At 37.1% G+C, this 56,094-nt stretch carries 48 protein-coding genes, 1 tRNA gene, 1 pseudogene and 3 riboswitches (1 of these 53 cut by a window edge); of the genes and pseudogenes, 23 read left to right on the top strand and 27 right to left on the bottom strand.

The window, feature by feature from the left end:
• Positions 1–35: 35 nt before the first annotated feature.
• Both argS and B3P17_RS00460 read right to left on the bottom strand, forming a co-directional pair.
• On the bottom strand, positions 36–1,829 hold the full coding sequence (argS, locus tag B3P17_RS00465) for an arginine--tRNA ligase (RefSeq protein ID WP_252637876.1): 1,794 nt from the start codon (positions 1,827–1,829) through the stop codon (positions 36–38).
• 126 nt (positions 1,830–1,955) lie between these two features.
• Positions 1,956–2,222, bottom strand: coding sequence for an HU family DNA-binding protein (locus B3P17_RS00460; protein ID WP_006841918.1), 267 nt, complete (start codon positions 2,220–2,222; stop codon positions 1,956–1,958).
• Positions 2,223–2,475: 253 nt separating this feature from the next.
• Here B3P17_RS00460 and B3P17_RS00455 point away from each other — a divergent pair, with 253 nt between their 5' ends.
• The 3 genes from B3P17_RS00455 to B3P17_RS00445 are packed head-to-tail and all read left to right on the top strand — an operon-like array spanning position 2,476 to position 5,156.
• A complete protein-coding gene (locus B3P17_RS00455) occupies positions 2,476–3,159 on the top strand; it encodes a rhomboid family intramembrane serine protease (protein WP_291102505.1) in 684 nt (227 codons plus the stop codon).
• On the top strand, positions 3,134–4,018 hold the full coding sequence (locus B3P17_RS00450; protein WP_252637877.1) for a rhomboid family intramembrane serine protease: 885 nt from the start codon (positions 3,134–3,136) through the stop codon (positions 4,016–4,018). The genes B3P17_RS00455 and B3P17_RS00450 overlap by 26 nt, the downstream gene beginning before the upstream one ends.
• Positions 4,002–5,156, top strand: coding sequence for an endonuclease/exonuclease/phosphatase family protein (locus B3P17_RS00445; protein WP_252637878.1), 1,155 nt, complete (start codon positions 4,002–4,004; stop codon positions 5,154–5,156). Before B3P17_RS00450 ends, B3P17_RS00445 begins: the two co-directional genes overlap by 17 nt.
• Before the next feature lie 84 nt (positions 5,157–5,240).
• On the opposite strand, the gene B3P17_RS00440 is transcribed toward B3P17_RS00445, so the two are convergent.
• The 16 genes from B3P17_RS00440 to lysS form a co-directional block, all read right to left on the bottom strand.
• Positions 5,241–6,056 (bottom strand): DUF3108 domain-containing protein, encoded by an 816-nt coding sequence (locus B3P17_RS00440; RefSeq protein ID WP_006841914.1) that lies wholly within the window; start codon positions 6,054–6,056, stop codon positions 5,241–5,243.
• Positions 6,057–6,088: 32 nt separating this feature from the next.
• Positions 6,089–8,155 carry an Ig-like domain-containing domain gene (locus B3P17_RS00435; RefSeq protein ID WP_252637879.1) on the bottom strand — a complete coding sequence of 689 codons (2,067 nt, stop codon included), beginning with the start codon at positions 8,153–8,155 and terminating at the stop codon, positions 6,089–6,091.
• Positions 8,156–8,236: 81 nt separating this feature from the next.
• Complete coding sequence (locus tag B3P17_RS00430; RefSeq protein ID WP_252637880.1) at positions 8,237–8,872, bottom strand: WbqC family protein; 636 nt, start codon at positions 8,870–8,872, stop codon at positions 8,237–8,239.
• Between the two features lie 7 nt (positions 8,873–8,879).
• Positions 8,880–9,869 (bottom strand): signal peptidase I, encoded by a 990-nt coding sequence (lepB, locus tag B3P17_RS00425; protein ID WP_252637881.1) that lies wholly within the window; start codon positions 9,867–9,869, stop codon positions 8,880–8,882.
• A 24-nt stretch (positions 9,870–9,893) separates the two neighbouring features.
• On the bottom strand, positions 9,894–11,375 hold the full coding sequence (gene lepB / locus B3P17_RS00420) for a signal peptidase I (protein WP_252637882.1): 1,482 nt from the start codon (positions 11,373–11,375) through the stop codon (positions 9,894–9,896).
• An 8-nt stretch (positions 11,376–11,383) separates the two neighbouring features.
• Positions 11,384–12,100 (bottom strand): 4-hydroxy-tetrahydrodipicolinate reductase, encoded by a 717-nt coding sequence (gene dapB, locus B3P17_RS00415; protein WP_252637883.1) that lies wholly within the window; start codon positions 12,098–12,100, stop codon positions 11,384–11,386.
• A 482-nt stretch (positions 12,101–12,582) separates the two neighbouring features.
• A complete protein-coding gene (locus B3P17_RS00410) occupies positions 12,583–13,878 on the bottom strand; it encodes an inositol-3-phosphate synthase (protein WP_006841908.1) in 1,296 nt (431 codons plus the stop codon).
• A 240-nt stretch (positions 13,879–14,118) separates the two neighbouring features.
• Positions 14,119–14,844, bottom strand: coding sequence for an HAD family hydrolase (locus B3P17_RS00405; protein WP_252637884.1), 726 nt, complete (start codon positions 14,842–14,844; stop codon positions 14,119–14,121).
• Positions 14,845–14,857: 13 nt separating this feature from the next.
• A complete protein-coding gene (locus B3P17_RS00400; protein WP_252637885.1) occupies positions 14,858–15,775 on the bottom strand; it encodes a CDP-alcohol phosphatidyltransferase family protein in 918 nt (305 codons plus the stop codon).
• A 66-nt stretch (positions 15,776–15,841) separates the two neighbouring features.
• Positions 15,842–16,711 carry a hypothetical protein gene (locus B3P17_RS00395; protein ID WP_252637886.1) on the bottom strand — a complete coding sequence of 290 codons (870 nt, stop codon included), beginning with the start codon at positions 16,709–16,711 and terminating at the stop codon, positions 15,842–15,844.
• Positions 16,712–16,741: 30 nt separating this feature from the next.
• Entirely contained in the window at positions 16,742–17,437 is a 696-nt protein-coding gene (locus B3P17_RS00390; protein WP_252637887.1) for a sugar phosphate nucleotidyltransferase, read from the bottom strand.
• Positions 17,438–17,473: 36 nt separating this feature from the next.
• Positions 17,474–18,559 carry a 4-hydroxythreonine-4-phosphate dehydrogenase PdxA gene (gene pdxA, locus B3P17_RS00385; protein ID WP_252637888.1) on the bottom strand — a complete coding sequence of 362 codons (1,086 nt, stop codon included), beginning with the start codon at positions 18,557–18,559 and terminating at the stop codon, positions 17,474–17,476.
• 75 nt (positions 18,560–18,634) lie between these two features.
• Entirely contained in the window at positions 18,635–19,687 is a 1,053-nt protein-coding gene (gene rlmN, locus B3P17_RS00380) for a 23S rRNA (adenine(2503)-C(2))-methyltransferase RlmN (protein WP_291102487.1), read from the bottom strand.
• Between the two features lie 69 nt (positions 19,688–19,756).
• Complete coding sequence (locus B3P17_RS00375) at positions 19,757–21,103, bottom strand: glucose-6-phosphate isomerase (RefSeq protein WP_291102484.1); 1,347 nt, start codon at positions 21,101–21,103, stop codon at positions 19,757–19,759.
• Between the two features lie 9 nt (positions 21,104–21,112).
• Positions 21,113–22,111 carry an NAD(P)H-dependent glycerol-3-phosphate dehydrogenase gene (locus tag B3P17_RS00370; protein WP_252637891.1) on the bottom strand — a complete coding sequence of 333 codons (999 nt, stop codon included), beginning with the start codon at positions 22,109–22,111 and terminating at the stop codon, positions 21,113–21,115.
• 30 nt (positions 22,112–22,141) lie between these two features.
• Positions 22,142–23,869: a lysine--tRNA ligase gene (gene lysS, locus B3P17_RS00365; RefSeq protein WP_252637892.1), complete on the bottom strand. Its 1,728-nt coding sequence runs from the start codon at positions 23,867–23,869 to the stop codon at positions 22,142–22,144.
• Positions 23,870–24,107: 238 nt separating this feature from the next.
• Between lysS and B3P17_RS00360 the strand changes: the two genes are divergently transcribed.
• From B3P17_RS00360 to B3P17_RS00350, 3 genes are all read left to right on the top strand, one after another.
• On the top strand, positions 24,108–24,881 hold the full coding sequence (locus B3P17_RS00360) for a DUF2334 domain-containing protein (RefSeq protein WP_252637893.1): 774 nt from the start codon (positions 24,108–24,110) through the stop codon (positions 24,879–24,881).
• Between the two features lie 346 nt (positions 24,882–25,227).
• Positions 25,228–26,415, top strand: a complete 1,188-nt coding sequence (locus B3P17_RS00355) for an MATE family efflux transporter (protein WP_291102480.1) — start codon at positions 25,228–25,230, stop codon at positions 26,413–26,415.
• A gap of 1 nt (position 26,416) precedes the next feature.
• Positions 26,417–27,847, top strand: a complete 1,431-nt coding sequence (locus tag B3P17_RS00350; protein WP_252637895.1) for a TldD/PmbA family protein — start codon at positions 26,417–26,419, stop codon at positions 27,845–27,847.
• 86 nt (positions 27,848–27,933) lie between these two features.
• On the opposite strand, the pseudogene B3P17_RS15835 reads toward B3P17_RS00350, so the two are convergent.
• From B3P17_RS15835 to B3P17_RS00335, 3 genes and pseudogenes are all read right to left on the bottom strand, one after another.
• Positions 27,934–29,672: pseudogene (locus B3P17_RS15835) on the bottom strand (phosphoenolpyruvate carboxykinase).
• Between the two features lie 30 nt (positions 29,673–29,702).
• Positions 29,703–30,209 carry a threonine/serine exporter family protein gene (locus B3P17_RS00340; RefSeq protein WP_006841894.1) on the bottom strand — a complete coding sequence of 169 codons (507 nt, stop codon included), beginning with the start codon at positions 30,207–30,209 and terminating at the stop codon, positions 29,703–29,705.
• 2 nt (positions 30,210–30,211) lie between these two features.
• Positions 30,212–31,060, bottom strand: coding sequence for a threonine/serine ThrE exporter family protein (locus B3P17_RS00335; protein WP_252637896.1), 849 nt, complete (start codon positions 31,058–31,060; stop codon positions 30,212–30,214).
• A gap of 150 nt (positions 31,061–31,210) precedes the next feature.
• Positions 31,211–31,394: riboswitch (cobalamin riboswitch) on the bottom strand.
• Between the two features lie 166 nt (positions 31,395–31,560).
• Positions 31,561–31,763, top strand: a riboswitch (cobalamin riboswitch).
• Positions 31,764–31,938: 175 nt separating this feature from the next.
• Here B3P17_RS00335 and pflB point away from each other — a divergent pair.
• From pflB to B3P17_RS00310, 5 genes are all read left to right on the top strand, one after another.
• The gene (pflB, locus tag B3P17_RS00330) at positions 31,939–34,170 is read left to right on the top strand and encodes a formate C-acetyltransferase (RefSeq protein ID WP_252637897.1); all 2,232 of its coding nucleotides are present in this window, start codon (positions 31,939–31,941) and stop codon (positions 34,168–34,170) included.
• 84 nt (positions 34,171–34,254) lie between these two features.
• Complete coding sequence (gene pflA, locus B3P17_RS00325) at positions 34,255–34,974, top strand: pyruvate formate-lyase-activating protein (protein ID WP_252637898.1); 720 nt, start codon at positions 34,255–34,257, stop codon at positions 34,972–34,974.
• Between the two features lie 210 nt (positions 34,975–35,184).
• Positions 35,185–35,374, top strand: a riboswitch (cobalamin riboswitch).
• A 117-nt stretch (positions 35,375–35,491) separates the two neighbouring features.
• A complete protein-coding gene (locus tag B3P17_RS00320) occupies positions 35,492–37,699 on the top strand; it encodes an anaerobic ribonucleoside triphosphate reductase (protein WP_252637899.1) in 2,208 nt (735 codons plus the stop codon).
• Complete coding sequence (gene nrdG / locus B3P17_RS00315; protein ID WP_252637900.1) at positions 37,692–38,225, top strand: anaerobic ribonucleoside-triphosphate reductase activating protein; 534 nt, start codon at positions 37,692–37,694, stop codon at positions 38,223–38,225. The genes B3P17_RS00320 and nrdG overlap by 8 nt, the downstream gene beginning before the upstream one ends.
• Positions 38,226–38,273: 48 nt before the next feature.
• On the top strand, positions 38,274–38,726 hold the full coding sequence (locus B3P17_RS00310) for a GNAT family N-acetyltransferase (RefSeq protein ID WP_252637901.1): 453 nt from the start codon (positions 38,274–38,276) through the stop codon (positions 38,724–38,726).
• A gap of 75 nt (positions 38,727–38,801) precedes the next feature.
• On the opposite strand, the gene B3P17_RS00305 is transcribed toward B3P17_RS00310, so the two are convergent.
• Positions 38,802–39,038: a hypothetical protein gene (locus B3P17_RS00305; protein WP_252637902.1), complete on the bottom strand. Its 237-nt coding sequence runs from the start codon at positions 39,036–39,038 to the stop codon at positions 38,802–38,804.
• A gap of 245 nt (positions 39,039–39,283) precedes the next feature.
• On the opposite strand from B3P17_RS00305, the gene B3P17_RS00300 reads away from it, so the two are divergent.
• The 8 genes from B3P17_RS00300 to B3P17_RS00265 all read left to right on the top strand — a co-directional run bounded on the left by B3P17_RS00300 (position 39,284) and on the right by B3P17_RS00265 (position 46,527).
• Positions 39,284–39,691: a helix-turn-helix domain-containing protein gene (locus B3P17_RS00300; RefSeq protein WP_252637903.1), complete on the top strand. Its 408-nt coding sequence runs from the start codon at positions 39,284–39,286 to the stop codon at positions 39,689–39,691.
• A gap of 159 nt (positions 39,692–39,850) precedes the next feature.
• Entirely contained in the window at positions 39,851–40,663 is an 813-nt protein-coding gene (locus B3P17_RS00295; RefSeq protein ID WP_252637904.1) for an AbiH family protein, read from the top strand.
• 285 nt (positions 40,664–40,948) lie between these two features.
• Positions 40,949–42,190, top strand: a complete 1,242-nt coding sequence (locus B3P17_RS00290; RefSeq protein ID WP_291102460.1) for a tyrosine-type recombinase/integrase — start codon at positions 40,949–40,951, stop codon at positions 42,188–42,190.
• 1,093 nt (positions 42,191–43,283) lie between these two features.
• Entirely contained in the window at positions 43,284–43,535 is a 252-nt protein-coding gene (locus tag B3P17_RS00285; RefSeq protein ID WP_291102457.1) for a helix-turn-helix domain-containing protein, read from the top strand.
• Positions 43,522–43,821 carry a hypothetical protein gene (locus tag B3P17_RS00280; protein WP_291102454.1) on the top strand — a complete coding sequence of 100 codons (300 nt, stop codon included), beginning with the start codon at positions 43,522–43,524 and terminating at the stop codon, positions 43,819–43,821. Before B3P17_RS00285 ends, B3P17_RS00280 begins: the two co-directional genes overlap by 14 nt.
• A gap of 8 nt (positions 43,822–43,829) precedes the next feature.
• Positions 43,830–45,239 carry a hypothetical protein gene (locus B3P17_RS00275; RefSeq protein WP_291102451.1) on the top strand — a complete coding sequence of 470 codons (1,410 nt, stop codon included), beginning with the start codon at positions 43,830–43,832 and terminating at the stop codon, positions 45,237–45,239.
• Complete coding sequence (locus tag B3P17_RS00270) at positions 45,223–45,837, top strand: antA/AntB antirepressor family protein (protein ID WP_291102448.1); 615 nt, start codon at positions 45,223–45,225, stop codon at positions 45,835–45,837. The genes B3P17_RS00275 and B3P17_RS00270 overlap by 17 nt, the downstream gene beginning before the upstream one ends.
• Positions 45,838–45,870: 33 nt before the next feature.
• Entirely contained in the window at positions 45,871–46,527 is a 657-nt protein-coding gene (locus tag B3P17_RS00265; RefSeq protein ID WP_291102445.1) for a Fic family protein, read from the top strand.
• A gap of 698 nt (positions 46,528–47,225) precedes the next feature.
• Here the strand turns inward: B3P17_RS00265 and B3P17_RS00260 are convergent.
• Both B3P17_RS00260 and B3P17_RS00255 read right to left on the bottom strand, forming a co-directional pair.
• Positions 47,226–47,516 (bottom strand): helix-turn-helix domain-containing protein, encoded by a 291-nt coding sequence (locus tag B3P17_RS00260; protein ID WP_291102443.1) that lies wholly within the window; start codon positions 47,514–47,516, stop codon positions 47,226–47,228.
• A 90-nt stretch (positions 47,517–47,606) separates the two neighbouring features.
• On the bottom strand, positions 47,607–47,849 hold the full coding sequence (locus tag B3P17_RS00255; RefSeq protein WP_291102440.1) for a helix-turn-helix domain-containing protein: 243 nt from the start codon (positions 47,847–47,849) through the stop codon (positions 47,607–47,609).
• Between the two features lie 166 nt (positions 47,850–48,015).
• Between B3P17_RS00255 and B3P17_RS00250 the strand changes: the two genes are divergently transcribed.
• Positions 48,016–48,327: a hypothetical protein gene (locus B3P17_RS00250; protein ID WP_291102437.1), complete on the top strand. Its 312-nt coding sequence runs from the start codon at positions 48,016–48,018 to the stop codon at positions 48,325–48,327.
• A 385-nt stretch (positions 48,328–48,712) separates the two neighbouring features.
• Here the strand turns inward: B3P17_RS00250 and B3P17_RS00245 are convergent.
• Positions 48,713–48,796: transfer RNA gene (locus tag B3P17_RS00245), tRNA-Leu, on the bottom strand.
• Between the two features lie 162 nt (positions 48,797–48,958).
• Here B3P17_RS00245 and B3P17_RS00240 point away from each other — a divergent pair.
• Both B3P17_RS00240 and ahcY read left to right on the top strand, forming a co-directional pair.
• Positions 48,959–50,041, top strand: a complete 1,083-nt coding sequence (locus B3P17_RS00240; RefSeq protein ID WP_291102434.1) for a mannose-1-phosphate guanylyltransferase — start codon at positions 48,959–48,961, stop codon at positions 50,039–50,041.
• A gap of 15 nt (positions 50,042–50,056) precedes the next feature.
• The gene (gene ahcY, locus B3P17_RS00235; protein ID WP_252637906.1) at positions 50,057–51,475 is read left to right on the top strand and encodes an adenosylhomocysteinase; all 1,419 of its coding nucleotides are present in this window, start codon (positions 50,057–50,059) and stop codon (positions 51,473–51,475) included.
• Between the two features lie 294 nt (positions 51,476–51,769).
• Here ahcY and B3P17_RS00230 read toward each other — a convergent pair whose 3' ends face one another.
• Together B3P17_RS00230 and B3P17_RS00225 are read right to left on the bottom strand one after the other, a co-directional pair.
• On the bottom strand, positions 51,770–52,474 hold the full coding sequence (locus B3P17_RS00230; RefSeq protein ID WP_252637907.1) for a tetratricopeptide repeat protein: 705 nt from the start codon (positions 52,472–52,474) through the stop codon (positions 51,770–51,772).
• Positions 52,475–52,579: 105 nt separating this feature from the next.
• Positions 52,580–53,857 carry a M64 family metallopeptidase gene (locus tag B3P17_RS00225; protein WP_252637908.1) on the bottom strand — a complete coding sequence of 426 codons (1,278 nt, stop codon included), beginning with the start codon at positions 53,855–53,857 and terminating at the stop codon, positions 52,580–52,582.
• 194 nt (positions 53,858–54,051) lie between these two features.
• Between B3P17_RS00225 and B3P17_RS00220 the strand changes: the two genes are divergently transcribed.
• Positions 54,052–56,094 carry the 5' portion of a putative LPS assembly protein LptD gene (locus tag B3P17_RS00220; RefSeq protein ID WP_291102428.1) on the top strand. The gene runs 768 nt beyond the window's last position, so the window shows 2,043 of its 2,811 coding nt (coding positions 1–2,043); it begins with the start codon at positions 54,052–54,054; its stop codon lies beyond the right edge, outside the window.

Here is a 56,094-nt window from a genome sequence, read left to right as displayed (position 1 = left end):
AACCTCTTTTTAGTTTTGTTTTTATCTTGTCAGCTTTACATTCTGTCGGGAACTTCAATACCTAAGAGAGACATTCCACTTTTCACTACACGCCCTACGTTATCGGAAAGTATCAGCCTGAAATTCTTCAAATCTGTATTTTCTTCTTTTAGGATAGTATAGTCGTGGTAAAACTGATTGTATTCTTTTACCAAATCATATATATAATTTGCGATCAGAGCCGGATTATATTCATCTCCCGCCTGTTTTACAATTGATGCGTATTCGGCAACTTGTTGCACAAGACCTTCTTCTTTTACACTTAGCGAGATATCAGCAGAGAGTGTTGTCGGAATAGAGATTCCTTGTTCTGCAGCCTTACGCAGTATCGATTGTATACGTGCATGTGTATATTGAATAAACGGACCTGTATTACCATTAAAATCAATCGATTCCTTTGGATTGAAAGTCATATTCTTTTTAGGGTCTACTTTCAAGATAAAGTATTTCAGAGCACCCATACCCACCATACGGGCAATGTTATTAGCCTCTTCTTCACTTACCCCATCAAGCTTACCAAGCTCTTGCGATGTTTCTTTTGCTGTTGCAATCATTTCATCAACCAGATCGTCGGCATCTACAACAGTACCTTCACGCGATTTCATTTTGCCCTCGGGCAATTCCACCATTCCATAAGAGAAATGCACAAGGCCTTTTCCAAACTCAAAGCCTAATTTATCTAAAAGGATAGACAGTACCTGGAAGTGATAATTTTGCTCATTACCTACAACATATACCATTGTATTGATCGGAAAATCATCGAAGCGCAACTTAGCCGTACCTATATCCTGTGTCATATACACAGAAGTACCATCGCTACGGAGCAGCAACTTGTGATCTAATCCATCTGCGGTAAGATCTGCCCATACAGACCCATCCTCTTTCTTATAAAAGATATCCTTTTGCAAACCTTCAAGTACGGTTTCCTTACCGTCTAGATAAGTTTGAGATTCGTAGTATATCTTATCAAAGTCTACGCCCAGACGCTTATATGTTTCGTCAAATCCGGCATAAACCCAACTATTCATATTTTCCCACAACGAAACTACTTCAAGGTCTCCGGCCTCCCAAAGACGAAGCATATTGCGAGCCTCGGCCATCAATGTAGACTGAGCCTCGGCCTCTTCTTTAGACAGACCTTTAGATTGTAATTCTGCAAGTTCTGCTTTGTAATGTTTATCGAACATTACATAGTAATCACCAACGAGGTGATCGCCTTTCTTGCCACTAGATTCAGGAGTTTCTCCATTTCCCCATTTCTGCCAAGCGAGCATCGATTTACAGATATGGATTCCCCGATCATTTACTATATTTGTTTTTACAACTCTGTTTCCATTTGCTTTTAACACTTCGGACAGAGCAAACCCCAACAGGTTGTTTCGTATATGTCCCAGATGTAGAGGTTTGTTTGTATTTGGAGATGAATACTCTACCATTACCAGAGGAGAATTATCATCAGCCTTTGTTATGCCATAATTTTCTACGGTATGAACTTCATTTAACACATCAATCCAGCAAGTAGTAGCAATGGTAAGATTAAGAAATCCTTTGATCACATTAAAGCTACTTACCTCCGATGTATTCGCTTTAAGCCACTCTCCTATCTCCTGTGCTGTTTGCTCAGGTCCTTTCTTCGACATTTTCAGAAAAGGAAATACAACTAAAGTATAGTGACCTTCAAACTCTTTCTTTGTTTTTTGTAAAGAAAGCTGCCCTGCTGTCACCACTTGTCCATAGAGCGAATCTATAGCACTAATTATTACCTCCTGTAATCTTATCTCTAGCTTCATATATGATTTTGAAAATTACTTATTCAGGTTGCAAAGCTAAGAAAAAAGTACCCTATAAGGTAGTTTTAGGGCATAAAAAAAAGTAGGAAAGATTATTCCCTACTTCTTTTTTCTTTTTTTAATCAATTATAGTGCAGCTAAATCAGCACCAGCTTTAAACTTAACAGTTTTCTTAGCTGGAATATTGATAACAGCTTTAGTTCTAGGGTTAATTCCTTTTCTTGCTGCTTTTTGAGTTACAGAGAATGTACCGAAACCAACTAGGGCTACTTTGCCATCTTTTTTCACTTCTTCTGTTACTGATTCAATAAAGGCTTCAAGAGCTTTTTTAGAATCAACTTTGCTCAATCCTGATTTTTCAGCAATTGCATTGATAAGTTCTGTCTTGTTCATAATAATTGAATGTAAATGATTTAATTAAACATTATATAACCGAATTGTTTTTTGAATACATTTCTAGTTCTGGCACTCAAATATAAGTGTTTTATTTAATAATCATAAAAAAAAATAGGAAAAACTCATTAGAATTCAGAAAATATCTAAACGTAAAGTGATTTTCCTCAAGAAAAACAAAAAATATCTGTAATTTTGGGCTTTTGAAACGAAAAAACAAGATATCAAGATGAATCAAAATAGCTCGGGATTCATGAGTTCGATTCCGGTAGTTACCCGAAACCTTCTCATCATTAATATACTAGTATGGCTAGCTCAGTTTTTATTAGGTAGGGTTATAGAAATAGATAAATACCTGGCGCTACACTTTTTTGAGTCAGATCTTTTTATGCCTCATCAAATAATCACTTACATGTCNNCCGCCCATTTATTTTTTAATATGTTTGCTGTTTATATGTTCGGTAGAACACTTGAAATGGTATGGGGGCCGAAGAGATTCCTTGTATACTATTTATTAACTGGAATAGGAGCAGCAGTAGCACAAGAGTTAGTATATGCAATAGAATACAGAGAAATTGTATTTAACTCAGCAATAATAAATGTAAATATAGGAGAACAAATAATTAACAAACAAGATTTCTACAACATACTGCCCCCAACATTAGGAGCTTCCGGTGCAGTATTCGGAATATTGGTTGCTTTTGGTATGTTATTCCCTAATGTTGAGCTAATGATGCTTTTCTTCCCTGTACCGATAAAAGCAAAATGGTTTGTTATAGGATACGGAGTAATTGAGCTCTTTTTAGGAATTGCAAATAGTGCAGGAGATAATGTCGCACACTTTGCGCATTTAGGGGGATTGATCACCGGATTTTTCATAATACTTTACTGGCGTAAGAAAGGAAAAGCAAATGGGCACAATTTTAGAGAATATTAAATATCGGTTTAAGCAGAAAGATATACTCATACAGCTTATAATCATTAATATCGCTGTATTCTTGATTCTTTCTGTTATCGGTATTATAGGTAAGTTATTTAAGATCGAAACATTTAACTTAATACCTTACATTGCGGTAACATCAGACCTCTCTCTACTGATAAAACGTCCGTGGACATTATTGACCTATATGATTGTCCATCTCGACTTCTTCCATATACTGTTCAATATGCTTATGCTCTTCTGGTTTGGGCAGATATTCCTGAGTTATTTCAATCCTAAAAATCTGGGAAGCCTGTATTTGCTGGGAGGTTTGGCAGGTGCTATATTGTATATCATATCATTCAACACGATACCATATTATTTGGAAATGAATCATCCCCCAATGATAGGAGCATCGGCTTCAGTCATGGCTATTATCTTTGCTTCTGCCTTCTACAGGCCTAATGCCGAAGTAAGCCTTTTCATGGTGTTCCGTGTAAAGATTATCTATATCGCACTTTTCCTTTTCGTTATTGATTTTATATCGCTAGACAGCAATACAAATCCCGGAGGACATATCGCTCATATAGGAGGAGCCCTGATGGGTTATCTATTTGCTAAACAATACCTGAAAGGGAAAGACATAACCCGATGGATAAACAAAATAATCGACTCTGTTGCTAACCTAACCAAACCAAGCTATAAAAAGAAGATGAAGGTTAAATACAAAAGACCTGAAACCGACCAGCAATATAATCAACGTCGCCATAAAGAAACAGAGGAGATAGATCGTATTCTGGACAAAATAAAAGCTTCGGGTTATAGCAGCCTTAGCTCAGACGAAAAAAAACAGCTATTTGATGCGAGTAAAAAATAAATTATCCAAGATTAGAGTTGGTCGATTTATCAAATATACTGTATTCGCTACCAACCTAATCGCTATTATCATACTCATCTTGTCAACTCTTGCATGGTATGTAGTTCCATCTCGAGTTACATTTATCGCTTATCTGGGGCTCGGCTTTCCTATTATCCTATTTATAAACATCCTGTATCTGATACTTTGGGTTATTACCTTCCGATGGAAATATGCACTGGTTCAACTGATTGCAATATGTGCATTCTGGCAACCTATATTAACATGCTATCCAATTCACTTTAAAACAAAAGAAAAAGATATCCCTCAGAAGCATATAAAAGTACTCACATACAATGTGCGTGCTTTCAATTGGTCGAAAGGTGAAGCTGCAAGAAACAATCCTATATTGGAATACTTGGTCAACTGCAATGCAGACATAATTTGTTTGCAGGAATTTGCTGTATCACCCGCCAACGGCAAGAACAAGAAGAGTATAATATCGGAGGCGGAAATAAAACAAAAGTTGAAAGATTATCCTTATAGCAGAATCATAAAGCTGGGATCATCGCGAGGAAACCTTATATATGGATTAGCCTGTTTTTCTAAATTCCCGATAGAGAAGGCTGAGCGTCTCCCGTTAGAAAGTTCATACAATGGATCTGCTATGTATGAATTAAAGATCAATAAGAGAAAGGTAACACTTGTAAATAATCATTTGGAGTCGAACCGAATAACATCTGAAGACAAGAAACTATACAAAGAATTCTTCAAAACGAGAGATAGAGAGATGATCGGAGAGGTAGCTATGAATGTACAAACCCGGTTAGGTGCAGCTTATAAGATAAGAGAAGCACAAGCTAAAATAATACGCTCGATCATAGACAAACAGGAAACAGATGCTACTATTGTATGCGGAGATTTTAACGACTCACCTATCTCTTACGCTTATTATACAATCAAAGGAGATAACCTTGTAGACTCTTATGCGAACACTGGTTTTGGACAAGGCATCACCTATCATGAAAACAAATTCTGGTTCCGAATAGATTTCATCATGCACTCTATGGCTTTTCAGTCATACAACTGTACGGTTGACAAAATTAAATATTCCGATCATTATCCGGTTTGGACTTATCTAGCATTTAAAGAGCAATAATCATCTTATTCTATTGCAAAACAGAGCATAAAAAAAGGTTGATCCGTAAGAACCAACCCCTTGTATTTTATAGAAATCATATATCTATCTTACTGTCGATACCGGATGTTTATTTCCCTTATAACTCTTTAGAATTGCTCTTGTAGAACCGATATTCAGCTTCGAGTCAAGGCGTACAGGCATGCGGTTATTATCATTTGTAATATATACCTTCATGGCTTCTTTTTTATCGCTGAAGGCATCATCCATGATACTCAATACAAGTTTTATGCAGCTGTATTTATTTTTATCATTGGCTTCAACGGTTTCTATACCATCGTATTCTATAATCATATTTACTTTTTTCTTTCCCGAGATAAAGTCTGTTTTTGTTGTTTGTCCTTTTCTCATCGAAGAAAAATCTAAAGTTCGAGCATAAAAAACCACACTCATCATATCATATATACACGAAGAAGATGTCAAGGTCTCATCAAAACGGAAAGATCCATTTTTGTGGCGCTTTGCTCTTATAATAACATTGTTTCCGGTATACGTATAGCGCACCTCTTCTTTTGTATAGTCCTTTCCCTCAAATGCATCCTTGATATATGCCAACGGCACAAGGTCTTTGGTTGTATAGCACGACAAAGTATCGTTTAACGCAAATACTTTACGGACAGTTCCCGTAGACTGAGCCATCAATGTCATTTTGTAAGCGTCAGTGCCATTATACTTTTCCGAAATGGTTTTCAGCGAGGAAGTACCGGCTTTTGTATAAATGATTCCGTATTTGAAATAAAGATCATAAGACAAATCCTCTCCTGCCTGAAAAAATGTATTATTTAATTTACATTGAGCATTTGCATTCAAGCCGAATAAAGCTGAAAGCATAATTATGATTCCTGTAATTTTTTTCACCATAACTTTTATTTTATAGTTTGCCAAGTTTTTAATTAAAAGCTATTCGTATTGTTGTAGCTATTATTAGAACTATTTCTATTCCTACCTGTCGTATTCCCCTGCTGGGTAGTAGTATTATTTTGGTTTCTAGTCCGTTGATTTTTAGCGTCTTTTTCCTCTAGTTTTTTCTTTCGCGCTTCTTTATCCTCGGGTTTCTGTTTCGTTATATCCAACGGTTTCTGACTATCCATGCTATTCGGATTAATCCTCCAAGCGGGGTTATTCTCTTCAATCTCAAAGTTAGCCTTTACTTCGATTGCTTTGCCCAGATAGTAAACCAGTTCGGGTTGAAGTTTCATATCATAATCTCCCGTATCCCAAACTCCATTATTATTCCTATCGAGGACAATACGAGCATAATATGTTCCGGGATCAACGTCTTTAAAAACCGCAACATTATCTATGACTCTGGATTTACGAATTGGTTTATCCGACTTATCTAAAATTTCCATAAAAGAAGGAATACTATCTACGCCTTCCACCCATATAGCCAATTGTCCGTACTGATCTTCATTCTTCACTTTAAAGTTCTGTTCCAGCTTATTATTCCATAATCCGTAGATACTATAAATTGAAGCCGAATCTATCCTCATCTGATATTCTGAGCCATACGTCCATCGATTTTTGATAGAATATTTTCGTGGATTCACAGAATCTACAACAAGTTGAACAGGAATGTCGCTATATATACTATCTTTCTTCTGGCGAAGTACGATTTTACTTATCAGAGAATCTGTCGTAATAGGCTCATTAAATTCTAACTGAATATTTTTATAGGTATCCCACGAAGAATTCAAATTATTATTAATCGTTAAGAAGGTAATTGGGAGCTCTTCTCCCTCTTTAAGCTTTTTCTTCTCTTTCTCCTTTTCTTTTTCTTCTTTATCTTTATCTTTCTTTCGAGTACGGTCTATAAACTTCAATGTATCCGTTGTTGGGATTAACTGGTTTAAAGAGTCTGTCTTCATATAAGATACACGCAGCATAAGAGTATCATGAGCCATCAGAGCTTTATCTTTCATCCAATAGATCAGGGTATCATTCTTTGGTGTTTTTTCTAATATAGCCCAATTCTCTTTGTTAAAATTGAGAGGCTCTACTTCCGGCATTGTTGTTGGTGCACCAAAGAACAGCGAAAGCTGATTTGGTGTACGCTCATGTTTTTGCAGATATTGTCGTTGAAAACCCGATTTAAAAGATCTCAAAACGATATTATCGGGTAAGAAGCGTGTATATTCTACTGTTTTAATCGTATCAATCTCTTTCTTGGGTGTTTGTTTTTGATTCTTTGCAGTTTCAGCTTCATGATCGTGATCATGATCATGCTCTATAAATATGGTATCAGTCCTTAGAGCCCTTTCTGATGTAGGTTCGATTATAGTTTCCATAAAAGCTATCGCCTCAGCAGGATTATCATACATATAATCTCTGTTGGCATCAGCCAAAGCGTATATCTTATATTTCCCCGGTGCTACACCCTTAATAGAAAATACCCCGGCACTATTGGTACGCCCGATACGATCAAATTTCAGTTTGGTAAAAGCAGAATCTTCCAGATTGGCATGCAATCCGACAAAAATTCCTTTCACCGGCTCAAGGTTATCTGCGGTTATCACCTTACCGGAAATAGCCAAAGAGTCAACAACATCTCCTGTAGAAAAGGAATATGAAAAATTTTCTAAAGGATTCTCCTCATTATTATCTACAATGGCATCCGTAAAATCTACTGTGTAAGTAGTATTCGGCATAAGAGTATCTCGCAATTCTACTGTTACCCGCCTGTTTACGGAGTGTATAATTGGAAAAGCTTTTTGCGGAGGGGTGATAATCACATTCTCCGAAGGATTCTTTATTGTTACATTCTCATCAAAATCTATCGTTATTTTTCCTTTCGCCACACGAGTTGCATTAAAACCCGGCGAACTACGTACCACCTTCGGAGGGTCGAGATCAACCGGTCCTCCTGTTGGCGTAGCCATATTTGCACAGGCTACAGCGATCAAAATAGTGACTACTAAAACAAGTGATAATGAGATATATTTCTTTATGGACTGTACCATGTTTTATTTAATTTAACGCAAAAATACGATGTTTTATAGATAAATAGGTAAATAGGGTTATAAAATACTTTAACAGAACGCTTATCTGTGGAAAGAGTTGTTTAAAATCAATTGACTTTCATTTCCCATATTAAAAAGCAAATCCACAATACTCATATTTTCCACAAACCCTAGTTTTTGTTCAAAAACCTGATAATAAGGAATTGACACAAAGGAAGGATCTAGCGACAAATCTTTCTTCGGGTGAATCACATCCCGCATATCGAGCTCATGATCTTCAAATGCCGTCTTATATTCGGATGTGTATTCTATCACAGGCAATTCCATATTGAGCAAACCCAGAATAAGAATTCGCAGTTCTTCATTAAAATCGAATAAAAAAGAATATTTCTTATGATAAAACGGATGAAAATCATCCTGATAGTATTCAAAAAAAGGAGTTGAGTTGTAAGCCGAAACAATCGCATTCCAATGCATATGCTGCCAATTGCCATGATCAGCAATACGAATATCCTTCGTCAATATTTTTTCGGAAGATGAATGAACGACAGGGATAGATAAAGGAATAGGTTCATTAGCCGAAACAATCATACTGCGATTGCGATACGACTGTTTTGTGTAATTCTCATTCTGCTCAATAAATATATGGTCTCCCTGCACAAATTTTGCATAATACTGAATAGGTGCCAAATAGGCCGATGAAAGATATATATTCATTACAGAATCAATTTACAGAAGTAAAACAACGTTCTTTTCTTATGTTTCCATCATGAGAGCTATACCAGATAAAACGAACTTTGCCTATTATATTCTTAAAAGGGATAAAGCCCAACATACGAGAATCTAATGCATCATTCGTATTGTCTGACAACATCCAATAGTAATCGTCTTGAAACGTATAAGTTGTCTGCTCTTTTCCCCCGATGTATAACTTATCATTAATAACATGGGCATTACCTTCCTGTTCTTGCAGTATTAGCTGCTTATACATGTTAATATTCAGACTATTAACACTTATAAGTTTACCCTTCGACGGTACTATCAAATGATAATTTTGAGTTGTATCGGTCTTACAACATATAGATACAGTGGAGTCTTCTATATTTTCATTAATAATAAAAGCCTCTAATTTATTCAGGAGAATACTTATTGTATCTGCTCTATGCTTCAAGCTACGAATAGGAATATTATGCTCTTCCATTATAGCCTGTATATCCTTTAAAGAGAGAATATGCATAGAATATTCATTCATAAGGTCGGGAGAAGCAATATGATTTATACGATTAAGGGATAGAAGTCCTTTTTCTACTGAAACGGTATCACCGGGCATTGCAATACAACGGCTGACGATGAGATCCTTCTTATCCAATGGCTTACCAATATCCATCGGATTGTTGAACAAGACAATATCGTTTCTTTCAATCTTTTTCTCGAGTATTCTTTTGTAAGGAGCTTCTATAGATGTGAGATATGAGCGAACTCCAAATATTTTATCAAAAGTAAACGGAACAGTTAATATCGTAATAGGCAAACGAACACCGTATGATGTTTTATCAATAAGTACCTGATCACCTTTCTGAAGAGATGTTTGCATCTGAGATGAGGATATAGTATATGACTCTACAAAAAAAGTTCGTATAAATAACACAATGAGCAAAGTAATCAGAATCACTTTGCCCAAATATGTATAGATATTTTTCTTTTTTGAAGACATTTTTCAATCCCCAATTTTAGCTTATTATTTTTTATTGCCGGATGTGAAAAGTCTGTTCCAGCGTATTCCGTTCTTATCTTTATCCAAAGAGAGCCATATAAACAAAGGTTTACCTACAACATGATCTTCAGGAACAAATCCCCAAACACGCGAATCGGCCGAATTATCTCTGTTGTCTCCCATCATAAAGTAATAATCCAATTTGAATGTATAAGAATCAGCCTGCTGCCCATTAATGTAAACTTTTCCATCACGATAGTCAAAATCGTTTAGTTCATAATTCTTTATACAACGTATATATGTTGCTACCTTACGATCTACATCAGTATCAAACTTAATTGTTTCACCTTTTTTAGGTATCCATAGAGGATGCAAATCTCCAGGTTGTGTTTGCATGTCATAAGTGATGGGATAAATAGTAGGCTGTACAAACTTTTGCCCCATTCTATTAGCCAACTTATAAAACTGATTTAGAGGAATTACTTTTTCTACAAATGGCTTTTGTTTCATTTCCTCCACCATTTCTTTAGTCATATTTACACCAGTATATAAGAGTCCTGGATTTCCATTTTTAGCCTTAGGAAAAATTGCCCTCACATACGAAAGGCTATCCACTTCGCCCAAATCCTGATACATTCCTATTCTCTTTTTGTCTTCCTGGCTTAATCCCAAATCATCGAAAGCAGCCGAAGATATATCTGTCCCATTGGTTTGCACACAATATAACAACTGCATTTTTTCAGGACTTTCTATTGGTTTACCATTGATATAAACAGTATCACCCACGATAGAGATTGTTTCGCCTGGCAATCCGATACAGCGCTTTACATAATTTTCTCGTCTGTCTACAGGGCGATAAAGTATGTCGCCGTATGTATTCTTATTTGTCCAAACTTGGCTTCTTCCGGCTTCTTTGCACAAAACATAGTAATCTACTTCCTGAAATTTTGAAGCCACAGTATCTCCCGATGGATAGTTGAAAACAACTATATCATTACGCTCGATATGCCCTGTTCCTTTGAATCGTTTGTATTCTAGCTGTGGTTTTTCAAGATATGACTTAAATCCAAAGAAAGGAAAAGTATGCTGCATCAACGGTAACGAAAACGGAGTCATTGGAGAACGCGCTCCATAGCTCAGTTTGCTAACACATAGGAAATCACCGACTAAAAGAGATTTCTCTAAGGATGAAGATGGAATCTGATAGTTTTGGAAAAAGAAAGTATTTATAAAATACACTCCTACCAGTGCAAAAAGGATAGCATCGACCCAATCGAGGATACTCTTCACTTGACGGTTGTTAGATTGTTTCCATCTACCCCAAGGAACAAATTTAGTGATGTATATATCGATAAAAACAGGGATCAGGATCAATACAGCCCAATACCCGGTCCAGATAACAAACGCAATACAGCAAACACTTGCTAGAATGGCATATATCCATTGCTTCATCCCCGGTTTGCGGCGTTCTCTTTTATTTTGCTGATTCGAAGACTTCTTTTCCATATCTTATTTTAAAATTTGAGCATATCACCCATTCCAAGGAATCCTTTTTTACCATTGGTAAATTCGGCAGCCAACACTGCACCAAGAGCAAAACCCACACGGCTTTTAGCATCGTGCTTTATAGTTATAATATCTGCTTCAGACTCATATATTATTTCATGTATTCCGGGAACTTCTCCTTCACGAATACAATGTATAGGCAAGTCTGTTTGTTTTTCTTCTACTTCCAGGCTCCAACGTTCTTTGCGGTCAACCTCCTTTATAAGATCTTCAGCCAGCGTGATAGCCGTTCCACTCGGCGCATCCAATTTATGAATATGATGTACTTCTTCCATCTTTACTTCATAGCTTGGATAGTTATTCATAATCTTTGCCAAATATTTATTCAGGGCAAAAAAGATATTAACACCAAGACTATAATTAGAAGCATAAAAGAAAGTTTTTCCCTGTTCAGCACAAGCTCTCTTTACTTCGTCCAAATGTTCTAACCACCCTGTTGTTCCTGCAACAACAGCAACACCAACTTCAAAACATTTACGATAATTTTGTATGGCGCTATCAGGTGTAGAAAACTCGATTGCAACATCAGCACTTTTGAATGCCGGAGAATTAAACTCCTCCAGATTGTTCATATCAATGATTGATACAATATTGTGACCTCTTTGCAGGGCTATCTTTTCTATCTCATGCCCCATCTTACCATATCCTATAAGTGCTATATTCATTCCGAGAGTTAATTTAATGAGTAACTAAAGCCTACAAATATACATAAAAACTTATTTCTTTGAGATTGGATTTCTAATTTATCCCTGACTATTAGTCTATTTTATGCTAAGGAAATTACAGTTAATAAGAAATATAAACATAAATTATCTATTATTTTCATTTAACTAAATTTCAAGGCGAAAACAATAAACATAATCAAAAAAATAATATCCTAATAAATATAGAAACTTTATCTGCTTCAACATACTAGGAGCAGGCAATATTGAACTTTACATTTATATATTTTCCAAAAAGAGGATAACTTTTTTCTAAGGTTATCCTCTTCTTATTTTTGATAACAATTAAGTTGAGTCTTAAATAAAAATTTGGCTTATTCACAAAATCACAAATGTATGTACCAAACTATCTTGGGAAAGTATGCCAACAAAAAAAAGACTGCCTAGATAATCTAGACAGTCTTTCAGTATTATAAGATTATTATTTAATCAATAAAATCTACAGTTTCTTCCCCAATCATTTTACGAAGTGTATTTTTCAACTTCACATATTGGATAAACAAATCGTGCTCTGCTATCTTACTTGGTTCATGCATTGGGCTCTTGAAGTAGAAAGACAACCAGTCTTGTATTCCGCTCAGACCTGCACGTTTCGCCAAATCGGAGAACAATACAAGGTCAAGACATAGAGGAGCAGCAAGAATAGAGTCTTTACAAAGGAAGTCCACTTTCATTTGCATTTTGTAACCCAACCATCCGAATAGGTCAATATTATCCCATCCTTCTTTGTCATCATTGCGAGGAGGATAATAATTGATACGTACTTTATGATAAACATTTCCATAAAGTTCAGGATACAGTTCTGGTTGAAGAATATTGTCTATAACTGAAAGTTTCGACTCTTCTTTCGTTTTGAATGAACCCGGATCATCCAGTACTTCTCCGTCACGGTTTCCAAGAATATTGGTTGAGAACCATCCATTAAGACCCAACATACGAGTTTTGAACATTGGAGACAATACTGTCTTCAACATAGTCTGACCAGTTTTGAAGTCTTTACCACAGATAGGAGTCTGAGTTTTAGCTGCTAGTTCCCACATTGCAGGAATGTCTACTGTAAGGTTTGGTGCTCCATTGATATATGGAATACCCATTGACACTACAGCATAAGCATATACGTTTGAAGGAGCTAAATCTTTATGATTTTCCTTAAGTCCTTTTTCGAATGCTGCTAATGTTTTATGAACTTCACCAAGCGGAGTGAAAACTTCAGTACTTCCGCACCAGATAACTACGATACGATCGCAATTATTTTTTGTCTTAAAATCTTGGATGTCTTGTTTTACTTGTTCAGCTAATTCCCATTTAGTAGGAGCTGATTTTACCCATGTACCGTGTAGACGTTTAACAAAATCTTGATCGAACACAGCTTTCATTGGTTTGATTGCTTCCAATTCGTCTTTCACCTTGTTCAGGTCGTCTTTTGTCAACACATCTGCGTGTACTGCAGCTTCGTATGCATTTTCTTCGAAGATATCCCATCCACCGAAAACAACATCGTTAAGATCTGCCAAAGGTACAGCGTCTTTAATCTTCGGAAAGCGATTTTCTTCCCTTTTTCCCAGACGCATTGTAGCTAACTGTGTAATTGAACCTACAGGAACACCTTGCCCTTTACGTGTTAATAACGTTCCTGCCATGAATGTTGTAGCAACAGCTCCAACACCAATTGTTAGAATACCAAGTTTACCCTTGGCTTCTTTCACTTGTACTTTTTCCATTTTTAATTAATTTTTAAAATACACTGCAACCCGCAGTAATCCTTTAAACCGGAGACTTTACTTCATCAGGATATTATCTCCCGAATTCATAAAATCCTATATAATAGTATAGTTTCAGTGAAGATCTGTTTTACTTTATTCTCCCAACCCGGGCTTTTCTACCATACAAACGGTATCCATTACTAAAGCAGATAGTCAGACTGACTCTATAGTATTATCAATGTATTCAAGTATTGCCTTTCAATCTAATTGAAAGATAGATTTCAACTCCATGAAATCCGTTATAATTATATCAGCCGTAGCATTTTCGTCATCGTCACCCCAGCCCAAGCCTTTGAGCCAAATAGTTTGGCATCCATTTTTTGTAGCAGGAACAATGTCTTTCGTATAAGAATCTCCAATAACTACAATGGAAGAGCCCGGAAGACCAAGCTTCTCAACGCCTAATCCAAATATGGCAGGATCGGGTTTTCTTATACCGACAACAGCCGATTCTATAATATCATCAAAATATTTAAGTAAGTCAAAATCGCCTAATACAGACTGTACATTTCCATAGAAATTAGATACCAAAACCATTGGATAACGGTCTTTGAGTGCTGTAAGGATATCAACTTCCTTTCTAATTAAATCTTTTACAAAGTTATAACATTGATCTGAAATTGCAAGGCTATATAACTTTGTCTTATCATTTTCCTTCAAGAAGCCCTTCTCCAAAAGATATTCTATTTGAAGAGTTACTTTCTTTTTCAGTAAAACATGAAAGTTATCTTCGGGTAATATAACAAGGTTAGCAGCCAGATAACGTTCTACATATACAAACGCCTCACGGAACTGTTCTTTGGTTACAGGAACCTCATTATCCAAATATGATTCCCATAAAACTTCAGCCCAATGCTTACCATTGCTATCTATAGTACCTCCGTAATCGAAGATAATCCCTTTTACTTTTGACAAATCAAACATGCTAAAACTTATTTTAATTGTATTTTCCACTCTTTATATCCATAACAAAGCCTTTGCTTATCTTCTCATGCCTTGTTACCATGTATACAAGCAGTATATTCAATACAGTTAATTCAAATACAAAATACAACCAAGGCCACCCCAACAATACAGACACAAACAATGCGATAGATCGTGTATTGAAAGAGAGTATATTGGTATATTTCATTAAGGGGAGGCTTTTCTCTCTGAAGTCGTTGCGAAAACTTTCAGGAGCAACATCTCCAAATCTTTCTCTGAGTAATCGAAATAAAACCTGAAGTCTTGGAGATCGATTTTCCTGATCGGTAGTATAGTTGCGATAGAAAAACAATACAATTTTTGCTCCGAAGTTTTTACTCCAAGTTAGCTCTTTAAATTTGGCAGTAAGCTCAGCCGAATTGTCTAATTCACTCCCTGATTTCCCTTTAAGGAACAATAGATGTACATTGCGATAGTAATCGGCCATCTCCGCTTGTTTGGAATGAAAATAACCTGTAACACAAGCTAAAACCCATATCCATCCGCCCCACTCGGGATAAAGGCGTAAGCAAATACCTACATAAATGGAAGCAAACCACAGATTGCCGGCAAAACCGTCCAAAACACGTCCTAAAGCAGAAAACTGCTTTGTCATGCGAGCCAACTGCCCATCTGCACTATCATAAGAGTTTGCCCATACAAGTAAAAATATCCCTAATAGAGATATCCATATATTGTCAAAATAAAAACATATCCCTGCCCCTATTCCCAAGAAAATACTTGCTATGGTGACAGCATTAGGAGTAACACCTAATTTCTGAAACAATAGAGCCCAACGATAACCGATCGGACGATAGAAATAAATATCTATAAACTCTTCTGTATCCGTTGATTTTAGAGTAGATTCAAGTGTCGGTTGTTTATTATCCATTAATTTATTGATACTACTTTTATTACAAACTACTTTCCGTATAATGCAAATATAAGCTTATTATTATTATCCTTGCAAATCTCTTTGAATCTGCTTATGCACACATTCTGCAATCTTTGGTGCTGCATCACTCCTACAAGGAGCAAAGCTCGGCCAATCATTAAAGTCAATTATTTTAAAAGAGCCATCTTCGTCTACAACGCAGTCTCCCCCATATACTTTAACATCTAATATCTCACCGGCCTTATCACATGCTTTCTTCAAAGCCTCTACATCAAACGGAAACTCATGCGCTTCACCATTTATTGCTTCAAGTCCGAATTTACTATGGCTTAAATCGTAAGGATAAAACCAATAGAAGAAATCAGTATCTGCCACCCCATAAAACTTAACAAGGTCTCCGACAAGATGTTCGTTGATCACAGCATTTGGAATATCACGCAAAGCGAACTCTTTTAATATTGATTTCACTTCGGGTATATTACGTGCATAGGTTACATCTTCTCTATGAATGGCATGCGAATCACCTCGTTTGATCCAATATGCATCCGCCGTCATTTTCTTCAATTCTTGGGTCGGATCATCCGTTACATCCACTATAAGGCTTGTAGGATATGGTATATCGTTTTCCAACAACAAGCGAGTCATTGCCTCACGTGTGCAGTTTTCAATACCGGTTCCCGGATTTATTATAACAGCTCCATCCTCTTCTCTTTTCTTTAGTTTACGGATGGTTGTTTTGTCACGAGCCATATTGAAGATATACCGCTCATTCTCTTCACTTAAAATAAATTCATCTTCTGTATATTCTCTTACATCATATCCCATATTTCTTAAACATTCGGCTGTCTCACTGAATATCATGCCATCATTGCCTATATGATTGGGAGAGAATTTTGTTTTCCTTTTGATTCCTGCTACTTTTATCTTTGACATAGTATTTATAATGTCCCTATCTCTTTTATATTAATTGTTTAAGAATTTCTCTGCTTTAACAATATCGCCTGCATGATCCACATCTACTATTTTTTCAAAAGGATATGCTTTTAATTGTAAATTGTCGGCGACTAATTGTCTCTGAAAGTTGCGCATACGAGCTTGTCCGGAGTCTAAACAGGCTTCAAGCGTATCAATCGCCTTGGGTGTCAAACCGTAAATACCTCCGGAGATGTATTTACAATTATCAGAATGATCGAGAAAGCCCTTTATTGCCATACGGTCATTTACATCCACATAAAGCGGTTTTTCGTCATCTATGAAGTCTGTCACAGCCATCATACCATCACTATCCGAATCATTTATGAATGTTTGAATATATTTAGAAAACTCGTCTTCTTTAAAAATCGTGTCTACTGTCGTTAAGCAGAATTTTCCGTCTCGAAGAAAATCTCTTAACTCAAAAAAGCTATGCATTGAGCTGGGTGTAGACTTAATCACAACATTAAAAGGAATACCCAATTCGAGATTAGTCAGATAGTCTTGTACTTGAGTCATTTCTTCATTCACAATAATACTTATTGAAGAAGCATTATTTTTGAGAAATATATCAATCAGCCGACGAATCATTTCCACCCCATTTAGCTTTACTAATGGTTTTGGCAAAGTAACACCTTCCTGGACAAGTCTAGAACCTTCTCCCGCAGCAATTATAGCGTAATTCATTTTTATTAACTAAATTTTAACTAAGAGGTAAATATACTATTCTTCTGCTTCTTTTATCAGGTCAACACTATCATCACCGCCTTTATCCACATATAACTTCCTCAGTGGATTAGCATAAGCTTTATCATATTCTATACGATTGCCATAAGTATCAATAGCCATATATATTGCCTGGCGGAACGACTCTTCTGAAGCTTTATTTTGCCCTGCAATACTGTATGCAGTACCATGAGCAGGTGATGTGCGCACAATAGACAGACCGGCAGTAAAATTAACGCCGTCTTCCATCGCTAGTGTTTTGAATGGAGCTAATCCCTGATCGTGGTACATAGCCAATATACCATCAAAATGAGTATAATCGCCCGAACCAAAAAATCCATCAGCCGGATATGGACCAAAGCAAAGTATCTTTTTATCTTGCAACTCATTCAAAGCAGGAATTATAATCTCGTTTTCTTCATTTCCTAACAATCCATTTTCTCCGGCATGAGGATTCAGTGACAAAACAGCAATACGAGGCCGCCCTACTCTAAAGTCTCTTTTTAGACTCCGTTCGAAGCGAGTAGCTGTCTCCACTATCTTTTCCTTTGTCAATGTATTAGGAACTTCCGACAATGGGATATGTCCGGTAACAAGAGCTATCCGAAGAGAGTCTTTTACCAGAATCATTAAACTTTTATCCTGATCTTTCCCAAAACGCTCTTCCAGATATTCTGTGTGTCCCGGGAATTTAAAGTCTTCTCGTTGAATGTTATGCTTATTAATAGGAGCTGTTACAAGAACATCTATTGCACCATCCCTGAGGTCGGCAACAGCTCTTTCGAGCGATTGATATGCAGCTTCACCTGCAACAGGAGTCGCTTGACCTAGCTCTACTTTAGTATCTTCATTGATACAATTGATGATATTAACCTTGTTTACAACAGCGTCTTTTACATCACTTATCTGATTGAAAGCAACTGTCTGCAACTCCATCGCCTTACGATGATAAGCGGCAACTTTGGCTGATCCGTATATTACGGGAATACAGATTTCAGCCATACGGATATCTGCGAAGGTCTTTAATATAACCTCATAGCCTATTCCGTTTATATCACCTTGTGTTATTCCTACTTTAATCATAGCTTTATATTTAGTCCTCTCAACTTCCATAGAGGAAGACTACACGAGGGTCATTTCTTTCTTTTGCCTGATAGATTATTCTAAATTCTTTTTAGGAGCACTTAAAGCATCTCCTTTCATTGTCGACAACATACCACAGGCCGCAAAAATATCTTCTCCACGAGATGCACGAATCGTGCTGGTTACACCTTTTTTAGTCAAATAATCGCGGAATGCCTCCATTTTCTCTTTAGTAGAAGTTTTCAAGTCGACGTTAGGTATCGCATGAAAGCGAATAAGGTTTACCCTATATTCGATCCCCCTAAGCATCTGCGCCAACTCTTTTGCATGAATTAAAGAATCGTTGAAGTTGTCAAACATTATATATTCGAAAGACAATCGTCTCTGTTTTGTCCAATCGTATTGCCGCAATAGATCCATTACCCCTGTGATAGGAAATGCCTTTTCGGCAGGCATTATTGATAATCTTTGTTCTTTTTCAGGACTATGTATACTGATAGCCAGATGGGCATTACTCTCGTCCAAAAAACGTTTCAATTTGGGTGTTACACCTGTTGTAGAAACCGTTATACGCTTCGGACTCCACGCCATTCCATAATCAGCAGTCATTATCTCGAGTGTCTTTTTCAGTTCTTCATAATTATCCAAGGGCTCACCCATTCCCATAAAAACCACATTCGTCAAGCTCTCTGCCTCGCGAACAGAATAGAGCTGATTCAATATCTCGTTTGCTGTTAGATTTCCATTAAACCCTTGTTTTCCGGTCATGCAAAACAAGCAATTCATTTTACAACCAACCTGAGAAGACACACAAAGCGTTGCCCGATCGTCCTCGGGTATCATAACGGCTTCTATCAGCTTTTCTTTTTCCGTTTTGAACAAATATTTTACCGTACCATCTATAGATTGCTGAAATTCGAGAGGGTTATACCGCCCTATATCATATTTCTCTGACAACAAAGCTCTGTTTGCCACAGAGAGATTCGTCATTTCATCGACAGATGTTATTCTTTTCTTGTAAACCCAGTCTGCTATTTGTTTGGCAGAGAATCTGGGTAAACCACACTCACCTACTACACCATAGAAATCTTCCATAGTCATACCCAGCAAGTGTTTTTTATTTTCCATATTCTAGTATTTAGCTTTTAGCAAACAGCCCTTAGCAAGTTGCTAAAGGCTATCGGCTAACAGCTTATTTTATAATCTTTTCTTAATTGCTTCACTTTCCTTTTCAAAACCCGGTTTGTCGAGAAGAGCAAACATATTCTTCTTATACGCCTCTACTCCCGGCTGATCGAATGGATTTACGCCAAGAATATAACCGCTTATACCACATGCTTTTTCGAAAAAATAAAGTAACTGTCCGATACTATATTCATCCAGTTTAGGCAACTCTATTTTTATATTCGGAACACCTCCGTCAACGTGAGCAATCTGAGTACCCAACTCTGCCATCTTGTTTACGAAGTCTATTCTTTTACCTGCAAGGAAGTTCAACCCATCAAGATTCTCTTCATCAGTCGGCACTGTCAGTGTTTCGTTTGGCTGAGCCACAGAAACAACAGTTTCGAAAATAGAACGCTCACCTTCCTGAATCCATTGACCCATCGAGTGAAGGTCGGCAGTAAAGTCTACCGCAGCATTGAATATCCCTTTATTTTCTTTGCCTTCACTTTCTCCGTAAAGTTGCTTCCACCATTCTGCGATGTAGTGCAATTTAGGATTGAAGTTGGCAAGGATTTCTATTTTTTTGCCTTTTTTATACAACTCATTGCGAGTAACTGCATATATTTCAGCGATATTTTTCTCAAATGACACACTTGGAGCTGTTTCTTTTTCCATATAAACCGCACCCGCCACTAACTGACGAATATCGATACCAGCCAACGCAATTGGAAGTAACCCTACCGGAGTCAATACAGAGTAACGTCCTCCGACATTGTCAGGAATTACATATTTCTTGTAACCTTCTTTTGTTGCCAATGTATACAAAGCTCCACGAGCCGCATCGGTGATCGCAACAATACGATTCTTAGCTTCTTCTTTGCCTACAGCTTTTTCCAATTCAGCCTTAAGAATACGGAAAGCCAAAGCAGGCTCTGTTGTTGTTCCCGATTTGGAAATATTGATAATTCCAAAAGATTTACCTTTCAGGTAGGCTAAAAGCTCAACAAGGTAATCTTCACCTATATTATTTCCTGCATACAAAATAACAAGATTTTTACGATCTTTCTGTAACCAATCAAATGCATTTGATAAAGAATCGATAACCGCTCTTGATCCAAGATAGCTACCACCGATACCCACCAATACGATCACTTCACATTTGGATTTCAATGCAGCTGCTGTATCTTCAATATCTTTCAATTCTGCATCTGTAATAGAAGATGGCAAATTGAGCCAGCCTAGAAAATCATTTCCTTTGCCTGATCCATCGTGAAGAGCCTCATTGCATTTTTTAGCAAGAGCTGCCTGACCGTTGATATCAGCCTGGCTTATAAAGCCTAATGTTTTGCTAATGTCTAATTTGATAACCTTATCCATATTGTTTCTTTATTTTAGTATCTGTTCTCTTAATATTTTCACTTCCAGATGTGCCGGAGAATTTTCATACAATATACGATAAACCATATCTGCAACAGGAATATCCACATTATATTTTTCATTGATCTCTCTTACACACTTTGTGCCATAGTAACCTTCCGCTATCATTTCCATCTCCACCTGAGCAGCTTTTACCGAATAGCCCTTGCCAATCATTGCACCAAAGGTACGATTGCGGCTAAAACTAGAATAACAAGTCACAAGGAGATCTCCTAAATAAGCAGAATCCTGTATCCTTCTTTCGATAGGAGAAACGATATCAACAAAGCGCTCCATCTCTGATATAGCATTGGAAACCAATACCGCCTGAAAATTATCGCCATACTTCAGACCGTGGCAAATTCCTGACGCAATCGCATATACATTCTTCAGTACTGCGGCAAGTTCAATTCCCGCAACGTCATTCGACACAGAAGCCCGCACAAATCTATTATTGAAGACTTGAGCAATCGCATTTGCCTTCTGGATATCGGCACAAGCGATAGTAGGGTAAGTCAATCGTTCCAAAGCTATTTCCTCGGCATGACAAGGCCCGCCAACAATCGCCATATTTTGAGGCGACACATTATAGTATTGCTCCAGATAATCTGTCACAAGCAAATTTTCCGGAGGGACGATACCTTTTATCGCTGAAATAATAAATTTATTCGCCAAACTTGTATTCAACTTTTCAAGATGACTTTTCAAGAAAGGAGAAGGTACAGCAAGAACTATTGTATCCGAATCTTCCACTGCTTGTGTAATATCCGAATAAAATGTAATTCTATCCAGATTGAACTCAACATTTGAAAGATAAGAAGGATTATGTCCTGTTTTCTTAAAATCCTCTATTTGTTCAGGACGGCGCATGTACCAGTTTATATGCTTTTCGTGATTAAGCATAATTTTGGCCAAAGCTGTAGCCCATGTACCACCTCCAAATATTGTTATTTTACCGGGAAAACTCATTCATTCATACTTTAATTAGACACAAAGGGATTAGCTAAGCTTTTTCACCCATCCTTCTACTTCGTCCACAGAAGGTAGTGCTAAATCGAGTTTATATTTTTTATTGACTTCGCCTATATCTTGTCTTATCTTCTGTGAATTGACATCCTTCATGCTTTCGACAGTAAAATATCCTGCTTTTTGTAGTACAGGGACAAGATCTTCAGCTATTCCTAATTCTTTATATTTTGATACAGTATCTTTCTTTGGTGCTTTCTCGGGACGCATCTGAGGGAAGAACATCACTTCTTGTATGCTTTCCTGACCCGTCATAAACATAACCAGACGATCCATACCGATACCGATGCCACTTGTAGGAGGCATACCGTACTCTAAAGCACGCAAGAAATCCTGATCGATGAACATCGCCTCATCGTCTCCTTTTTCAGACAATTTGAGCTGATCTTCGAAACGAGCACGCTGATCGATCGGATCATTCAGCTCAGAATATGCATTCGCCAATTCCTTACCATTCACCATCAGTTCGAAACGCTCTGTTAGCTCGGGATTATTGCGATGCTTCTTTGTAAGCGGAGACATCTCTACCGGATAGTCTATTATAAATGTAGGTTGTATATAGTTTCCTTCACACTTCTCTCCAAAGATAGCATCTATCAGCTTTCCTTTGCCCATAGTTGTGTCTTGCTCTATATCTAATTGCTTACAAACATCACGTAGCTGATCTTCATCCATGCCACTAATGTCAAAACCTGTAAAATGTTTGATAGAGTCAATCATCGTTACACGAGGATACGGAGCCTTATAGTCTATCTCCTTATCGCCCATCTTCACCTTAGTTGTGCCATGAACATCTGTACAGATCTTCTCCAGCATTTTCTCTGTGAAGTCCATCATCCAATTATAATCCTTATAGGCGGCATAGAATTCCATTACTGTAAATTCCGGATTATGCGTACGATCCATACCTTCGTTGCGGAAATTACGAGAAAACTCATATACTCCATCAAACCCACCTACAATAAGGCGTTTCAGATACAATTCGTTTGCAATACGCAGATATAAAGGAATATCCAATGCATTATGATGCGTGATGAAAGGACGAGCTGTAGCTCCTCCGGGAATGCTTTGCAGCACAGGAGTATCAACTTCTATATATCCATGTCCGTTAAGGAATTCACGCATAGAGTTGAACACTTTTGTTCTTTTAAGGAATACATCTTTAACGTTGTCGTTAACAACCAAATCAACATAGCGTTGACGATAACGTTGCTCAGGATCGGTGAAACCATCATAGGTAACACCATCTTTTACTTTTACGACAGGAAGAGGACGAAGCGATTTCCCCAAAACCGTTAATTCTTCGGCATGTACGGATATTTCGCCCATCTGAGTGCGAAAAACAAAACCTTTAACACCAACGAAATCGCCAATATCGAGCAATTTCTTGAAGACAGTGTTATAAAGCTCTTTATTTTCATCCGGACAAAGATCATCTCGAGAAATATAAACCTGTATACGTCCTTCCGAGTCTTGCAATTCCATAAAGGAAGCTTTACCCATAATACGACGCCCCATTATACGTCCCGCTAAAGACACATAACGCTTATCCGCATCATCCTGAAAGCTATCTTTGATCTCTTTCGAATATGCATTTACCTCATACAATGCAGCCGGATAGGGTTCTATTCCCAAAGCTCTTAGTTCATCTAAACTTTGTCTGCGAATTATCTCCTGTTCGCTTAATTCCAATATATTCATTATTAATCTATCCTCAGATTTTTATTATTTTAATAATATTTTCGCACACGAATAACCCCGCAAAGTTAAGAAATATAATGGAAAACAAACATCTTATTTTTCACTTAAATTTGAGAGACAACACATTCCGATTCAAAATTTAACAAGGATATAAAAATCAAGAGACAAAACACAGGAAAAGAAAATTATATTTTGTTTCTTTATTCTTTCTAATTTTTACACATATAAACCTGAAACAATGTACAACAAAAAGATGTTATTTTCTCTGCTTCTATTGTTCTGTGCCATATCATTGACAAATACTGCATTTTCTCAAAACCGTAAAATTGTCATTTTAAAGCTAGATGATGTAACTGCAGGAGGCACAGAAGGAGTTGTTTCCCCTCGCTGGCAACGTGTCGCAGATTATATAGAAAACAAAAAGATAAAAGCAGGTTTTGGTATAATTGGATTTTCTCTTGCCGAAGACAATCCGGCTTACTTCAAGTGGATTACCGATCGTGCAGAAAGAGGTTTCATCGAGTTTTGGAATCATGGTTATTACAACCGTACCAAAGGCGATACAATAGGCGAATTTGAAGGCACTTACGAGCAACAGCTCAAAGCTCTGCATTTGACTGACAGTCTTGCAAAAGCAAAACTCGGACTTCAGCTTCAGGTATGGGGACCTCACTGGAGTAGCACAAACACGAACACCGACAAGGCTTTGGCTCAATTGCCTCAAATTAAAATGACATTAGGCAGCCCTGTGTCTCCGGTCTACTACAAAGGATATGTATTGCCCAATACCCTAGATATGGAATACCCTGTACATAATCCGAATTATGATGAATTCCTTAAAGCTTATCGTGAAAAATCGAAAAATTTAAACTATTTCTACCTACAGGGGCATCCAAATAGTTGGAACGAAAACCAATGGAAAAACTTTGTAAAAATAGTAGAGTTTTTAGAATCGGAGAATATAAAGTTCGTTACCCCCTCAGAATTTCTAGAAACAATAAAAGGCAAATAAACGCTAGATAGGCTTAACCTCAAATTAACAAAGTTAAATACTTAATTATGTAAAAAACAATGCCGATGGCAGTGTTTTTTGTACCTTTGCACGCTCAAAAGATGGGAGGAATCACTCCTTAACAGTTAAATGCTTTTTAGATGTCAAAAACAGCTAACATTGATGAATTACAAAACAAAAAAATAAGTAAACTTCTTTGGCAGTACGCATTGCCGGCCATAGTAGGAACTATGGTGAATGCCTTGTATAATATTATTGACCGTATTTACATCGGACACGGGCCTAATCTGGGAGACCATGCTATTGGCGGGGTTGGTATNNCGGGCTTGGTATTGTTTTGCCGATAATGAACCTTACCGCCGCAGTGGGTATGCTTGTAGGTGCAGGTTCAGCCAGCCGTATTTCAATATGCTTGGGTAGTGGTGATAAAGAAACAGCAGAAAAGATAATAGGAAACTCGTTCCTTATGACTCTTTTATTCACTGGAGTACTTGTTACTACGTTATTTATTTTTCTCGATCCTATATTATTAAGAATTGGAGCCACAAAAGAAACATTTCCGTATGCGAAAGAATTCTTACTTTATTACCTGCCCGGTAATATATTTCTGACCATGTGCTTCAATTTCAACAGCATGATGCGTGCTTCGGGCTATCCCCAGAAAGCAATGTATACGATGCTGATCGGCGTTATAGCCAACATTATAATAGCTCCAATTTTCATTTTCTGGTTCGAATGGGGAATAAAAGGTGCTGCGATAGCTACCATCATTTCGATGTTTATCGGGCTATGTTTTGTCATGTACCACTTCATGAACAAAAATAGCATGTTGCGTTTGCGTAGAAAGCATATTGGCTTAAACAAAAAAATAGTATGGGCGGTGGCAAGCATAGGTATGTCTCCGTTTTTCATACAAGTTGCAGCGTCTATCGTCGTATTCTTTATCAATAACAATCTGAAAACCTACGGAGGAAACATTGCTATCGAAGCTTATGCCATAGCAAATACTTTGATAATGATCATCGTAATGATTATGGTCGGGCTTACTCAGGGAATGCAGCCTATTGTAGGATATAATTATGGAGCCAAAAGAATACAGAGAGTTAAAGAAACCTTGTTTTATACAATAAAAGTCGGTGTGGCTATCGGCTGTATAGGTTTAGCCATAGGGATGCTGTTGCCGGACATGATAGTTAAACCGTTCAATCCGTCACCTCCTCTCGCTGCCGAAACAGCAAAAGCCTTACGGATTGTAACAATTATGTTACCTCNNTTACCACTAGTCGGATTCCAGATTGTGGTTACAAACTTTTTCCAATGTATAGGTATGGCAGGAAAATCAATTCTATTGAGTCTTACCCGTCAATTCCTATTATTATTGCCAGCCCTGTTTATATTACCGCAATTTTTCGGAGTAAACGGAGTATGGTATTCATTGCCAACGGCTGACTTTTCGGCAACTTTAGTAACTGCAACCTTGTTTATATGGCAGATAAATAAATTTAAGAAAATAGAATCCGCAGAGAGATTATAATATGATAGATCATTTGAACAAAGAAAATATCCTACAGCATTTCTCCATAACGGAGAATGACCTGCTTAAGGTAATAAACGAGGCTCTTGGTAAAGGAGGTGACTATGCCGACATATTTTTTGAGCACACTTTCAGCAATAGCATATCACTCCGTGATGGGGAAGTGAATCGTGCTGCCTCGAATATAGATTTCGGCGTAGGCATCCGGGTTGTTTCAGGAGATCAGACAGGGTATGCTTATGTAGAGAATACCCAAATAGCAGAGCTTCTGAAAGCTGCAAAAACAGCAGCAGGAATAGCCTCTATTCCGTCAAAAGGAACAACTCCGATAGAGATAAAAGAAAAGCATTTCAGAAATCACTATAAAATAGAAAGGCATTGGCTCAATGTCTCTGTAGCCGATAAAAAGTCATTTGTTCAAAAATTGAATGATCGAATTTTCGACTTAGACACTCGAGTCATCAAAGCCTCTGTAAGCCTGAACGATTCTACGTCTTACATTCTATTCTTTAACTCAGAAGGGATTCTTACATGGGATTATCGCCCAATGAGCCTTATGTCTGGATCTTGTACAATGGAACAGGGCGGCAAGATAGAAAACGGATATGCTTCACGTGCCTACCGAAAAGGTTTTGAGTATTTAAACAATGATCTGATAGAGACTTTAGCAAAAGAAGCCGTTGCACAAACCTCTCTGATGTTTGAAGCCATAAAACCCAAAGGCGGTGAGATGCCTGTAGTGATGGGTGCAGGAAGTTCGGGAATCTTATTACATGAAGCGATAGGCCATACATTCGAAGCGGATTTTAACAGAAAGAATATCTCTATATTTTCCGATCAACTTGGGAAAAAAATCTGTTCATCCGACATAAATGTTGTGGATGACGGCACCATAGACAATGCCCGAGGCACAATCAATTTTGATGATGAAGGAGTGGAAACCCAAAAAACGTATATTGTGAAAAATGGAGTTTTGGAAAGCTATCTCCACGACCGAATAAGTGCCAAGCATTACAATGTATTACCAACAGGGAATGGACGGAGACAATCGTTCCGCTATGCTCCCCTACCTCGTATGCGGGTAACATATATGGAAAACGGAAGTATTCCCGAAGCTGACATTATAGCGTCGGTAAAACAAGGCGTATATGTAGATAATTTCACCAATGGACAGGTACAAATCGGAGCAGGAGATTTCACCTTTTTCGTGAAAACAGGCTATCTGATTGAGAACGGAAAACTTACTCAACCTATAAAAGATATAAACATCATCGGCAATGGAGCCAAGGTACTCACCGACATTACAATGGTGGGCAATAATCTGAAAATAGATGAAGGCACATGGACTTGTGGAAAGGACGGACAGAGTGTGCCTGTAGGACAGGGGCTACCTTCGGTTTTAGTACGCAAGCTAACTGTAGGCGGAGAATAATATCAGAAATTTACAGCATAAAAAACAGGATCGATAATTCTCTGAGAAATCGATCCTGTTTTATTTTAAATATCAACTATTGCAAATTACTCATTGATAATACTGAAAAGCTCTTCTGCCGCTTCACGTGGGCCTTCTTTGCTTTTACCATCAATCGCCAAAGAAGTATGCATCTCTCCTATTTTTGCATCACTTTCGTCTAAAGCCAAGAAGAATTTACGTACAAGCTTTTCGGCTTTATCTCTNNATCTCTTTCTTGCACAGGACCAAAAGGATTTGCAAAATAAGACTTAACAAGCCCTTTCTCGGTTGTTGTTCCTTTTGCCTTTCTTGCTCCGTCTTCAAAAACCTCTATTGCTTTATCGACATCCTCAAAGAAACTGATCTTTGTTTCCGATTCGGCATAGTTATTAGCATATAGCATATAGTCAATCGTATACCCTCTCGATATAACCTCATAAGTAGATATCGGAATCGTTACTCGTGCATTTATTCTATCGGGGTTAGTGTAGATACCTCTATCCAGCTGCGCAAAAGCATAAGCAGGATCTAAGTCATCGGTACGGACAAAGGCTCCTATTTCAGTACCATATCCTTTTATCTGTCCGTCTGCTTCAAATTGCAAATATCCCATATCATCGAATATTACACGCATGTGACGTATATATTTTTCGTTGAGCGTGCGGAAAGCTTCAAGACTTTCAGATTTACCGGCTCCACTATCACCCATTATGATAATATTTGCTTCTTTACCATTCTTCAGAGCAATATTTACCATAGCCCCATGAATAGGCAGATTGCCTCTTTCCATTTGCTTGATATTATGCAGCGTAAGAAGCATCTTCTTCATATAGCCAAAATAGTCGATATCATCGCAATAATTAGCATAACCAATCAATATATCATTCTTCTTATCCTTATGATAGAAAGTACGTTTTTCTTCATAGCCGTCAGGGTATCCAAATACGTAAATCAAATCAGGTTTCTTTCCTACATAATCATTGCCTTTAGCCAACTCAAACAAGTTAGCAAGACCTAAACCATGACACATAAAATCTTTATGGAAATAGACAAAAGCTAATAAGTTACCAACTTTTGCAGGATACAGAAACCACTCATCCTCATTCAGAATCAAATTAGCCAAAGGATTTGTTTGATGTTCCTGAAAAATACCATCTCTTGTATTCTTCTTTGTATATGAAATATAAGGAGGATTAATAACTACTGTTCCTATAAATGGTATAGATGCAAGCCCCTTATACTCTATCGGGCAATTCCATTGCATATCGTTAAGCATCAAGCCCGCATTCGCCCCTGCGATAGTCTGACGGTATACGCTATGACTGTATCCCATTACAGTTTCTTCTGTACGTCTGTAGATAGATAGAATCAACTCATTAAGAAGTTGGTTTGCTTGCACAAAGCGCACATTTTGAAGACCATCACCCATGCGATTGTTATGAACAACAGTAACCCTTTCCAGCCTTCTCCAATAGTTATAGAGCATTTCTATAAGTTCTATAAACAAGCCTTTATCCTTAAAGAATGGAGCAAATTTATTATTTACTACCAAAAGCTCATCTATTTCACATACAGTCAAAAGCTTCATAACCTCTATCAAAGACAAGGTGAGCTCTTCATCAGTTTTGAAATCTTTAATAAAATAATCGTAAATAATCTGGTTATCTTTCTTTATTCTGAAAATAAAGGATTCAACCACCCGATGAAACGCGTAACTACTTAAAATTTTCTGCCTGTTATCACAATACTTCAAAGAGAAATTGATGATAGCACGACCCCTGTTTAATGTAAATTCTTGCAGCATCTTTGTTATTAATTAGTTAATATATTAGTATCAAAATATTTTTATCCCTAAATCTTTTATCTTCTTTATTTTCTTTACACTCTTTTTCCGAAACAATAATGCGGCAATACATATACCGATTGCCAGACAAAAGAGTAAAGAAGATGTCAATATAAAATTGTAAACCGTGTCGTGTAATAAGAATGCTGTTTTTGCACCCGTCGTTCCCTCTTCGTATATTCTTATACATCCCAGCATCGTCTTGTAGGCATACAAACCCGGTATCATCGTTATACAAGCCGGCAATGTAAATACAACCGGAGGAGTATGTATTTTATGAGCACAATAGATACCCAAAAGCCCTATCACAACAGTCCCACTCAACGTAGCGGAGATCAAGCCAAAACCAAAATACAACAACGTAAAGCGAATAGCATGCCCCAGCCCTCCCAGCAAACCGGCAACCAACAATCCCTTCTTTGGCGTTTCGAACAATAGTGCAAAACCTATAGCAACAAAAAAACTAAGAAGAGCGTCTTTCAATATATCTATTAGCATAATCAAAAGTTATTTATTCCTATTATTGTCATACTAATAAACATACCTACAGCGATACATAAGAGAATAAATCCACCGAATGCTCCACGGGCAATACCTGTAGGGATATACCCTTCAAGCAAATCGATTATACTATTTATCAGAGGAACTCCCGGAATAAGGAATAATACAGAAGTAGCAATAGATGTTTGAGGCAAATAACCAAATCCCGACAAGATATTCAATCCTGATATGGTTGTTGTCACAAACGCTGAACAGATTACAATAACCATCAGGTTAAACTTTCTTTTAATCATCTCCTGACGCACCGCAAGCCCCACGAATGAGGCTACAAAAGCAAAAGCCCCATCTATTAAATTCCCCCCGGCAAGCAGACATAACGATCCGCAAGCTATTCCAATAAACAGACGAACAAGCCAAACAGAATAACGAGAGGTATCTTTCAATCTTTTTATACGCTGGTGCAACTCCTGCAAAGAAATCCGATCTTCGGCAAGTTCCCATGTCAGCAAACTGGTATTGGTGAGTATTCCAAAGTGTACCCCATGATGTATTATCTTTTTATTGGCTGTTACTATGTTTTCCTCATTATCCATATTGGTTACTGATACCGATACAGCAGTAAATGATATCAGCATTTCTACTTTATAGTTTGTCTTCTGTGCTATACGTTGTACATTCCTATTAATTCTTTCACAGTGGGCTCCCGATTCAAGCAAGAGGGTACTGACCTCCAATATGATGTCTACAAATTCCTTCAACGACAACTCTTTGTCTGAACGTGTGTCTGTGTCTTCTACATCTGCACATCGATCATCAACATGCGAATAATCAAGAACGTTTGCGCGCATTTCTTTCTAAACTTTTTACGATTAAACATAAATGTAAAAAGCTCTTTTGAACTTCTCAATGCTGCAATAAGAACACACCTGGATAATAACATCTCCTCCGACAAGAGGGATGAATGAAATTATTAGACATAACACTTTTATCGCGAAGCATTGTCAATCCGATTTAAGGCAGGTATCCTGGCTTTCACCATTTCTATTTTCCTTCCCATCTCTGCACGAAACAGTGGATTTTAAATAGAAACTTTCGCGGTGACTACAGTTGCGCGACAGCTCAGGACTTTCACCTGATTCCCTATTCTCCTCAATATCTGAGGCACCTTAGCGGTTGAAGAATAATGATAAAGAACTTTCGGGAGGCAAAGGTATAGGAAAAAATAATAAATAGCACATCTTTTTTATTTTTTCCTATACAAAAAGATATAAAAGAAAACAAAAAGAGAAGAGTCTCAATCAATAAGCATTTTCACATTAAATGTTTATTTTTATGCTTAAAAACATATAACTTTGTCACAGGTTTTGGTGTCATTTACTATATCCATAGAAAATGATGAAAAGGGAATCAGGTGAAAATCCTGGACAGACCCGCTGCTGTAAGCTCCTCCAAAGACTTTGAACAATACTCTATCCACTGTTCTTACACTGAATGGGAAGGATGCTCAAAGATAAAGTAAGTCAGAAGACCTGCCAAGACCATATAGTTTGAAGCTTTCGAGGAATAAAGCTGAAGATTTAGGATGGGACCTTTTTCATAAAGGGAAAAGCCTCCTCTATTTTATTTTTATTCTGTTACATTTATTTAAATACGTCTGTATTTATTTCTTATTCTATTCCACGTAAGCTCTGAAAATTGAGTACTTAGAAATTTATTTTATAACTAAATGGAAGCATATAAAAACTTTAAAGGCACACGGTGGCAAGAGGAAATCAATGTAAATGATTTTATACTCCAAAACTATAAAGAATACACAGGGGACGAATCTTTTCTACAAAACCCTACTGAGGCAACAATCAAGCTTTGGGAAAAGTTAAGCACAATGTTTATTGAAGAAAAAGAGAAAGGCATATATGATGCCGAGACTCGAATACCTTCTCAAATTGATGCTTATGGACCCGGATATATAGACCAAGAGCTGGAAAAAATTGTAGGAGTTCAAACAGACAAACCGCTAAAAAGAGCAATATTCCCTAACGGAGGTCTCCGTATGGTGAAACAGAGTTTGGCCGAATATGGTTATAAACTCGACAAAGGAACAGAAGAAATATTCTCAAAATACAGACGCACACACAACGAAGGAGTATTCGCAGCTTATACCGACAGCATCCGCAGAGCCAGAAGTAACGGATTGTTAACCGGCCTACCCGATGCTTACGGACGTGGACGTATTATCGGCGATTATCGCAGAGTAGCTCTTTACGGTGTAGATCGATTAATATCGGAACGAGAAAAACGTTTCCAAGAATGTGACCCAATTGTAATGACAGACGATCTGATTCGTCTTCGGGAAGAGCTAAGTTCGCAAATAGAAGCATTACTAGCCTTGAAACGTATGGCTGCTTCGTACGGGTTTGACATTTCTCAACCGGCGAATACAGCCCAAGAAGCTATCCAATGGACATACTTTGGATACCTGGGAGCTATCAAAGACCAAAACGGTGCAGCAATGAGCCTCGGACGTGTAACCACTTTCCTCGATATCTATATTGAAAGAGATTTGCAGGCAGGCTTAATAACCGAAATAGACGCACAAGAGCTTATCGATCATTTTGTGATGAAGCTACGTATTGTCCGTTTCCTTCGCACTAATGAATACAATGAACTATTTTCGGGAGATCCGGTATGGGTAACCGAATCGATCGGAGGTATGACAAACAACGGAAAGTCGATGGTTACGAAAAATAGCTACCGTATGCTTCATACACTATACAACCTAGGGCCTGCACCCGAACCTAATCTAACAATATTATGGAGCGACCGTTTACCCGAAAGCTGGAAGCATTATTGCGCCAAGGTTTCTATCGATACTTCATCACTTCAGTACGAGAATGACGACCTGATGCGCCCTCAACTAGGCGATGATTACGGCATAGCATGTTGTGTATCACCGATGCGAATAGGACATCAGATGCAATTCTTCGGTGCAAGAGCGAACTTGCCTAAAGCATTGCTATATACGATAAATGGAGGTAAAGACGAAATAACTAAAGCGCAAGTATTACCAAAACACTGGGTAGAAAAGGTATCAGGAGAGTATCTTGACTTTGAAGAAGTTTGGGAAAAATTTGACCGCACCTTGGATTGGGTTGCCGAAACTTACGTAAAAGCATTAAATATCATCCATTATATGCACGATAAATATTCATACGAAGCTTTAGAAATGGCTTTGCATGATGTTGATATCGTTCGGACACAAGCATTCGGGGTTTCGGGGTTATCCATTATCGCTGACTCTTTTGCTGCTATCAAGTATGGAAAAGTACGCATCGTAAGAAATGAAGAAGGTGACGCAGTCGACTATATTATAGAAAAAGATTACGTTCCGTTTGGAAACAACGACGACAAGACCGACAGGTTTGCTGTGGAAATAGTAGAAAAGTTCATGAGCAAAATCCGTAAACGTAAGATGTATAAAGATGCTATACCTACACAATCAGTGTTAACCATCACTTCAAACGTTGTTTACGGAAAGAAAACAGGAAACACCCCTGACGGACGACGTGGAGGAACACCTTTTGCTCCGGGAGCCAACCCTATGCATGGGCGTGATACCAGAGGAGCTGTAGCATCACTTTCATCTGTAGCGAAGCTTCCGTTTGCTCATGCAAATGACGGCATATCATATACTTTCGCTATTACGCCAAACACATTGGGTAAAAACAGAAAAGAAGAAGCTCAAAACCTCAGCGGACTTCTTGATGGTTACTTCTTACAAACAGGTCACCATCTCAACGTTAATGTATTTGACAGGAATCTGCTTATCGATGCGATGGAACATCCTGAAAAATATCCTCAGTTGACAATACGTGTATCAGGTTATGCTGTTAATTTCGTAAAACTTACAAAAGAGCAGCAATTAGATGTGATAAACAGAACGATTACTACATCATTCTGATACCCCATTAATACATATATGGTTGCCCCAAAAGTGTTTTAAATTTTGGGGCAATATCTTCTCTTATTAGGAAGAAAATCAATTATGAAAGGTTTAATTCATTCTTTCGAGTCTTTTGGAACTAAAGACGGCCCGGGTATAAGGTTTGTATTTTTTATGCAGGGCTGCCCTCTTCGTTGCCTCTATTGCCATAACCCAGACACATGGAATATGAACGATAAGGAGTACGAACTGATTCCGGAAGAGGCTTTCGAAGAAGTAAAGAAGGTAAAAAACTTCATACGCAATGGGGGTATAACCATTTCGGGAGGAGAACCCCTGCTACAACCTCAGTTTATTATCGAACTATTTAAGATGTGCAAGAATGAAGGTTTACATACAGCTATAGACACATCAGGATATATATTAAATGATAAGGTAAAGGAAGTTTTAGAGTACACAGATCTTGTACTGCTAGATATTAAACATATCAATCCTGATAAATATAAAAACCTCACAGCAAAACCACTAGAGCCAACACTTCGCTTCATGCAGTATCTCACTGAAATTGAGAAACCTGTTTGGCTAAGATATGTGTTCGTTCCGGGCTTCACCGACGATGAAAAAGACCTGAATGACTGGGCAAAACAGGTTTCTGGATATAAAAATGTACAACGAGTAGATATTTTGCCTTTTCATCAAATGGGATTACATAAATGGGAGCAGTTAGGCGAAGACTACAAGTTTAAAGATATTGCACCTCCCGAACAGTCGGAAATAGAGAAGGCTGAAAATATTTTCCGAAGTTATGGACTTAAGGTCTGATATATATATTATTCATAAAACATTTTTCTTTACAAAAACAAAAAAAGATCATCAATAGGAATATAAAATTTTATTTTTAGAAAATTTTTCAACAATAATAAAACTACAACAAACTCATAAAAAGCCAATTAACAACAAATAGAGAAAACTTAAATCAGAAAACACTTAAATAAAATATCCAATCAAGTCTTTTATTAAGTAAAATCATATAACTTTGTTAACATATACGGTTCCGAATATAATCGGATGAAAAGGGAATCAGGTGAAAGACCTGAACTATCCCCGTAGCTGTAAATTTCAGAAAGGTAGTTGGACTCTCACACCACTGTCAACGAATACTGATGGGAAGGTTACCAACTGCGAAATAAGTCAGAAGACCTGCCGTATATACATTCTAGCTTTCGGGAGAAAAGCAGCAGAATTATACAACATATTCACTTCAAATAAGTATGTGTACTTCCCTGCTCCTGTCAGTTATATTTTAATTGATACAATAAAAGTATAAACGATAACGAATATGATTCAGACAGTTGTAAAAAGAGACGGACGTATCGTCGGTTTTAATGAGGAAAAAATCATGGCAGCAGTTCGTAAAGCCATGCTACACACCGAACAAGGAGAAGACTCCATTCTAATAAGACGTATTACAGACTATGTATCCTGTCAGGGCAATGAGCAAATGACAGTAGAGCAGATACAAGACATGGTAGAAATGGAGTTGATGAAAAGCCCTCGCAAAGAGGTGGCAAAAAAATACATCGCCTATCGTGACAAACGCAGCATTGCCCGCAAAGCAAAAACGCGAGACATGTTTCTGGAAATTATAGATACTAAATCAAACGATATCACGCGCGAAAATGCAAACATGAACGCCGACACACCTGCCGGCATGATGATGAAGTTTGCTAGCGAAACCACCAAACCATTTGTCGATGATTATTTATTATTGCCGGAGGTAAAAGAAGCTGTTCGCCTCAACTATCTGCATATACACGACAAAGATTATTATCCAACCAAAAGCCTTACTTGCGTACAACACCCTTTAGATAAGATATTACAGAATGGCTTTTTTGCAGGGCATGGAGAATCTCGTCCGGCAAAACGCATCGAGACAGCCAGTATGCTAGGTTGTATCTCTCTGGAAACAGCACAAAATGAAATGCATGGCGGACAGGCCATTCCTGCTTTTGACTTTTACTTGGCTCCATTTGTACGTAAGAGCTTTATTGAAGAAATAAAAGTTCTGGAACAGGTTACAGGAATAGAATACAAACATTTGTACGAAACAGAAATAGAAGATTATATCCCTTGTTCGGTCAAAGATTTAGCAGGGGAAAAACGAATTATACAGCATGCCATAAACAGAACAGTGAGCAGAGTTCATCAATCGATGGAGGCCTTTATTCACAACATGAACACAATCCATTCTCGTGGAGGGAATCAGGTCGTATTCAGCTCTGTCAATTACGGAACGGACACCTCTGCCGAGGGTCGCTGTATCATTCGTGAATTGCTCCACAGCACATACGAGGGTGTAGGAAGTGGCGTAACGGCTATTTTCCCTATACAGATATGGAAGAAGAAACGAGGCGTAAACTATTTGCCGGATGACAAAAACTATGATCTTTATATACTAGCAAGCAAGGTAAGTGCCCGCCGTTTCTTCCCTAACTTTTTGAATCTGGATGCGACATTCAACCAACATGAAGATTGGAAAGCGGACGATCCTCGCCGATTCGAACACGAAGTGGCTACAATGGGTTGCCGCACACGGGTTTTCGAAAATCGCTTTGGAAAGAAGACATCTATCGGACGGGGAAATCTCTCTTTCTCCACCATCAACCTTGTACGCATTGCCTTAGAATGCAGAAATATAGAAAATGAAAAAGAAAGAATAGATTGCTTCTACAGCAAACTAAACCAGATACTCGACTTAACCGCATTACAATTGCATCGCCGTTTCGAGTTTCAGAAAACTGCCGCACCTAAACAGTTTCCATTACTAATGTCTGTATTATGGGAAGGATGCGAGCAAGTAAAAGAAGAAAACACGATAGAGAAGGTAATTAATCAGGGCACATTGGGCATTGGCTTTATAGGACTTGCCGAAGCTCTTGTTGCACTTGTAGGTAAACATCATGGAGAAGATGAGCAAGCTCAAAAACTCGGACTGGAGATAGTAACTTATATGAAAGATCGAGTAAATGAATTCTCAGAAAAATATCAGCATAATTACAGTGTACTTGCAACCCCTGCCGAAGGGCTCGCCGGACGCTTTACCCGTCGAGACAAAAAAGACTTTGGGCTAATCAAGGGCATCACCGATCGTGAATATTACACCAACTCCAATCACGTACCCGTATATTACCAATGCAGCGCACATCAGAAAGCAAAGACAGAAGCTCCTTATCATGACCTAACTCGAGGAGGACATATCTTTTATGTAGAGATAGACGGTGATGCCACACACAACCCCGATGCTATATTGACAGTAGTGGATATGATGGATAAATATAATATGGGGTATGCATCAGTCAATCACAACCGTAATCGTTGTTTGAAATGCGGCTATGAAAATTCGGATACAAAGCTCACCCGATGCCCGAAATGCGGTAGCAACGAAATAGATCGCCTGCAACGCATAACAGGTTATTTGGTAGGGACAACAGACCGATGGAACAGCGCAAAACTAGCAGAGCTAAACGACCGCATTATTCATGAATAAGCTATCGATACTAAACGTTATACATGACACTACCGTAGATGGCCCCGGATTCAGGACAGCCATCTACGCTGCCGGTTGTACACACAGATGCCCGGGATGCCACAACCCACAATCGTGGGATATAGAAAATGGCACACCACACACCATTGATCAGCTATTAGAGATAATAAAAGAAGATGAATTTGCAAACGTTACTTTCTCGGGTGGAGACCCGCTGTTTCAAGTAGAAGGTTTCACAGAACTTGCACAACGAATAAAAAGAGGAACAAACAAAAATATTTGGTGCTATACGGGTTTTTTATATGAAGACATTCTAAAATCGGATAGACTTTCTCAGATTCTTCCTTTTATTGATGTTTTGGTAGACGGCAAATATATTGAAGCACTGCGAAGCGAAGATTTACGATTCAGGGGCAGCAACAATCAAAGAATCATAAATGTACGAGCTTCTTTGAATGAACGCCAAGATTCATACCCAATATTAAAAAGTTCTCATTACAATGAGAATAGTATCTTAAAATCTTAAACTTATTTATTAATATTGCCTTGTTATTAATGGCAACATTCTGCTAAAATGAAAATAGAAAAAATAACAGAGGATAAAGACCGGTTTATGAATCTGCTGCTATTGGGCGATGAACAGGAAAGCATGATCTACAGATATTTAGAAAGAGGAGAACTATTTGCGTTATACGACACTTATCTAAAAACCGTTTGTGTCGTTACTCAAGAAGACGAGAAAACTTTCGAAATCAAAAATATTGCAACTTACCAAAAAGCACAGGGGAAAGGATACGGGAGTTTAATGATGAGATACATAATTGACAACTATAAAGATAAATGTGACATATTATTGGTTGGTACAGGCGACGATCCTACTATATTGTCATTTTACAAAAAATTTGGCTTTGTATATTCACACACCGTAAAAAACTTTTTCATAGACAATTACGACCATCAAATATTTGAAAATGGCAAGCAACTAATAGACATGGTTTATCTAAAAAATGAAATGAAAAAATCCTGACAGATTTCTCTATCAGGATTGCTGTGCACCCTTAACAGTTCTACTCTCAAACCTATATTTTGGAATTTGATCGCTTTATTGCCTTTTATCACACAAAGGAGCAATATCCCGTAAGGTTTTTAGATAGTGGATAAATTCGAGAGTATCTTTATGCGTGCTAATTATAGCATCAGATTGAGACTGTATGAATAGAATGACATAGTTATATAAAAATTCATCCAATAGTTTAGCAAAGTCTTTAGGAGAAATGTCTTCTTTAAAGAATGTATATATCGGTTCCAGATCTATATCCCCTCTTTCTAATTTTTCCATAAATGTTTGCATTAGGCTTACTGCACTTTTGTATTTGTAAGGGTTGCTATATTTGAGTTTGTATAATTCACAATTGCAAAGTAAAGGGCACAGCGTCTTATATCCTATCAATTGAGACAATAAGATATCAGAAAAACAAATAATATATTAATATCCTAACTGTTAAAATATTATCCTCACAAATAAATTATTATTTGCTCTAAATGCTTATTTTTGCATATAAACAAATTCACAAATAGAAAGACATGGAAGAAACAAGCATAAAGAAGAGCAATCATGGTCCAAACGTTCGCCGTTGGAGAGAATGGCGAAACATTAATCAAGATGTTCTGGCAGAGCAAATAGGAGTATCACAAGCTACTCTTTCGAGCTATGAGAAAAAGGATAAGCTCGAACAGGATATTTTAGAGAAGATTGCTAAGGTTTTGGATATTCCTGTTGAGGCTATTACTGAGCTTGAACAAGGAGCTTCCATCAATATTGTAAATGCTTATGATAATTCAGGTTCTATAAACTACTCCCCGACATTTAACCCGTTAGATAAAATAGTTGAGCTTTACGATGAAAAGATCGCTTTATACGAAAGAATGTTGAAGGATAAAGAGGAGGCTATTTCTTTATTGCATGAGGTATTGAAAGAGAGGAAGGGGTGAAATTCTGATAGGCTCACAAAAATGAAAAACACAAAGATTGAATTTATTGAAGATTTAGACTTGATTTATGAGTTAAGAAGGGAAGGATTCCTAAAATCATAAAAAATTTATTTGTATTATAGCCAAATTTGAGAATCAATCTAAAAAACACACTAATATATGCCTAACAATGAATATGATGCAGTTTTGATAACGGGAAATGGATTTGATTTAAATTTAGGATTAAAAACAGGCTATTGTGATTTTATTTCGAGTGATTTCTTCTGCAAATTATTAGCTGAAAATAATCAACTTTGCTTATATCTCAAAAACCAACATGATTTAAATAATTGGATAGATATTGAGAATGAATTAAAAAACTACTCTAATGAAGTCTATACGAACTCAAATAGAAATTTATTCAAACAAGAATATCAATCTTTACGTAAATCTTTATGTGACTACTTGAATAGCATAGATATGTCATATATAGATAAGACATCACAAGCCTATAGATTTCTTACAGAAAAATTTGAAAGATTATTAATTTTCAATTTTAATTACACATTAAGTCTTGAATATATTACACATCAGAAAAACTTAAAACATAAAGTTTTCAAGGTGCATGGTACTGCTAAAAATAACCAAATTGTTTTTGGCGTAGAAGACAATGCAAGAATTAATAAAAATGACGTCTTTCTTAAAAAATCAACTTGTATCTGGAATGAAATATGTGATGTTAATCAAATACTATCTAATGCAAATAACATAATATTTTTAGGGTATTCTTTAGGCGAAACTGACCATCATTATTTTGATGATTTTTTTGGGAATGCATGTCATTCGCATTCTGTCAGAAAAAATATAGCTATATCTTATTATAAGGAAGAAGGTATGTATGATATTTTTAAACAATTAGATAGTTTAACCGTTAATAGAATCCAATACTTGAGAACCCATCAAAACTTTAAGATGATTGATTTATCAAAATAGAATATCTTTATTTTTTAATAAAGGAATATAACAAAAAGCGCGACAGATTTCTCTATCAGACTTTCTTAGTACCCAGAGCCAATACACAACCGTGAAAATAAGAGAAAATAAAACTATATAATATCTATAATAATCAATATCTTACACGAATGCCTATTTTCTCTTGTTAGTACACTTTTGCCGATATTTTTATGTTTAGTACACTTTTAGTACACTTTCTGAAAAAACAATATTTATATTTGTAGAAACAAAGGAAAACAAAAGCCACAAAAAGAATAAAGCATCATGGCAAAACTGGAGGTAAAAGCTAAAGATAACCCCAAATTACAACAAAGTACACTTTCTGACGGGAGAATAAGCCTGTATCTTGAATATTATCTAGGCAGAATACAAATTCCGGTAATAGATGAACAAACAGGGGATCAGGTATTATATACCAGTGGAGCGATGAGAGGAAAGCCAAAGTATCAGGTAAAGCATAATAGACGAAAAGAACACCTCAACTTATATCTTGTCAAAAATCCACGTACACCCATTGAAAGAGAAAACAATAAAAAGATACTGGAAATAGCCAAAGAAATAAGACTGGAGAGAGAACAGGAATTTAAAGCGGACAAAACCGGGAAACGTGTTATTGCAGCTAAAAAGATGAATTTCTTAGATTTTTATCAATCCTATATAGACAGTTATACGAAAAAAGATATTAGAATGATAACTGGGGCCTTTATCCGGTTTAAAGATTTCCTCAAAATTGAATATCCGATCTATGCTACTACATTAAAGCCAGAACAAATAAACAAAGAAATGATAGAGGCCTTTGTTGAATATCTGGAAAGTAAAAGCACCGGTGAGGGAGCAAAGGGGTATTATCAGCGATTCAAAAAGGTTATAAAATATGCTGAGGAAAAAAGTATAATAGCTAAAAACCCATGTAAGGGAGTTGTTTGCAAGGTAGATGAAAACATATTGAGAAAAGACATATTAAGCCTTGCAGAAATGGAAAAGCTAATAGCAACTACCTATCAGGGACAAAACGATCATATCCGGCGTGCGTTTATCTTTAGTCTTTATACCGGTACTCGTTTTTGTGATGTTGTAGAGATGAGGTATAGTAATGTCGATTATTCAAATAAGATATTGAAATTTGAGCAAGCTAAAACCAAAAAGAAAAGCGTCAATAGCGGTGTAATGATCCCTCTTAATGATGGCTTACTTTCCCTGATAGGAAATCAGCCTCGGGATGAGGCCGGTAATCTGATAGACAGAGTTATATTTGAATTGCCTAGTAGTACAATGTGTTTAAAGGCTTTGCGGCGATGGACTGCTCGAGCCGACATTGATAAGCATATTACATGGCATTGTGCCCGGCATTCATTCGCGGTAAATATCCTCAACAATGGAGCAAATATAAAAACAGTATCAAGCCTTTTGGGGCATTCGGGATTAAAACATACAGAAAAGTACACCCGGGCAGTGGATAGTCTTAAACAAGCCGCAATAAACAGTTTGCCGGAATTAAAACTATAAAGATATGAACAGACAAGTATTAACTCATTTTACCAATCTGTTTTCAGCTATAAATAATGCAGCCGCATTACTGGCCGGAGAAAATAACCCTAATTTTGAGAATATAGTAAGAAACAAATACACTGAATTAAATTCTTTCAATGAATACATTGAGCTCTCGAATGAAATAAATGAGAAATTATACCTTTACCCTCAATCAAATAAAGAACTTTTTTTATTGAATATTCTGAATGGATTTAAGTATAGTAAGTATCTTAATATTACATTAGATAATCAGCATGAGCAAAATAGGGGGCTGACAATGACCGCAGACAGAATAAAGGCCTCCCATAACTGCATAAATAATTATATCAATGGTAATATTGATGAGAATAACATTTGTGCTTTGTATATTGTGCTTTGTTGGGAGGAATTATCTTTATTTATTCAAGAATTAGACAAACTTGCTCAATCTCATAATCTTGATATATTTGATATTCAGTTGAAAGCCGGGTTAAATGTTTGGTATAAAGTTACTGGTGGAATAATACAAAATAAGAATACTCAACCTATTTTAAATGTAACCAAAATTTTCAGCATTGATACCCTATTGGCCTTGTGTGAAGAATTGAAAAATTTAAATATCATATCCCCTACAACAAAAGAGGATTATTTCTTATATGCTTTCAANNCACTCGATTATAGTAAACTTAATGTATTTAAAGGCAAAATCGGCCTATTTGTATATTTGATTAGTGAATTATTCACGAATGGAGGTAATACAGATTGGAGAGTTGCTTACGAATTTAATATTAAAAACCCATCACAAGTGAAAACAGGCTACTACAATAATAAAAATAATCTTCCTAAAAATCATGAGCAAATAGATAATCTTTTGATAAAGATAGGTTTAAAATAAAGAATATTACCTTGTTAGATAAATTATAGAGTAGGCTTATATAGGTTTACTCTTTTTTTATATTAAATCATTTATATAAAGTTTAGATAAATACCTCTCTATTCTTTTCTACTCAAATACTCGCCAATTTTGTCATGTTATAACAAGATTGGAAGCGGCGCGCAGCTTCATTGTATAAATTCAAATTTTCATAAAATGGAAAAAGAAATTTTAAATTTTGATGAGGCAGCAAAGTATTTAGGTTTTTCAAAAAGTATGCTCTATAAAATGACTGCAAAAAGAATCATTTGTTTTTATAAACCTAGTGGCAAACTTATTTATTTCAAAAAAGAAGATTTAGACAACTGGTTACTCTCAAACCGTATCACCCCTCAATCAGAGATAGAGGAAACGGCGCAGGCCTATTGCATGGGAAACAAGAAAGGGGGCGCTCATGTCAGCAAATAAGAGTAAAGAGATATCTATACTAATGACTTGTATTGACCGATTGGCCGGCATGCCTGTCTCTAATGATGAGAATAATATCAAGGTAGCAAAAAACATTACCTATAATCTCAAAGATTTACAAAAGATTGATGATAACGGTAATCTGATAACAAAAGTTATAATTGTTTTTGCCTCCATATCCTGTGATGCTTTGAAACTGTCTATACTAGGATATATGCCATATAAGGATAGTTTCAACCTTGTAGAGTATTGCTTAGAGTCAGCTTTAAGCTACCTGATTGATTAACTATTCCTATGATTGACGGCGTTAAATGTTCCTGTGTCGGTTTAAGTGCTGATTTGTGGCTAAATAACCCTCTCTTAGATTTTGGGCTTTTAGTATCGGAAAGGACCGGCGAATTGCTTACTCAAAGGAGAGAGGCAAAGGCAAAAGATTTGCGCTTTGTCCTCTCACCAAATGAAAGGAAGAATGCCCTGTCATGCTCTTTCACCGGCAGTTTACATAAGCACTGGGATATTGACGGAAGCAATCATAATGATTTTACACATCCGGATATTTGTAAAACGCTTGACAGTCTATCAGCTAATTATAATATCAATTTAGATGAGGCTTTTATTCATAGCTTAGAAATTGGAGTTAATATAGAGCTTGATTACAGTCCCGAAATTATATTTAAGAAAGCCATTTGCCACAAAGGAAAACCTTTTGAAAGAATGGATGCCCGGGATAAGAGAATAGGTGTTATCTGTGTACATACTGATTACTCTATAAAATTATATGACAAAGGCTATCAATGTAAGATAAAGGATAAATATATACTCCGCTATGAAGTCAGATTGCATCGGCAAAGGATGTTACAGGCGTTTGACATATTTACATTAGTTGATCTTAAAAACACGGAAAAAGTCGCCTTTTTAGTTTGTTTATTACTGGAGCGATTGGATGAGGTCATATTCTTTGACTATTCATTTAAGCCGCAAAGCCTATCAGAAAGCAAATTATTAGCATGGCAGCAATATAGTAATCCCCGGTACTGGGAAAACCTCAACCGGAATAACTACTATAAGGCACGGAAAAAACTTGCTGAATTAATCAAGAAGTATGGTTGTATCGACTGGAGGGAATTTCTGTCAAAACGGATTATAAATAAATGGTTCGATCTGGCGAAATTCAAGCAGAAAAATAGGCGACATTTTCCACAACATTTAAAATCACTGCAAGCAAAAAAACAGGCGACAATTTCCAATCTTGAATATATGTTGGAAAACGTCACCTCCGGGGACGTTCAAAAGCGAAAGAAAAAAGACAGAAAAATTGAGGTTAAAAACTCTATCTGTAACTGTGTCGTTTGCGGCCGTCTTTTAGTAGGTCAAAAACAAGGTAGTCGCTTTTGTTCTGAGCGGTTGTACGGGAAAGATGCCCGGATGTGTAGGAATAAAGATAGTAACAGACGATTAACTATTAAACGAAAAATTAAAAGAGCTATGGAAAAAGATTCAATGCTACGGATTACCTATGTAGATAACGGAAACGAATATAGTGATATCCTGGCTACTGGTGAGCTGTGTGTTACTCGGGAATGGCTAGACAAGGTTAAATCTGTTGAGGTGCTAGATTCTCCATCTCATAAAATAACTGGGGATCAGGCAAAAGAATATTTGAGAACAATAAAAAATAAAATAAGTCATGAAAGAAATAATTAAGATTCAAACAAATGCAGATGGCAAAAAGGCTGTATCTGCAAAAGAAATGTATGTAGGTCTAGGTCTGGCGGCGGCCGCATGGAATAGATGGGCGTTAAAAAATATAGAGAGAAACCCTTATGCCGTTGAGGGTATTGACTGGATAGGGTTCAACCTGATGTTGAACGGTAATAAGACTAAAGACTATATTCTCACCCTCGACTTTGCAAAGAAACTATGTATGCAGGCCCGGACGCAAAGGGGTGAAGATATGCGAAACTATTTTCTGGAAGTGGAGCGGATCGCTCAGGAAGCAATCACGCCGCAAATATCATCTGCTAAGATTCAGGAACTGACAGATAGATTACATCGCTTAGAGTCATTGACGGTTAGTAGTTGTGTGTCAGATTACTCCATAATGGGATATGCCCGACTATGTAATAAGCGTATATGTCTGAATGAGGCAAATGCTTTAGGTCGGATAGCAACAAAGAAATGTAAAGAGATGGGCTTGTCTATCGGAAATATTAGAGATAGCCGCTACGGGCTTGTAAATACTTATCCTGAGTATATTTTAGAGGATGTGTTTAGAGAGTTCTTTAAGCGGCCGCGGTTCTAACAGTCATTTTTATATATAAATAAAATCAAAGATATGAATATAATTCCTAATAAGAAAGATCGGTTGATCTCACTCATATTACAAATTGAAAAGCTCAAAATAGAAGTAGATTCTTCACGTCCCAATAATTACACTTTTGAAATCAATGATCACCGGGGTACGATCAATATTGAGACTTCTAAAGACGATAGAGGCGTTTTAAATATTTCTGAGGATCTGATAAAAGAATATCACTATCAGTGTTCCGGATTTCAAATTTATGACATAAAAGACCCTGGGCAATATCGAACAAGCGATATCAGAATACGCGACAAAAATAGTTATCCATTACCTGAAGCATCGAAAATACCATCACTGGTAAATAGCTTTATCACGAATTACAATGACAAGCTAAAGAAAGGTATACATCCTGTTATCTGTGCTGCATATCTACACTTTGGATTAGTATTTATTCATCCTTTTAACGATGGCAACGGCCGTACGTCCCGATTCCTAATGAATATGTGTTTGATAAAAACCGGATTTGCTCCAATATCTCCATTGAAAGAAGAGAAACGGGTCTATGATCAAGCCATAGAAGAATCTCGAGCTAAAGAGGATCCGTCATATTTCTATTTATGGGTTGCTGAAAAAGAGTTGATCGCCTTGACTGTAGAAAAATATCGATATAATAACATTTATCAGTTATAGTCCGGTTCTGAAAAAGGCTGTAATAAAAAGGTACGCTTTTAATCAAGCGTTAAGGGAAAGTAGTGGCAGGGATATAAGAAGATTGCAGGCAAATATATACTGGCTGCAATCTTCTTGTATTAGCTGATAGATGAGGTCAAAAAGAGCTAAAAATGTGCTGATTTTAATCGAAAACATCATGTTTTATATCAAGTTTCATTCATTTTTAGCACTTTTTATTGGTTGCATTTACAACTATTTGCGCTGTAATGTTGGATTAGATGGGCTTTTTGAGGGGGTGCACCTTATGGACATAGTTGTATTTACAATCAACAGCAAGGGATATGGGGTGTTTTTTTGCCAAAAGAGACCTCCGAAACCTCACCCCAGACGGCTTTACACACACGGGGAAATTTTCAAAATTTGGAATTGTTAAAGAGTTAAGGCCGCTAAAATCTCAGCAAGCTCTATTCTTTTCTTTACCGACACTATTGTAGTAATTTTGTAATTTAGAATAATTCTAAATAATTAATTATGGCATGAAATTTCATTCAATGCTTTTACTATTAGCATCCTGACAATAACAGAAACAGGCACTTTGTAGATTGTGCTTAATTCTCTTATCTCTAACATCATATTAGCATCTAACCTTATTGATACCCGATCCGGCTTTGTCATATATCAAAAATTATACTTTAAAGATAAAAAGAAGAACACAATTATAGAAATTTGCGTATCCTAGTTTCTTTCTTCGTTAGATAACGATCTAGTTCCGATTTTCTGAAAACAACTTTCGACTTTATTTTAGAATATTTTATTTCTCCGTTCTTTGTGCAACTATCTAAAGTCCTTTGGCTAATGTTTAAGTAGTTTGCAGCCTGCCTCCTCGAAAAATGGATTTCCATTTGATTTATATTGTGTATCTGGTTTTCTAGCTGATCGATCCTATCAAATAGCCTATCAAACAAACTGATAAACTCATCTTTACTGACTACAATTATTTCACTCATAATTTTAAATACGCAAAATTCTGCTTAATAAAAAATAAGGAACGTATTATTTGCCCCTTATTATATTCGATAAGTATATATTGTATGTTATTACTCCTCAACTGTTAGCCTCAACTTCGCACCGCATTTAGGACATGATAGGGCGTTGTTTGCCGGTTGTTCAAATAATTCTACCAGATGCACACCTAAAGCGTCTGCAATCTTTTGTAAAGTGTCTATTGTGGGATTTCCGTTAATAGTTCTGGATAAGCTTTCTTGTTTAATTCCCATCATATCGGCTAACTGAGTTATAGTTATACCTTTTCTTTTTACTATTTCTTTAATCTGTAACATACTTATGATATTAAAAGTTATATGCAAATATAATGAAATATGTACCAAAAGTTATAAATAGTAAAAATAAATAACATTAAATATCATTTTTGGTGTGATAATATTTTCTTTAAATGATATTAAAGGTTATATTTGTAGTATAATAATAACATAAAACATCATAAATATGAAAGTAAGCAAATATAACAAGTCGGAGATAATGAGAAATGCACATAGTTTCTATAAATCCAATAAATCATTTGGATGGTCTTTCTCCCGGTCTTTGTCACTAGCATGGAACAATGCAAAGCAAGCTATCATAAATACAGAGGTTGAGGCTAGAAACGAAGCGATCCGGGCAATGTGGAAAGCTCAGGCAGAGGCAAAGAGAATGGCAGATAACGAAGCGGAAAGAATAAGATTTGAAGCAAGCGGAATGGATTTACATACATATACAATGACTAACTATTACAGTGAAAGGCGTTATTATGGAGATTAAAAGTACCTTCTTAGTTTTGAACACATTTAGGAATCATAAAATAATAGATCATGTCAATAGAGATAAGGAATGCAAGCACAGTGAATAATAATGGGCCCATAAGTATGCCCCAAAGTGCAATAACTATTTCATCTTTATATTACGAGCTCAAAGAGCAAAGAGCTTTAGAGATTGAATCGAAAAATAAAGAAATAAATCGCTTACGAGAAATGATAGGCTATTTGCAAGGAGTGTTATTTAAGAATGGGATAGATGTTAATACCCATTTAAGTGTAAAATGTTTTAAGTAGCATTAAAAGCTGTTTATCTGTCAGGTAGTACACTTTTAGTACACTTTTAAAAAATAAACAAGCCTCAAAATCAATCGATTATGAGGCTTGCTTAGTACCCAGAGCCGGGATCGAACCGGCATGGAAGTGAATCCACTGGTGTTTGAGACCAGCGCGTCTACCAATTCCGCCATCTGGGCTTGTGCCTAGTGCGGTGCAAAAGTACACATATTTTTCATATATCAAAAGATCAAGTATAACTTTTTTGAAAAAGAATCGTATAATTTTATTTCGCTATTGTCCCTAATCGTTTTGTTTGTATATTAGTATGATATAACTTTGTATAAATTTTTAAAACAAACATGGATAACAAGAACAATTATTGCGTGATCATGGGTGGTGGCATTGGCAGCCGTTTTTGGCCCTTTAGCCGCGAAGCCCGTCCAAAGCAGTTCCTTGATTTCTTTGGAACAGGACGTTCTCTTTTGCAGATGACTGTAGACCGGTTTAAAAGAATCCTTCCTCTTGAGAACATATTTATAGTCACCAATTATGAATACGCTCAGATGGTACAAGAAGAACTGCCTGAGTTGAAACCCAATCAGATATTGTTAGAGCCAATGCGACGCAATACAGCCCCATGTATTGCTTTTGCGACTTACCATATCAACTCTTTTAATCCTGAAGCAAATATTGTAGTTGCTCCTTCCGATCACTTGATTCTGAAAGAGGATGAATTCCTTTCTATTATTCAGAACGCTTATAAGTTTGTATCTAAACACAATACGTTATTGACACTCGGCATTAAGCCTAGTCGCCCCGAAACAGGCTATGGATACATACAAATGAGCGAAGAGAAACTGGACGGAGTGAATAAGGTAAAAGTCTTTACCGAAAAACCTAATTTGGAGCTGGCCAAGGTCTTCTTCGAAAGCGGAGAGTTCCTGTGGAATTCAGGTATCTTTATCTGGAATAACAAAACCATCTTAAGCGCACTTCGTGAATATCTTCCTGAGATAACTTCTCGTTTCGACCGTGGTATCGATGCCTTTGGCACAGAAAAAGAAAAAGCCTTCATTGATGAGAATTTTCCATTTTGCCCGAATATATCAATAGATTATGGCATAATGGAAAAAGCTACAAATGTATATGTACAGGCAGCAGATTTCGGATGGTCTGATTTAGGAACTTGGGGATCACTTTACGAAATATCGGAAAAAGATAATGATGCCAATGCGTCGCTCATTGCCAACACTATATTTTTTGATAGTGCCGAAAATGTTGTGACATTGCCTGCCGGCAAATTAGCGGTTATACAAGGCTTAGAGGGCTATATTGTAGCCGAAGCCGACGGCGTGCTGCTGATTTGCAAGAAGTCGGAAGAACAGCGTATCAAGCAGTTCGTCGCTGACGTAAAACTAAAATACGGAGAAAAATATATATAACAATCAAATAAATATATGTCAAAAGAACTTTTGCCAAACCTTCCATACCTTGTAGCAGATATCAATCTGGCAGACTTTGGGAGAAAAGAAATAGAAATAGCAGAGCATGAAATGCCGGGATTAATGGCACTTCGCAAGAAATATGGAGCAACAAAACCGCTGAAAGGTGCTCGTATCATGGGTTCGTTACACATGACCGTGCAGACAGCAGTACTTATCGAAACCCTGAAAGAATTAGGAGCCGATATACGTTGGGCTAGTTGCAATATTTTCTCTACCCAAGACCATGCGGCAGCAGCTATTGCAGCAGCCGGGATACCCGTATTTGCATGGAAGGGAGAAACCCTTGAAGAATATTGGTGGTGTACAGAGCAAGCCTTAGCTTTCCCTGAAGGGAAAGGCCCAAACCTGATAGTAGACGATGGCGGCGATGCTACACTGCTTATCCACTGGGGATATAAAGCCGAAGAAAATGCTGACTTTCTGAATAAAAAAGCTTCGAGCCACGAAGAGCAAGTAATACTCGACACCCTGTCTCGTATTCTTAAGGATGACAACAATCGCTGGCACCGCACAGTTGCCGATTGGAAAGGAGTATCCGAAGAGACAACAACAGGCGTACACAGGTTGTATCAAATGATGGAGCGAGGCGAACTACTTGTTCCGGCTATTAATGTAAACGACTCGGTAACCAAGTCTAAGTTTGATAACCTCTATGGTTGTCGCGAATCATTAGCCGATGGTATCAAGAGAGCTACCGACGTGATGATTGCCGGTAAGGTAGTGGTTGTTGCAGGATATGGAGATGTAGGCAAGGGCTGTGCTCACTCTATGCGTTCGTACGGAGCTCGTGTCATAGTCACTGAGATAGACCCGATATGCGCCTTGCAGGCAGCAATGGAAGGCTTTGAAGTGACAACGATGGAAGAGGCCGTGAAAGAAGGGAATATCTTTGTTACAACAACAGGCAACAAGGATATTATAACTATAGAGCACATGTCTCGCATGAAAGATCAGGCTATAGTATGTAACATAGGACACTTTGACAATGAAATCCAGGTGGACAAGCTTGTAAACTACCCTAGCATTAAGCATGTAAACATTAAGCCGCAGGTAGATAAATATACATTCCCTGATGAGCATTCTATATTCCTTTTAGCCGAAGGTCGTTTAGTGAATTTAGGTTGTGCCACCGGTCACCCTTCATTCGTGATGAGTAACTCATTCACAAACCAGACCTTAGCTCAATTGGAGCTATGGGTACGCGACTATGAAGTAAACGTTTATCGTTTGCCGAAACATTTGGATGAAGAAGTTGCACGCCTACACCTTGAACAAATTGGAGTGAAGTTGACCAAGCTGACTGAGGCACAAGCCGAATATCTTGGGGTTCCTGTAGAAGGTCCGTACAAACCTGAACATTACAGATACTAAGATATCATCTATCAATATAAACGGGCTTTAACCATAAAGCCCGTTTTTTTTTGCAATATGTGATACGGTATTAGCGCTCGCTTCCTTATTCAAAAAGTGACAAAGGTGACAAAAGTGACAGGTTCCAATCTGTTCTTTATGTCACCTTTTTTAGTTTCTGATTACCACTCTTAATCTTACTTTTATTTCAAAGATCACTTTTAATTAGATAATTGTTATTTAGAAAAGTAATATAAACAAAAAGAGTTCCGCTGTCTAGCGGAACTCTTTTGTATAATATATAATAAAGATCTATTATTTCTGTCCTTTCAATATATTAGCTTCATCAATATATTTGTCTGCTTCAATAGCTAAAGGAGAATTCATATATTGATTCTTTATAATTGAAAACACCTCAATTACTTTATCGTAATTTCCTTGATTACGATATATAAGACCTGCTTTTTTGTATAACATAGGGCTTTGAGAAGCATTATCTACACCTTTAGCAGCCTTGATATAATATGAAACAGCCTCATCTGATTTTCCCAGGTTATCCAAGCAGTCGCCGATTGCACCATTCGCCAGTTGTGATATTATTTTATCACTACCGCTATAGTCTTTCAGGTATTCAAGACCTTTCTCGTAGTTACCCATATTTGCATAACAGATTCCGGCATATAGTTTAGACAGTTTTCCGGCTTTAGTAGAACCATAATCACTTATGATTGACTCAAATCCTACATATCCGTTTTTATCTCCAAAAACAGCTAATGAATCTTGTCCGGCTCTGAAGTACTGTTCACCTCTGAACATTGCCACCTGAGCTTCGGTAGTTTTTGGTCCTACAATAAAATAGTTGTATGCAAGAAATGCACTAACGACCACAACTATAGCACCAATACCTATTAGTAATTGTTTTTGGTATTTTTCAATGAAACGTTCTGATTCTGCAACTGCTGTTCCAATACGTTCCCAGTCTTTTTCTTCACGCAATTCAGCTTGTTTCTTTTTAGACATTTTTAATCTGTTATAAATATTTATATTATTCTGTTTATTTCAAATTTAGCAGCGACAAAAATAGCTGTTTTATCCTTATAAATAAAATCCTTAACTATATTTTTTTTATTCGGTATAAAATTTAATGAGTTGTTCGAGTGCCTTTTGACATGCAGGACAAAAATCTTTGCAAGTATTTGTCTTCATTCTACAGTCAACAGCAGGACGATATATCCCTTTGGACGAATAGCCTCCTCCTTCAAAAACCCCTATCGGATATTTATCTGCCAACTTAGCATCAGTAGGAATCGGAGTGTCTTTTACCAATAAGCTTTTCCATTTCACATTGAAATCAACAAGCGTTGTTATATTTGGTTCCCAAGGTTCTACACCAAAAGGGTAGCTATCGCTAAATGTATCATTTTCATAGTAGTATTCATCGGCCAATCCACCAAAGCTATGACCAAATTCATGAACAACAACAGGCTTGAAGTCTGCATGCCCCGTCGTGGTCAATGTATAGGCATTAAAAATACCACCACCGCCATATACATCAGTATTTGCTAATATAATGATATGAGCATAAGGTATTCCTGCAATTGCATCGTGTACATCCTTTACATTCGTAGTAGTCAGATAACGATCAGAATAAAAGGTATCGAAATGGGAATGAAAAGCCGTTTCATTCCATTTGCCTTTACGAGGAACGCTTACACCAGAGTCTTTCGATTCTGTTTCTACAGCAATAAAGTTGAACTTATCTTGCATACGATTAAATGGGCTATGTGCTAAAATCTGTTCGCATGCCATTTTTGCATTTTGCCTAAATTTGTCCATTTCAGAAGACGTATAACCTTCTGCCAAAATAACGACATTGAGGCATTTATCTACAGGTCCACCTTGATGTATAACGGTATAAGCCGGGATATTTTTCAATCCTTTTTTCCTTATTAGGATATCGTCAGGAGTGACAGTATGCCTAAGAGCGGTTTTGTACGAACCGTCTTTTTCTCGCAAACTTACCTCTATATCAACCTTATCTTTTGGGTATGGTAATAAGAATGTATTTTCGAAACTTTTTCTTACTGTAGCAGCTTCCGGGACAGTCAGCCATTCCTGAAATAACGAACTGAAGGATTCAAGATAAATACATTTTCCGGTTCTATGATCCGTCATTTTGATTTGCCCGTTTCCTTGCCTTCCCAGTTCTGCAAGATGGAGACGGCGTCCTGCCCATTGGGGCAATTGGTTCAATTGTTCGAGAGAAACGGTTTGAGAGACATTGTCTCCTGTAAATATATAATCGACACGCAACGTTTTGTTTTCAAAGTATTCTTCAAAGTTTTGAGAATATCCCCCCAGTGCAAGAAGGAAAAGTGATAGGGTTAACAGAAAATATTTCATGAAAAGCTTCGTTTTAGAATAGAACAAAGATAAAAAATTAATCACAATATTTAAGGATAAAGTTTCTTTCAATTCAATTTGATTCTTAGGATGGAAGATGAAAATTTATACTTTTTTTGATTTTTCATATTATGCTTTCTTATATAATTGATTAGCTTTGCATCCGAATACACTATATAGTTAGAGGTCTCTACATGAGGAAAATTCAGTTGTTGACGTATACGTTTCTGCTTATTCTTTTTTCTGTGCCTTTTTGGGGTGCACAAATTTCTCGTATAGAGTCACGTATAGCACATCTCGACAACCCTCAAGACTCATTGCCTACCGACTCTGCATCACCTCGGGTTCGTTTAAGTCGAGACCCGGTTCGTAAGACTCAGAATGATTCTATACAGATGCGTGGAGACTCTCTTCCGTCCGACTCTATAAAGAAAAAGAAAGCTGTTTTGGACGCTGTAGTAGACTATACAGCCAATGACTCTATAGTTCTTACAGCAGGAAATTGGGGGTATCTATATGGCGAAAGCGTTGTGAAATACACCGATATTTCACTCAAAGGAGAAAAGATATGGATGAACATGGATAGTAGCCTTGTTTACGCCACATACGGTCTCGATTCTGTAGGAAAAGAATTTGGATTCCCTGTATTTACTGATGGAGGAACAGACTACGAATCAAAAACAATGAAATATAACTTTAAAACAAAGAAAGGTTATATTACAAATGTGATTACCACTCAAGGAGAAGGATATATTGTAGCAAGCAGAGCAAAAAAGAACGACGACAATTCGTTTTTCATGAGAGAGGGAAAATATACCACTTGCGACGATCACGAACACCCTCACTTTTACTTGGCACTGACAAAAGCCAAGGTGAGACCTAAAAAGAACGTCGTAACAGGCCCTGCATATCTTGTCATTGAAGATCTACCTCTTCCTATCGGTTTACCGTTTGGATTTTTCCCATTTTCTGAAAAGTATTCTTCGGGGGTTATTATGCCATCTTATGGAGATGAGCTCGCCCGAGGATTTAACTTAAGAGACGGAGGTTATTACTTTGCGATCAATGATAATATCGATTTAGCTGTGACCGGAGAAATATATACCAAGGGTTCGTGGGGAATCAATGCCCGCTCATCATACAGAAAAAGGTATAAGTATTCGGGGGGATTTGATGTAGGATATCTAGTTACCAAACTCGGAGAAAAGGGAATAGATTACTCTTTGGCAAAAGACCTAAAAATCAACTGGACACACAGCCAAGACCCTAAGTCGAATATGTTTAGAACGTTATCGGCAAGTGTACAGTTTTCTACCAGTTCATACGACCGTAATGATCTGAATACAGCTTATACTCCTGTAGGAACGAGTAATACAAAAAGTTCAAATGTAACTCTTACCCAGAAAATACCTAATTCTCCTTGGAGTTTCTCTGCTAATATTAGTGCAGCACAACGGACACAAGACTCAACAATATCTCTTACCTTGCCTAACGTTACAGTTACTATGAGCCGCATAACTCCGTTTAAGAGGAAGGATGCTGTAGGCGCAGAAAAATGGTACGAGAAGATACAATTGAGTTATACGGGAGATTTAAGAAATAGTATTACGACAAAAGAAAACAAACTATTTCAGTCCAACTTGCAAAAAGACTGGAATAATGCAATGAAACATACAATCCCTGTGTCTGCCACTTTCAGTGCGTTAAACTACCTAAATATCACTCCGTCTTTCAACTATACCGAGCGATGGTATACAAGCAAAATAGAAAAACGATGGGATACTGATCAACGCCGCATGATAGCTGAAGACACAACCTATTCATTCAACCGCGTTTATGATTTCAATTTCTCTCTTGGTTTTCAAACCAAGCTGTATGGAATGTTCACTCCTATATTTTCAAAGAACACTCAGATCCGCCATGTGTTCACCCCTAGCATAAGCCTAAGTTATGCTCCGGATTTCAGTAGTCAAAAATTCGGATTTTATGAGAAGTTATATTACTATGATTCGGAAGGAAATTGGAGAGATACAGGAAATAAATATTCTCCATATGAACAAGGTATGTTTGGTGTACCAAGCCCAGGAGCCCAAGGAATGATCAATTTCAGCTTCGACAACAATATTGAAATGAAATACAGAGACTCTAACGACTCTATAAAGAAGATCAGTCTGATTGATAATCTCGGGATTAATTTCAGTCACAACATGATGGCCAAAGAGTTCAAATGGAGTGAT

This window comes from Dysgonomonas sp. UBA7630, from assembly GCF_002483985.1.
GTDB lineage: Bacteria > Bacteroidota > Bacteroidia > Bacteroidales > Dysgonomonadaceae > Dysgonomonas.
Note: the sequence above shows the minus strand (reverse complement) of the source record. Positions and strands in the feature narration are given on the sequence as shown.

Excerpts from the sequence above, each read along its gene's own strand:
- B3P17_RS00390 (WP_252637887.1), bottom strand. The coding sequence starts at position 17,437 with ATGAATTACGCTATAATTGCTGCGGGAGAAGGTTCTAGACTTGTCCAG.
- B3P17_RS00270 (WP_291102448.1), top strand. The coding sequence starts at position 45,223 with ATGAAAGAAATAATTAAGATTCAAACAAATGCAGATGGCAAAAAGGCT.
- B3P17_RS00335 (WP_252637896.1), bottom strand. The coding sequence starts at position 31,060 with ATGCGCGCAAACGTTCTTGATTATTCGCATGTTGATGATCGATGTGCA.
- pdxA (WP_252637888.1), bottom strand. The coding sequence starts at position 18,559 with ATGATTAAAGTAGGAATAACACAAGGTGATATAAACGGAATAGGCTAT.
- B3P17_RS00405 (WP_252637884.1), bottom strand. The coding sequence starts at position 14,844 with ATGTTTGATTTGTCAAAAGTAAAAGGGATTATCTTCGATTACGGAGGT.
- B3P17_RS00450 (WP_252637877.1), top strand. The coding sequence starts at position 3,134 with ATGGGCACAATTTTAGAGAATATTAAATATCGGTTTAAGCAGAAAGAT.
- B3P17_RS00265 (WP_291102445.1), top strand. The coding sequence starts at position 45,871 with ATGAATATAATTCCTAATAAGAAAGATCGGTTGATCTCACTCATATTA.
- pflA (WP_252637898.1), top strand. The coding sequence starts at position 34,255 with ATGAAAGGTTTAATTCATTCTTTCGAGTCTTTTGGAACTAAAGACGGC.
- B3P17_RS00375 (WP_291102484.1), bottom strand. The coding sequence starts at position 21,103 with ATGGATAAGGTTATCAAATTAGACATTAGCAAAACATTAGGCTTTATA.
- ahcY (WP_252637906.1), top strand. The coding sequence starts at position 50,057 with ATGTCAAAAGAACTTTTGCCAAACCTTCCATACCTTGTAGCAGATATC.
- B3P17_RS00360 (WP_252637893.1), top strand. The coding sequence starts at position 24,108 with ATGTACAACAAAAAGATGTTATTTTCTCTGCTTCTATTGTTCTGTGCC.
- B3P17_RS00300 (WP_252637903.1), top strand. The coding sequence starts at position 39,284 with ATGGAAGAAACAAGCATAAAGAAGAGCAATCATGGTCCAAACGTTCGC.
- B3P17_RS00370 (WP_252637891.1), bottom strand. The coding sequence starts at position 22,111 with ATGAGTTTTCCCGGTAAAATAACAATATTTGGAGGTGGTACATGGGCT.
- lysS (WP_252637892.1), bottom strand. The coding sequence starts at position 23,869 with ATGAATATATTGGAATTAAGCGAACAGGAGATAATTCGCAGACAAAGT.
- dapB (WP_252637883.1), bottom strand. The coding sequence starts at position 12,100 with ATGAATATAGCACTTATAGGATATGGTAAGATGGGGCATGAGATAGAA.
- B3P17_RS00350 (WP_252637895.1), top strand. The coding sequence starts at position 26,417 with ATGATAGATCATTTGAACAAAGAAAATATCCTACAGCATTTCTCCATA.
- rlmN (WP_291102487.1), bottom strand. The coding sequence starts at position 19,687 with ATGGAAAATAAAAAACACTTGCTGGGTATGACTATGGAAGATTTCTAT.
- B3P17_RS00430 (WP_252637880.1), bottom strand. The coding sequence starts at position 8,872 with ATGAATATATATCTTTCATCGGCCTATTTGGCACCTATTCAGTATTAT.
- argS (WP_252637876.1), bottom strand. The coding sequence starts at position 1,829 with ATGAAGCTAGAGATAAGATTACAGGAGGTAATAATTAGTGCTATAGAT.
- B3P17_RS00230 (WP_252637907.1), bottom strand. The coding sequence starts at position 52,474 with ATGTCTAAAAAGAAACAAGCTGAATTGCGTGAAGAAAAAGACTGGGAA.
- nrdG (WP_252637900.1), top strand. The coding sequence starts at position 37,692 with ATGAATAAGCTATCGATACTAAACGTTATACATGACACTACCGTAGAT.
- B3P17_RS00240 (WP_291102434.1), top strand. The coding sequence starts at position 48,959 with ATGGATAACAAGAACAATTATTGCGTGATCATGGGTGGTGGCATTGGC.
- B3P17_RS00400 (WP_252637885.1), bottom strand. The coding sequence starts at position 15,775 with ATGGATAATAAACAACCGACACTTGAATCTACTCTAAAATCAACGGAT.
- B3P17_RS00295 (WP_252637904.1), top strand. The coding sequence starts at position 39,851 with ATGCCTAACAATGAATATGATGCAGTTTTGATAACGGGAAATGGATTT.
- B3P17_RS00435 (WP_252637879.1), bottom strand. The coding sequence starts at position 8,155 with ATGGTACAGTCCATAAAGAAATATATCTCATTATCACTTGTTTTAGTA.
- B3P17_RS00320 (WP_252637899.1), top strand. The coding sequence starts at position 35,492 with ATGATTCAGACAGTTGTAAAAAGAGACGGACGTATCGTCGGTTTTAAT.
- lepB (WP_252637881.1), bottom strand. The coding sequence starts at position 9,869 with ATGTCTTCAAAAAAGAAAAATATCTATACATATTTGGGCAAAGTGATT.
- B3P17_RS00260 (WP_291102443.1), bottom strand. The coding sequence starts at position 47,516 with ATGAGTGAAATAATTGTAGTCAGTAAAGATGAGTTTATCAGTTTGTTT.
- B3P17_RS00440 (WP_006841914.1), bottom strand. The coding sequence starts at position 6,056 with ATGGTGAAAAAAATTACAGGAATCATAATTATGCTTTCAGCTTTATTC.
- B3P17_RS00225 (WP_252637908.1), bottom strand. The coding sequence starts at position 53,857 with ATGAAATATTTTCTGTTAACCCTATCACTTTTCCTTCTTGCACTGGGG.
- B3P17_RS00445 (WP_252637878.1), top strand. The coding sequence starts at position 4,002 with ATGCGAGTAAAAAATAAATTATCCAAGATTAGAGTTGGTCGATTTATC.
- lepB (WP_252637882.1), bottom strand. The coding sequence starts at position 11,375 with ATGGAAAAGAAGTCTTCGAATCAGCAAAATAAAAGAGAACGCCGCAAA.
- B3P17_RS00255 (WP_291102440.1), bottom strand. The coding sequence starts at position 47,849 with ATGTTACAGATTAAAGAAATAGTAAAAAGAAAAGGTATAACTATAACT.
- B3P17_RS00460 (WP_006841918.1), bottom strand. The coding sequence starts at position 2,222 with ATGAACAAGACAGAACTTATCAATGCAATTGCTGAAAAATCAGGATTG.
- B3P17_RS00305 (WP_252637902.1), bottom strand. The coding sequence starts at position 39,038 with ATGGAAAAATTAGAAAGAGGGGATATAGATCTGGAACCGATATATACA.
- pflB (WP_252637897.1), top strand. The coding sequence starts at position 31,939 with ATGGAAGCATATAAAAACTTTAAAGGCACACGGTGGCAAGAGGAAATC.
- B3P17_RS00340 (WP_006841894.1), bottom strand. The coding sequence starts at position 30,209 with ATGCTAATAGATATATTGAAAGACGCTCTTCTTAGTTTTTTTGTTGCT.
- B3P17_RS00275 (WP_291102451.1), top strand. The coding sequence starts at position 43,830 with ATGATTGACGGCGTTAAATGTTCCTGTGTCGGTTTAAGTGCTGATTTG.
- B3P17_RS00310 (WP_252637901.1), top strand. The coding sequence starts at position 38,274 with ATGAAAATAGAAAAAATAACAGAGGATAAAGACCGGTTTATGAATCTG.
- B3P17_RS00395 (WP_252637886.1), bottom strand. The coding sequence starts at position 16,711 with ATGTCAAAGATAAAAGTAGCAGGAATCAAAAGGAAAACAAAATTCTCT.
- B3P17_RS00290 (WP_291102460.1), top strand. The coding sequence starts at position 40,949 with ATGGCAAAACTGGAGGTAAAAGCTAAAGATAACCCCAAATTACAACAA.
- B3P17_RS00285 (WP_291102457.1), top strand. The coding sequence starts at position 43,284 with ATGGAAAAAGAAATTTTAAATTTTGATGAGGCAGCAAAGTATTTAGGT.
- B3P17_RS00280 (WP_291102454.1), top strand. The coding sequence starts at position 43,522 with ATGTCAGCAAATAAGAGTAAAGAGATATCTATACTAATGACTTGTATT.
- B3P17_RS00250 (WP_291102437.1), top strand. The coding sequence starts at position 48,016 with ATGAAAGTAAGCAAATATAACAAGTCGGAGATAATGAGAAATGCACAT.
- B3P17_RS00410 (WP_006841908.1), bottom strand. The coding sequence starts at position 13,878 with ATGGAAAAAGTACAAGTGAAAGAAGCCAAGGGTAAACTTGGTATTCTA.